General features: G+C 47.7%; 41 protein-coding genes and 2 pseudogenes (1 of these 43 running past the window's edge). 6 read left to right on the top strand and 37 right to left on the bottom strand.

Annotation, left to right across the window (positions count from 1 at the left end; genetic code table 11):
- Positions 1–2093, bottom strand: the 5' portion of a protein-coding gene (locus ACESLK_RS03000; RefSeq protein ID WP_372661974.1) for an AAA family ATPase. The gene continues 1000 nt to the left of window position 1, outside the view; only the first 2093 of its 3093 coding nucleotides appear in the window; its start codon is at positions 2091–2093; the stop codon falls past the left edge of the window.
- Positions 2090–3262 (bottom strand): exonuclease SbcCD subunit D, encoded by a 1173-nt coding sequence (locus ACESLK_RS02995; RefSeq protein ID WP_372661971.1) that lies wholly within the window; start codon positions 3260–3262, stop codon positions 2090–2092. Before ACESLK_RS02995 ends, ACESLK_RS03000 begins: the two co-directional genes overlap by 4 nt.
- Positions 3263–3492: 230 nt before the next feature.
- On the opposite strand from ACESLK_RS02995, the gene yhbH reads away from it, so the two are divergent.
- Complete coding sequence (yhbH, locus tag ACESLK_RS02990; protein ID WP_372661967.1) at positions 3493–4638, top strand: sporulation protein YhbH; 1146 nt, start codon at positions 3493–3495, stop codon at positions 4636–4638.
- Positions 4639–4710: 72 nt separating this feature from the next.
- Positions 4711–4992: a hypothetical protein gene (locus tag ACESLK_RS02985; protein ID WP_372661964.1), complete on the top strand. Its 282-nt coding sequence runs from the start codon at positions 4711–4713 to the stop codon at positions 4990–4992.
- A 302-nt stretch (positions 4993–5294) separates the two neighbouring features.
- Here ACESLK_RS02985 and ACESLK_RS02980 read toward each other — a convergent pair whose 3' ends face one another.
- The 12 genes and pseudogenes from ACESLK_RS02980 to ACESLK_RS02925 all read right to left on the bottom strand — a co-directional run bounded on the left by ACESLK_RS02980 (position 5295) and on the right by ACESLK_RS02925 (position 20346).
- Positions 5295–6254 carry an IS3 family transposase gene (locus ACESLK_RS02980; RefSeq protein ID WP_372661961.1) on the bottom strand — a complete coding sequence of 320 codons (960 nt, stop codon included), beginning with the start codon at positions 6252–6254 and terminating at the stop codon, positions 5295–5297.
- Positions 6251–6421 (bottom strand): hypothetical protein, encoded by a 171-nt coding sequence (locus ACESLK_RS02975; RefSeq protein WP_372662169.1) that lies wholly within the window; start codon positions 6419–6421, stop codon positions 6251–6253. The genes ACESLK_RS02980 and ACESLK_RS02975 overlap by 4 nt, the downstream gene beginning before the upstream one ends.
- A gap of 13 nt (positions 6422–6434) precedes the next feature.
- Positions 6435–7229 (bottom strand): annotated as a pseudogene (locus ACESLK_RS02970) (beta-galactosidase); the annotation flags it as partial.
- A gap of 35 nt (positions 7230–7264) precedes the next feature.
- Complete coding sequence (locus ACESLK_RS02965; protein ID WP_372661958.1) at positions 7265–8614, bottom strand: alpha-L-fucosidase; 1350 nt, start codon at positions 8612–8614, stop codon at positions 7265–7267.
- A gap of 27 nt (positions 8615–8641) precedes the next feature.
- Positions 8642–9550 carry a carbohydrate ABC transporter permease gene (locus tag ACESLK_RS02960; protein ID WP_372661955.1) on the bottom strand — a complete coding sequence of 303 codons (909 nt, stop codon included), beginning with the start codon at positions 9548–9550 and terminating at the stop codon, positions 8642–8644.
- 27 nt (positions 9551–9577) lie between these two features.
- The gene (locus ACESLK_RS02955) at positions 9578–10495 is read right to left on the bottom strand and encodes an ABC transporter permease (protein WP_372661953.1); all 918 of its coding nucleotides are present in this window, start codon (positions 10493–10495) and stop codon (positions 9578–9580) included.
- A gap of 77 nt (positions 10496–10572) precedes the next feature.
- Positions 10573–12303 carry a type 2 periplasmic-binding domain-containing protein gene (locus tag ACESLK_RS02950; RefSeq protein ID WP_372661950.1) on the bottom strand — a complete coding sequence of 577 codons (1731 nt, stop codon included), beginning with the start codon at positions 12301–12303 and terminating at the stop codon, positions 10573–10575.
- Positions 12304–12411: 108 nt separating this feature from the next.
- Positions 12412–14067 (bottom strand): response regulator transcription factor, encoded by a 1656-nt coding sequence (locus tag ACESLK_RS02945; RefSeq protein ID WP_372661947.1) that lies wholly within the window; start codon positions 14065–14067, stop codon positions 12412–12414.
- 1 nt (position 14068) lies between these two features.
- On the bottom strand, positions 14069–15835 hold the full coding sequence (locus ACESLK_RS02940) for a sensor histidine kinase (RefSeq protein ID WP_372661944.1): 1767 nt from the start codon (positions 15833–15835) through the stop codon (positions 14069–14071).
- Positions 15836–15946: 111 nt separating this feature from the next.
- Positions 15947–17035 (bottom strand): peptidylprolyl isomerase, encoded by a 1089-nt coding sequence (locus tag ACESLK_RS02935; protein WP_372661941.1) that lies wholly within the window; start codon positions 17033–17035, stop codon positions 15947–15949.
- A 75-nt stretch (positions 17036–17110) separates the two neighbouring features.
- Complete coding sequence (locus ACESLK_RS02930; RefSeq protein WP_372661938.1) at positions 17111–19579, bottom strand: right-handed parallel beta-helix repeat-containing protein; 2469 nt, start codon at positions 19577–19579, stop codon at positions 17111–17113.
- A 368-nt stretch (positions 19580–19947) separates the two neighbouring features.
- The gene (locus tag ACESLK_RS02925) at positions 19948–20346 is read right to left on the bottom strand and encodes a type 2 periplasmic-binding domain-containing protein (RefSeq protein WP_372661935.1); all 399 of its coding nucleotides are present in this window, start codon (positions 20344–20346) and stop codon (positions 19948–19950) included.
- A 71-nt stretch (positions 20347–20417) separates the two neighbouring features.
- Here ACESLK_RS02925 and ACESLK_RS02920 point away from each other — a divergent pair.
- A pseudogene (locus tag ACESLK_RS02920) lies at positions 20418–20813 on the top strand (hypothetical protein); the annotation flags it as partial.
- A gap of 57 nt (positions 20814–20870) precedes the next feature.
- Positions 20871–21080, top strand: coding sequence for a hypothetical protein (locus ACESLK_RS02915; protein ID WP_372661932.1), 210 nt, complete (start codon positions 20871–20873; stop codon positions 21078–21080).
- On the opposite strand, the gene ACESLK_RS02910 is transcribed toward ACESLK_RS02915, so the two are convergent.
- Complete coding sequence (locus ACESLK_RS02910; RefSeq protein WP_372661929.1) at positions 21059–21901, bottom strand: AraC family transcriptional regulator; 843 nt, start codon at positions 21899–21901, stop codon at positions 21059–21061. The genes ACESLK_RS02915 and ACESLK_RS02910 overlap by 22 nt on opposite strands.
- Before the next feature lie 125 nt (positions 21902–22026).
- On the opposite strand from ACESLK_RS02910, the gene ACESLK_RS02905 reads away from it, so the two are divergent.
- Positions 22027–23523, top strand: coding sequence for an alpha-L-fucosidase (locus tag ACESLK_RS02905; RefSeq protein ID WP_372661926.1), 1497 nt, complete (start codon positions 22027–22029; stop codon positions 23521–23523).
- A gap of 1 nt (position 23524) precedes the next feature.
- On the opposite strand, the gene ACESLK_RS02900 is transcribed toward ACESLK_RS02905, so the two are convergent.
- The 19 genes from ACESLK_RS02900 to ACESLK_RS02810 all read right to left on the bottom strand — a co-directional run bounded on the left by ACESLK_RS02900 (position 23525) and on the right by ACESLK_RS02810 (position 56197).
- Positions 23525–23707 (bottom strand): hypothetical protein, encoded by a 183-nt coding sequence (locus tag ACESLK_RS02900; protein WP_372661923.1) that lies wholly within the window; start codon positions 23705–23707, stop codon positions 23525–23527.
- A 130-nt stretch (positions 23708–23837) separates the two neighbouring features.
- Positions 23838–25046, bottom strand: a complete 1209-nt coding sequence (locus ACESLK_RS02895) for an SGNH/GDSL hydrolase family protein (protein ID WP_372661920.1) — start codon at positions 25044–25046, stop codon at positions 23838–23840.
- 40 nt (positions 25047–25086) lie between these two features.
- Positions 25087–26199, bottom strand: coding sequence for a glycoside hydrolase family 9 protein (locus ACESLK_RS02890; RefSeq protein WP_372661917.1), 1113 nt, complete (start codon positions 26197–26199; stop codon positions 25087–25089).
- Positions 26144–28048 carry a glycoside hydrolase family 9 protein gene (locus tag ACESLK_RS02885; RefSeq protein ID WP_372661915.1) on the bottom strand — a complete coding sequence of 635 codons (1905 nt, stop codon included), beginning with the start codon at positions 28046–28048 and terminating at the stop codon, positions 26144–26146. The genes ACESLK_RS02890 and ACESLK_RS02885 overlap by 56 nt, the downstream gene beginning before the upstream one ends.
- Before the next feature lie 224 nt (positions 28049–28272).
- The gene (locus tag ACESLK_RS02880) at positions 28273–29160 is read right to left on the bottom strand and encodes a glycoside hydrolase family 9 protein (protein WP_372662155.1); all 888 of its coding nucleotides are present in this window, start codon (positions 29158–29160) and stop codon (positions 28273–28275) included.
- A 38-nt stretch (positions 29161–29198) separates the two neighbouring features.
- Entirely contained in the window at positions 29199–31574 is a 2376-nt protein-coding gene (locus ACESLK_RS02875; RefSeq protein WP_372661912.1) for a glycoside hydrolase family 95 protein, read from the bottom strand.
- A gap of 62 nt (positions 31575–31636) precedes the next feature.
- Entirely contained in the window at positions 31637–32470 is an 834-nt protein-coding gene (locus ACESLK_RS02870) for a glycoside hydrolase family protein (protein ID WP_372661909.1), read from the bottom strand.
- 55 nt (positions 32471–32525) lie between these two features.
- Complete coding sequence (locus ACESLK_RS02865) at positions 32526–34082, bottom strand: glycoside hydrolase family 43 protein (protein ID WP_372661906.1); 1557 nt, start codon at positions 34080–34082, stop codon at positions 32526–32528.
- A gap of 189 nt (positions 34083–34271) precedes the next feature.
- A complete protein-coding gene (locus ACESLK_RS02860; protein ID WP_372661903.1) occupies positions 34272–34715 on the bottom strand; it encodes an ATP-binding cassette domain-containing protein in 444 nt (147 codons plus the stop codon).
- Between the two features lie 283 nt (positions 34716–34998).
- Entirely contained in the window at positions 34999–39606 is a 4608-nt protein-coding gene (locus tag ACESLK_RS02855; protein WP_372661900.1) for a LamG-like jellyroll fold domain-containing protein, read from the bottom strand.
- Positions 39607–39755: 149 nt separating this feature from the next.
- Positions 39756–47057, bottom strand: a complete 7302-nt coding sequence (locus ACESLK_RS02850; RefSeq protein WP_372661897.1) for a LamG-like jellyroll fold domain-containing protein — start codon at positions 47055–47057, stop codon at positions 39756–39758.
- Positions 47058–47165: 108 nt separating this feature from the next.
- Positions 47166–48803, bottom strand: a complete 1638-nt coding sequence (locus ACESLK_RS02845) for an ABC transporter substrate-binding protein (protein ID WP_372661893.1) — start codon at positions 48801–48803, stop codon at positions 47166–47168.
- A gap of 54 nt (positions 48804–48857) precedes the next feature.
- Entirely contained in the window at positions 48858–49739 is an 882-nt protein-coding gene (locus tag ACESLK_RS02840) for a carbohydrate ABC transporter permease (protein WP_372661890.1), read from the bottom strand.
- A gap of 16 nt (positions 49740–49755) precedes the next feature.
- The gene (locus tag ACESLK_RS02835; RefSeq protein WP_372661887.1) at positions 49756–50736 is read right to left on the bottom strand and encodes an ABC transporter permease; all 981 of its coding nucleotides are present in this window, start codon (positions 50734–50736) and stop codon (positions 49756–49758) included.
- A 564-nt stretch (positions 50737–51300) separates the two neighbouring features.
- Positions 51301–51513: a hypothetical protein gene (locus tag ACESLK_RS02830; protein ID WP_372661884.1), complete on the bottom strand. Its 213-nt coding sequence runs from the start codon at positions 51511–51513 to the stop codon at positions 51301–51303.
- Positions 51510–53801, bottom strand: coding sequence for a helix-turn-helix domain-containing protein (locus ACESLK_RS02825; protein ID WP_372661881.1), 2292 nt, complete (start codon positions 53799–53801; stop codon positions 51510–51512). The genes ACESLK_RS02830 and ACESLK_RS02825 overlap by 4 nt, the downstream gene beginning before the upstream one ends.
- A 121-nt stretch (positions 53802–53922) precedes the next feature.
- Positions 53923–55359 carry a glycosyl hydrolase family 28 protein gene (locus tag ACESLK_RS02820; RefSeq protein WP_372661878.1) on the bottom strand — a complete coding sequence of 479 codons (1437 nt, stop codon included), beginning with the start codon at positions 55357–55359 and terminating at the stop codon, positions 53923–53925.
- A gap of 62 nt (positions 55360–55421) precedes the next feature.
- Entirely contained in the window at positions 55422–55616 is a 195-nt protein-coding gene (locus tag ACESLK_RS02815) for a DUF3502 domain-containing protein (protein WP_372662152.1), read from the bottom strand.
- A 68-nt stretch (positions 55617–55684) separates the two neighbouring features.
- Positions 55685–56197: a hypothetical protein gene (locus tag ACESLK_RS02810; protein WP_372661875.1), complete on the bottom strand. Its 513-nt coding sequence runs from the start codon at positions 56195–56197 to the stop codon at positions 55685–55687.
- On the opposite strand from ACESLK_RS02810, the gene ACESLK_RS02805 reads away from it, so the two are divergent.
- Entirely contained in the window at positions 56192–56359 is a 168-nt protein-coding gene (locus tag ACESLK_RS02805; protein ID WP_372661870.1) for a hypothetical protein, read from the top strand. The two genes, ACESLK_RS02810 and ACESLK_RS02805, sit on opposite strands and share 6 nt — an antisense overlap.
- Before the next feature lie 285 nt (positions 56360–56644).
- Here ACESLK_RS02805 and ACESLK_RS02800 read toward each other — a convergent pair whose 3' ends face one another.
- The 3 genes from ACESLK_RS02800 to ACESLK_RS02790 all read right to left on the bottom strand — a co-directional run.
- On the bottom strand, positions 56645–56779 hold the full coding sequence (locus ACESLK_RS02800) for an AraC family transcriptional regulator (protein ID WP_372662149.1): 135 nt from the start codon (positions 56777–56779) through the stop codon (positions 56645–56647).
- Between the two features lie 98 nt (positions 56780–56877).
- Positions 56878–57093 carry a hypothetical protein gene (locus ACESLK_RS02795; protein WP_372661868.1) on the bottom strand — a complete coding sequence of 72 codons (216 nt, stop codon included), beginning with the start codon at positions 57091–57093 and terminating at the stop codon, positions 56878–56880.
- A 217-nt stretch (positions 57094–57310) separates the two neighbouring features.
- Positions 57311–57671, bottom strand: a 361-nt coding sequence (locus ACESLK_RS02790) for a glycoside hydrolase family protein (protein WP_483862615.1), incomplete at its 5' end; no start/stop codon positions are given.

Genomic DNA, 57671 nt, shown 5'->3' with positions numbered 1-57671 from the left:
GTTTCTTGCCAAGCTTCGTTCAGCTTTCTCGCCAGAGCCGTCTGCTCAAGGATGCGTTCCAATAGTCGGTTCGGTGATCTAAGCGGCTCCGGAATTCGACCTAGCTCACTTTCAAGGAGAGTTTGCTTCGCGCTTCTATCTAAAGAAAGCTGATGTTGGGAGCCGAGCAGCTGTTCCCGCTCCGATTGAAGCCTCTCCAGCTGCTGATCGAGCTTCTCTCCCTCTAGTCTGAGAAGCTGTAGAGAGTCCGACTGTTGTTTCAGTTGATCCGTCTCCGCTCTTAGAAGCTTTCCTGCAGTCTCCGCTTGGGCTAGCTGCTCCGACAGCGGTTCATCTGTAATCCCATATTCAGACATAGCCGGGGCTCTATCATTTCGTCCCGCTCCTGCTGCAGCCGCTTGTGCCTTCGCTTCACTGAGCTCTTGCTCGGCAATACGCAGCTTATCTTTAGCTGCTTGCAAACCTTCTCGTGAAGGCACTTCAGTAACAGTAACCGCCTTAGCTGGATGCTTTTCACTTCCACAAACCGGACATGCTTTGCCATCATGAAGATGTACCGCCAGCAAGCCCGCTTGCCCTTCAAGCCATAGTGATTCTAGCTTATCGTGCTCCGCTCTTAGCTGGTGCGAGGCTTGCTCCTTCTGCAGGTGATACCCTGCAAACTCAGAGATCCGCTTATCCAGCTCTAGCAATTCCTTCAATAGCTTGTACTTAGCCTTCGCGTGCTCATATTGCTCAAGCTTCTCCGGACGCTTAGCAACATCGAGCTCCGTCTGCTTTAGCTGTTCCGTTATGTTCCGTTTCACTTCACGAAGATTAACAAGCTGCCGTTCATTTCCCTCGAGCTTAGCCACGCTTAATTTCTCTTCCGCAAGAAGTCTCTCGACTTCTAATCTTCGCTCCTCTAGCGTATGAACGATCGGCTTAAGCTCTGTCAGTCGCTCTAACTCCCGATCGGCTTCCTTGCGTTCAGGCTCCAACGCTTCCTCGATATGGAAACGCTCCTGGGCGGCAGCATGTTCAAGTTCAGCCTTAGCCACATCCTGTATTTTGCTCAAGTGCTGGCTTCTTTTCTGCTCTAGCTGCTGAGCTGCGACAATCGCCTGTTCCTCATAGGGCTCTATTCTAGCCGCTTGCTCGGAGAGAAGAACAACACGTTCATTCTCCTTCAACTCCGCTTGGCGGGCTTCCATCATTCCAAGCTGTTTCCGCTTCTCCGCTAGCTGATTAAATCTGCCTTCCAGTGTTAGAGCCTCGCGAAGCGCCTTCTCCTGTACGTTCATTTCCCCGGCAATAACCGCTTTTTTCTGCTCCGTTTCAACCGCTTGCCCTTCGTAGTAGCCTATCTCTTGAACCAAGCCTTCGGTCACTTGAACCATACTGCTGTATTCCTGCTGCAAAGTAGACGAAAGCGAGCTTCCTTCGCGCTCAGGCAACGATTCCTGCGCTTGCTTCACATAGACTTCCTGCATAGCTTTCGTTTGCTTCAGCGCCTCCTGAAGCTCACGGTTACGCTGCTGGAACCGATCCTCAATACGCTGATACAGTCCCGTTCGAAAAATTCGCCGCAGGATTTCCTCTTTATTTTCCGTGTCGGAGGTCAGCAGCTTGCGGAATTCACCCTGCGGGAGCATAACAATCTGGCTGAATTGTTCTCTAGTTAACCCGATGACCGTCTCCATCTTGAGATTAACGTCCGAAACCGTGAAACGGTCGATACAAGGAACTTCTTGACCTGATGTCGTCTCGTATAACTCGGCTTTACCGCCTGTCTCACTCTTGTTGGTGCCTTTGCGATGCGCCATCTGACGATAAACCCGATATGTGCGTTTCCCGACGGAGAAATGGTAATCAACCGATGTATACACCTCGTCATCAGCGAAATGGCTTCTGAGCATCCGCGGCTCAGAACGGTCTTCTCCGCTTGCCATGCCGTATAAGGCAAAGCAGATTGCATCGAAAATCGTTGTCTTGCCGGCTCCGGTATTCCCGCATATTACGAATAAACGTCGATCCTCCAACAAAGCGAAATCAATCGTTTCCATATCGCGATAGGGACCAAAGGCAGTCATGCTTAGTCGAATGGGCTTCATACTGCACCCCCATCTTCGCGAAGGACATCCGCATAGGTTTCTGCGAATAGCTTCTGTTTGTCCTTTGACAGCGGAATTCCTTTCACTTCCTCGTAAAAGGCTGTGAACAATGCAACCGGGTTCGCTTCGCGCCTTGCGGAACCGTCACCTGATGCAGTTGATCCTGTACCTGAGCCCCCTGCAGCTGCAGTCACCCTTCGCTCAACGTGCAAAGCGTTAGGGTAAACGGCACGGACTTTTTCCATGGGAAAAAGAACCGGATTATCATTGTGCAGCGTCACGAACACGTAATCCTCACATATGGAGTGCTGTTCGATCTCTTCGATAGGAGCAACAACTCGCCTCATATCGCGACGCGGCTTGAGCTCTCTTTTGTCCACGTGAACAACGCCCGTTCCATCCATATCAACGACAAGAAATCCCTTACGATGAGATTCCTCCGATATGGAATATTTCAGCGGCGAGCCTGCGTAACGAACCGTCTCATTCGATACAAAATGAGCTTGGTGCAGATGACCGAGCGCCGTATAATGAAAACTCTTGAAATACTCTGCGTGGACATACTCCGCCCCACCGATAGACAACGGTCTTTCGGATTGGCTGGTATTCTCCTGAGGAGCCGCTCCCGGCGTAACAAATGCATGTCCGACAAATACGTGCCGCGCTTTCGGGTTCATAGAAGCCTCGATTCTCGATGTGATCTCTCTCATCGCATCGTCGTGCGAGCGTATTTCTTCATTACCGTACGTATAACGAACCTGAGCGGGATCCGCATAGGGCACCAAGTGGAAGTGAACCTCTCCATACTCGTCTCGCAGCACAACCGGCTTGGGCTCCGGCTTCAATTGTCCGGCTAAATGCAGCCCTCTTGCTTCCATAATATCCGTAGCAAAATTAAGGCGATCCGGGCTGTCATGGTTACCGGATATCGCTAGAATCGGTGTGTTTAATTCGATGACTATTTTCGCGAACAGCTTGTCCAAGAGATCAACCGCTTCTGTCGGCGGAACAGCCCGATCATAGAGATCTCCTGCAATCACAACGGCATCCGGCCGTTCCCGTTCAACGACATCAACCAATTGCTGCAGCACAAAGCGCTGATCTTCCGTCATGTAAACGCCTTGCACCAGCTTACCCAGATGCCAATCGGCGGTATGTATAAATTTCATGAGGCTTATTTTCCTCCCTTAAGGGTTATAATCTAATGCTTACTCTGGTGACTTAATCCTCGTTCCTACATTGTAACATGAGTGGAGTCCCCGCACCTTTCATTCCGATCTATCTTAGTAGGGCTATCAATCTGACGAAATTCACACGAAGTGCCGTTCATCCTTTTCAATAGCGGGAATATACTTATAATCACACATCAAATTTGTAACACGGGGGAGGTTGCCCGGACATGAGCCATCAATCATTTATATTATCCCGGGAAGATTGGTCCTTGCACCGCAAAGGTTATCAGGATCAAGCACGTCATCAGCAGAAGGTCCGCGATGCAATCAAACAGAACCTGCCCGATCTTGTTTCCGAAGAAAATATCGTGATGTCCGATGGGCGCCAGATTATTAAAATTCCAATTCGCAGCTTGGATGAATATCACTTTGTGTTTAATACGAATAAGAAAAAACATGTCGGTCAAGGTGATGGAGACAGTCAAGTGGGGGATGTCATCGGAGTGGATCCGACGCCTGCTAATGGCAAAGGCGAAGGTGCAGGTACGGATCCCGGGGATGATGTGGTTGAAGCTGAAATCTCAATCGCAGAGCTGGAGACATTGTTGTTCGAGGAGCTTGAGCTTCCTTACTTGAAGAAGAAGGATAAAGAGCTTATTGAAGTCAAAGAGGTCCGGTTCACCGATGTTCGGCGCAAAGGCATCATGTCCAATATCGACAAGAAACGGACGATTCTCGAGAATCTGCGGCGCAATTCAAGGGACGGACGGTCCGAGATTGGCGGGATAAGCCCGGATGATCTTCGGTTTAAGACTTGGGAGGAAATCGTAAAGCCGCAGAACAACGCGGTTATTTTGGCGATGATGGATACATCGGGCTCGATGGGATCGTTTGAAAAATACTGTGCTCGCAGTTTCTTCTTCTGGATGTCGCGGTTCTTGCGGCGGCAGTACGAAAAGGTCGATATCGTGTTTATCGCGCACCATACGGAAGCGAAGGAAGTTACCGAGGAGGAGTTTTTCACACGAGGCGAGAGCGGAGGCACGATTTGTTCATCGGCGTATATTAAAGCTTTGGAGATTATCGATAGCCGGTACTCACCTGCCATGTACAACATCTATCCGTTTCACTTCTCCGACGGCGACAACCTGACGAGCGACAATGAACGGTGTGTGCGACTCATTAAAGAGTTGTTAGAGCGCTCGAACATCTTCGGCTACGGGGAAGTGAACCAGTATAATCGGAGCAGCACGCTAATGTCGGCCTACAAGCATCTGGAGCATCAGCAGTTTCTGTATTATGTGATTAAGGAGAAGAGCGAGATTTATCAGGCTTTGAAAACTTTCTTCCGGAAACGGGAGGCGGTTGGGTAAACAAGGTGAAAGGGACTATCTCGAAAGGAGCTGCACTTCCCTTCTCAGAGGTAGTCCCCCTTAAAAAAGTAAATGCAGGTTAAATTTCGGTTGAAAAATACTGCTTGCGCATATTCCCGAGGAACCGAATCCCTTCTTCAGCCGGATGATGGTGTTGATCTTAAAGCCCGTGCCTCTCATGGATTTTCAGCTTTCAATGCCGGTTTACATAACATGTCGCCAGGAACGCAAATCGGTGTTGAACGGAAACAGGACGAATTCTTATCCCGATTAGAACGAACAGGACTTATTGTCCGCTATCATCCTATTGCTCCCGATCCCTCTGCCGAAGCAGCGACAGGCAAACTGGGATAGCGAAAAATAAGTCCTGACTTCCGTTCTAACTCACATTCCGCGCACCCTAATATTAGCTTTTTGGTCGAGACTCGTCGATCGATTCGGTTGGGTTGAGTGGTTGAATACAATTACAAGCTCTCTGTAATGCCCCCCGTAGTCAAGACACGAATCTCGAGGAAATAAGTTAAGTCCTCCTTTGTGTAAAATTAATAGATTACGATGCTTTTACGATAATAGAATGTGTAATTGGACATAACGATCTATCCCTTTTCGCAGTGCTCGAGGGTTATCAAACTCATTTAGAAAGATGCATTCATACTTCAACGATCTGAAATATCGCTCTCTGTACGGCTATTGTCTGTCGCTCGTCCTTTGCCATCCATCGAGACTTTAATGTTTTCCTTCTCGAGGAGTTCCAGATAGTCAGCGTTTGTGAAATGGGAGCCTTGATCGCTATTCATTATTTCGGGCCTGCAGCTGCGGAATGCACGTCTTAAGCACTTCAGGACAAAGCCCTTCTCAAGCGTGTTGGATAGCTCATAGTCGATCACTTTGCGGCTATACCAGTCGATGATGTTGAACAAGTACATGAAACCTTTTCCCATTCTAAGGTAGGTGATATCGATTCCCCACACTTGATTCGGCCTGTCGATGGTAAGGCCCCGCAAGAGATAGAGATAGGGACGGCAGTACCTAGCGTGTAGACGTTTGCTCAAATTCGGCTTCGGATAGATCGCTTCCAACCCCATGAGCCTCATCAGGCGGCGCACACGTTTCAGGTTTACATCAAAGCCTTGCTCACGAAGCGTGGTCGTCATCCACCGGTAGCCGTAATAAGGATGCTTCATATAGATCTCATCAATCCGGTGCATGATTTGGATGTTCTCTGCGCTTGTCTGCTTCTCTGACATGGGACGATAAACGCTTGTCCGATTAACGCTGAGCAAGTCAGCTTGACGTCCCTCCGCGACCGCCTTCTCCAAGCCCACTGCTTCGCCGACCATCCTAACCAACGCGGGCTTTACCGTGCCTACAATGCGCGTAAAATCTTCGAGATGAATGCCGCACAGCTCAGCTGCGTAGCCCGGGAACGGCACCATTCGACATCGGCCGGTTTCGTCCTTGTAGCCAGTTCGCGCACCAGACACGACTTTGCCTCCTCCTTGCACGTACTCGTTTAGAAGCATTATCGTTTCCTCCGCTAAAATTGCCGGATGGGGATAGACGACGACTTTGTACTTACGCAGATCGTCCAGTCCGACCGACGGACGCAACTTCACCCGGTCCGTGGGAATGTGATGATATTGGAGTTGCTTGTACCACGCGCCATAGCTCGCACCGCGAAGAGCTCCCGGCTAGGTATCGTGCTCGCCGTCCCATTCGTTGTCATAGTCGTCGAGCAAAGCCACTTCGGCAACATACCTACGGCCGACGAGCCCTTTGCCAAGTCGTTGCAACTCCTCACCAAGGACAGTCGCTTCCATCACGCGCCTGTTCGGCTGATTATGGTAATCGTTAATGCCATGCCAGTAAATCTCCGTACCAACCGTTGCCGTTCGCCAGCGGAAAAACAGCACCTTATCGGCGCCGTGCGCGATCGATTGGTACGTTCAGAGCCGCATCTGCCCCGGCTCGGGTGTAGGCAACTCGATGCTGTTCGTCCATCCTCCAGGACCCGACTGTGGCTCCAAGATACAGAAGTTAGAACTTACATCTCGCACAGCACTTAAGTTCATACTCCATTTTCGGTCGAGAAGCGGTTCCTCTTCATTCGAATCGTTAAAAATCGTCGCAAACAACGGATAAGAATCGTACGAGAAAAAATCGAGCTGCTCATCCGTCAGACGGTGGCTATCTATATGACCGAACATGCCGTTCGTCGTTAACTAGTGGTGGGGTACAATGTCGCGCAAAATATCGGTCTGCACCTTCGCAAAATCAATTGTATTGTCCGAAATAAATCGTTTCTCATCAAGCACCTGATGCGGGTTCGGCGAATTGGACACGACGACACGCGTTAGGTGAACCTGCTGCCAATCGGTATAGGTCTGGCTCCAGAAGACGGTGCCACAAGGGTGATTCAGCTTATCTAACGTACCGTACTTTCTCTTTAGCCATATTCGGAACGCGCAGTGATCGGCTTCGGAGTAGTAAACGTCGATCTGACAGTTGAGCTCACGTTTTGAACTTTTTTTGTTTTGTCCCCCAGGCTTGAACACAAACAAAGCCCCAGCAGCGGGGCTTTGTCCGGTCATTCATGTATTTTCCTAACCCATTCTCAGAACAAAAGTTATTTTAAACCATCGCCCAAACCATGAGTGCTTTGCTCATCACTTGCATACCCTTCCCATTGAATCGGGTCCTTGAACTGAAGTACGATTATCGTATCTAAGGGATGACGGTCGCTTACCGGAACGGAAATATGCAGCTTATTATCGTCTGTTCGAAAAACCGTTACGTGGTCCGAAGTCAAGCTGCTATACGATAATAAATTGGGCGGCGCATCGGGCAACACAATTATATCGTCAGGCCATTCGGTAATATGGAGGTACACCGTGTCGCCACGATAAACGGATCCTCCCCAAGCTGCTGGAAGAAAGGGCCCGCCCCGCGTGCCGTAAACGGATTCTCCATATTGAGCCAGCCAGTCCCCCATTTGCTTGAGGCGCTCCGCTTGCTCCGGCTCGACCGCGCCGTCGCCTTGAGGGCCAACGTTTAATAAGAAAGTGCCGTCCCTCGTTACAATACGGATGAATCTTTCGATAAGCTGCCGCAATGAAAGCATTTGGCGGTCGGGCATCCACCCCCACGAATCAGCCAAGCAGTCATTTGAATCCCATGGCTTATCCGTCCGCATACTGCCAACAAAACGCTCCCGAACGACGAAATCTCCTTCCCAGCCGGATCGATTGTTAATCATTATTTCCGGTTGGAGTTCACGAACCATCGCGTTAAGCCGTTCTGATTCCCAAAAGTAATTGACTTTGAAATAAGTTTCATCATGTAGAAATTCTTTGTTCGTTATCCATCCCGGGATGCCAATGTCGTATTTGATGCCGCCATGCGCCAACCATTCCCCGTCATACCACAACATATCGATTTTCCCGTAATTGGTCATCAGTTCCCGGATTTGCGCCCAGCACTGTTCTTTCATCTCGAGCGCGCTGCCGATATACATTTCCGGAAAAAAGTAACCCGGGAAGCGCCAATCCATAGGAGAATAATAAAGACCGACTTTTAATCCTTCGTTTCTGCAAGCTTCCACGTATTCGGCGACCAAATCTCTCCCCGCGGCGGAATTGACACTGTTAAACGCGCTTGTCTGCGTCTGAAATAAAGCAAAGCCATCATGGTGTCTTGCCGTTAGCACCATGTATTTCATTCCTGCTTGTTTGGCTGTTCTAGCCCAAGCTTTCGGATCGAAGCCGGAAGCGTCGAACTGCTTGGCGAGTTCAGCATATTGTTCGACTGCCATCCGTTCATGAAACATGACCCATTCTCCGCGGCCAAGCAGCGAATAGAGTCCCCAGTGAATGAACAGGCCGAACTTCCCATCCCGGAACCACTGCATATTTTCCGCCGATTGAGGCGGTACCTCTACCGGAACGTATTGACTTTTCATTTGTTCGAGTGATTTCATTGCCCACTTCTCCTTTTCCGATCATCGTTAGCCTTTTACGCTCCCAAGTACAATGCCTTTCGTAAAATACTTTTGCAAGAAAGGGTACAGAAGGAGTATCGGCAATGTGCTTACGAATATTTCTGCTGCTTTAATCGACCGGGAGTTTAAATTTGCAAATTGTTTCAGCATGTCAGGTGTCAAATGCGACGTGTCCGGCACAGTAAGAACCGTATACAAATACGTTTGAAGAGGATAATGCTCCTTTCTACTCATGAAGAGGAAGCCATCGAACCAACTGTTCCAGTGATACACAAACGTAAACAACACTAAAGTCGCCAGTGCCGGCTTACATAGTGGCAATAACACGCTGATCAGCGTCCGCAGATGCCCTGCACCGTCCAAATACGCAGACTCCTCCAACTCTCGCGGTAAATTTCGAATGAAGTTCATCAAGATCAAAATATTGAATACTTGAACCGCCGGAACAATAATCAGCGCACCCAAGTTGTCGTACATTCCCGTCCATTTTACGACCATAAACCACGGAATTAGCCCGCCGCCGAACAGCATCGTAATCAAGAAGTACCAGATGAAGAACGGCCTAGCGCGAAATTCGATCCGACTCCTGGACAACGGGTATGCCGCCAGTATGGTGCACATCATCGTCATGACGATGCCAAGCGCAGTTCTCTCTACGGAGATCCACAATGACTTGTAAAAATCGGGATTTACAAGAATGTAGTGATAAGACTCCCACGTAAGCCCTTTCGGCCACAAAAACACTTCACCGGCGGCAACAAACTCACTAGAACTAAACGACATGCTGAAAATATTCCATAACGGGACAAGGCTAACTATCGTTAATAGAGAGATTAAGGCATAGTTAAACGCAATAAATACCTTACGGCCCGTCGTTCGACTTTCCAGTCCCCATACCGAATCTGAATTCTTCATCTCATCGCTAACCTTTCTGCGTGTAGGTTAAAAAACTTTATAGTTCGTCAGCTTGTTAGCCAGTAAGTACGCAATCGAAAGCATAGTGAACGATACGAGAGACTTAAATAAGCCGACGGCCGTTGCGATGCTAAATTGGCCCTGCTGAATCCCTTGTCGAAAAGCGAAAGTATCAATGATGTCTCCCGACGAATAGACAACCGGACTATACAGGTTCAGAATTTGGTCTTGCCCTGCGTTCAGCACGTTGCCGAGACTGAGAATCCCAACCAGAATAATCATCGGAGTGATGGAGGGAATCGTCAAATAAATCGTCTGCTTCCACCTTCCGGCTCCATCAATGACTGCTGCCTCGTACATGGATGGATCGATGGCCGTTAGCGCGGCCAAAAAAATGATCGTATTATACCCGATTTCTTTCCAGAGATCGGATAAGACAACCGCGTAAGGAAATTGATCTGCATTTCCGAAAAAGAATGTGGAATCGTGAATGCCCATCATCTTCAGAAAACCGTTAAAAGCGCCATCCTGTGGAGAGAAAAAGTCAAGAAGAATTCCCCCAAGCACGACCCATGAAAGGAAAAACGGCAAATACGTGATCGTCGTTGCCAGTTTACGAAACCATGACTTCGTAATTTCGTTCAGCAACAAGGCAAAAATAAGCGGGAAGATAAGCTTGGCGACGATCTTAAGAAAGGAAATAAAAAACGTATTATAAATGACGCTTGTTACGCCGGGCGTATGAAGTAACGATTTGAACACGTTCAAACCGACGAATTCCGAATGGAAGAGTGAATACACAAATCCCTGACGATAAGGCACGAAATCCTGAAAGGCCATTACAAATCCGACCATCGGGATGTAACTGTATACGAACACGAGGATAACCGGAACGATTAGCATGCCGTATAGGGGTAATTCTCGTTTCAATAATGATGCCTTCATGATTGCGTCCTCCTTCCGATCCACGTTACGGATAGCGGGGGCGACCGTCAATCCGGTCTCCCCGCCTTCCTCCGTCGTTATTTCGCGCTCGCTTGTAGGTCTTTCATAATATCGTTGCCAGCAAGTTTGTTCCAGTCATTCACAAGCTTGTCCCAATCATCAACGGATGCTTGGCCGTAAATAATTTTGCTGATCATTTCTTCCGCCATCTTTTTGTACATCGGGATAGTCGTGACCATTTTCTCGTTCGGCACGCTGAAGAAGGCATTTTTCAAAACATCGCTTTCTTTGTTATCTTCGAAATAATGCTTGCCTGCCGTGCCGTCTGCACCGCTGAAATTCTGCCATGCGGTCCAGCCGACGACGTAAGAAGGATCCTGCTCGTACTTTTGCACGTCGTCATAATGTTGTTTTTGTTCGGCGTTCAACTTAGAGGGATCTTTCGCTTTTAGCGCCGTTGATACCGCCGTATAATCTCTCGACAATTTAAAGGGATCTTCGATGACGAATGGAGCCGAAGATTTCCAACTGCCGTAGTTGTTCTGATCCGTGCTTGCAAAGTTTTGCGCATCCGCATTAGGGCCGAATACCTTCTCGACATACCAGTTGATCATTTTAACAAAAGCTTCGGGGTTCTTCATATTCTTGGATACGGCTACGTAAACGTTGCCTGGCCGATAGCCGTAAGGCTGCGTCGGCTTGCCGTCTCCCGAAGGCATATTGACGACAATCCAATCCGATTTCGGATCTTTCGTTTTCAAATCAGGCAACGGCCACAGCGCTTGCCACCAGCGACCCATGAACATACCGACTTTCCCGCCCGTAAGGTCCTGTGCCAATTTACCGCCGGCATCGACTGTTCCGAAATCTTTCGCCAGCTCGCCTTTTTTATACATCGTTTGCAGCAACGTAAGCGCTTGTTTCACACCTGGTTTGCTGCCAGACCAGATGACGTTCCCCGATTCGTCCTTCTCGTAGAAGAGCGAGTTGTCCCACCAAGGACCCGGCTGCGAGTGGAACATCTCAAACACACCATCTGCTCCGCCCCAGTCGAGAATCAGGTTGTCTTTACCGGATACGCCGAATCCATACGTGTCGGGTTTGCCGTTACCATCCGGATCTTGCGTTGTGAAAGCTTCAGCCACTTTCTCGAATTCTTCGACCGTCGTCGGCACGGTGAGGTGCAACTTATCCAGCCAATCCTTACGAATCCATAACCCTTTGATATCCGCCCGAATTTCGCTCGCGGTAAGCGGAAGCAGGTATTGTTTGCCGTCGCTCGTAACCGTGCTGTTCATCAGGGCACCGCCATCCCCATACAATACGGACTTGGCCTCATCCGACAAATACTTGTCCAAGTATGGCTTCATATCCATTAACTGATCGCCTTTGATGAGCGTATTCGCTTGACTTCCAGTTATTTGGGGTAAAATGTCGGGGATGTCGCCGGAAGCGATCGTTACGTTCATTTGGTTCTCGAATTGGCTTGCATCCGCCATCCAGCTATATTGGATGTTCACGCCCTGATCTTTCAAAAAGTTAATCCAAGAATTGTTTTCCGCCGATTGACCTTCTTTATATTTGGCGTTCTGCAGCGTACGTTTGACTGTCGTCACTGTAATCGGATCGTCAATTTTGGCCAACGGGTCAATAGATGCAGTATCCGTGCCACTTGCGCTTGCACTTGTACTTGCACTCGGAGACGAGCTTGACGCGTTTTGGTCCTTGTTGCTGGAGCATGCAGCTAGCGCCGAGACCGCTAATGCTGCAGCCATGACCGTTGATAGCAGCTTAATCTTTAAAGCCATTGAATTTGCCCCCTATATCGTTTAGTTTAGTGCCTAATTCAATAGTAATCTGAAACCGTTTACAACTCTATTCGCAGTTCTTTACCTTTTTAACGATCGTTTACCATGTTAACTCTCTTGAATTGTTGCCTTGTATTCTTGAGGAGAAACGCCCACGGCGTTCTTAAAAAAACGCGTAAACGATTGTTGGGATTCGTAACCGATTTGAACTGCGATTTCACTCATTTTTTTGGAGCTTTTTTTCAGCAGCGTCTTCGCTAGTTCAATTCGTTTGTCCGTAATATAGTCCGAAAGATTCGTTCCCGCTTCCTGCTTGAACAGCCTGGATAAATAAGAAGGATTGAGGAAGAAAATGCTTGCCAGTTTGGTTAAGGAGAGATCCTGATCCAGGTGGTCATTCACATAACTTTTCAGCTTCATGACGACGTCTTCCGTCAGACGTTCTCCGCGCATTTCGTGCTGGTTAAACAGTTCCACGCCGACGCCTCGCAAGTTAGCAACCGCTTCGCGCCAAGACAGATGCTCTTCCGTTACGAGAAGCAACCGCAAATCCACCGACGCCATCACGGCATCTCTGATTTCCATTGTGTTGGTATAAGAAAGAAACATCGTTGCGACTCGGTAGTATTTCTCTAAGATTATCGGATCATCCCAGGTCGATATCGAACCGGCTTCTGCAAACAATTCCTCAAACAACGATAGGAATGCATCGCGCCGTCCGTTGAATAAGAAATCTTCCAGAGACTTGAATTTTCCTGTGCTGACACTAGCTATGCGGGAGGAAGTGTTCTGGGAAACCAGCGGAATGGCCTTGTTTGACAGAAAGAACTCCGTGATCAAGCCAAATCGATTACGCATGATTTGATTTAATGACCGATATTGTTCCGCGATCTCGGACAGCTCGAAATGCTCTCCGCTGACGGCAAGAGATAAGGTTATCCCCATGGTGGCCTTCACTGATTCCTGAATAAATTCCAGATTCCCATTAAATAAGGCAAACGCTCTGCGCATGGCTAACGGATCGCTTGATGCGGATTCCGCTTTCGACTGTACGATCCACACCATATTCACGCGATCGACGAGACAACCAAAATACGAAAACTCGGCGCTAAAAAACTTGTCGGCGATCGCTTGAACCGCAAACCGGGATTGCTCACGACCCTCTCTTTGCCATGCATCGGGCGAAATGTCGAACCGTCCGATGACCAACCACCCGTGACGAGCTGCATTCAGCGGAATTTTTAGTTCGTTAAAATGGCACTGCAAATCCGTCGTACGTGAATCATGTCCCGTAATAAAGTCTTGCATCCATTCGCTTTGAAGCGTTGGCCACGCGATCTCCTGCAAAGACTTCGCTTCCAGCAAAATATCGGCCATATTGCGGCTTTCGCTTATTTCTTTCGCCATTTCGCGCACAGTATCCACGATTTGCTGATCATCGGATGTCTTTAGCAAGTATCGAACGCCACTGTGTTGAATGGCCGAATACACATATTCAAATTCTCGATAACCGGTCAAGAAGGCCACTTTGCTTTGAGGCCAATTGGCCTTAATCCGGTCGAGCAGCTCCAAGCCTGTCATCCCCGGCATCCGGATATCCGACAAGACGATATCCACTTTGACTTGTTCCAACACGTTCATTGCTGCTTTCGCCGAATATGTTTTGTAGATATTTACCTCGTCCGCCGCCATTTCCCTGATGAACAATTCGGCAAGCATATCCGCCACGATCGTTTCATCGTCGACAATCAATAAGTTATACATCTCAATCGCTCTCCTTTGTGATCGTAAGCGTTACTTTCAAGCCGCCTAACGAGCTCCGCTCCACTTGAACGCCGCATTGCTCTCCGAATTTTAATTGCAATCGTCGATGAATATTCAGCAAACCCGTAACCTCGTCGTCATCCGAGTTTCTTTGAAGCTCATCCGACATCTGCCAAAGCTTCTCCTCAGTTAAACGCTCCCCATTATCTTCGACGATAATTTCAATTCGGTCGCCTGTTAATTGGAAATTCACAATCAGTTTGCCGTCTTCCAAAACCGCTTCGAGTCCGTGTTCGAACGCGTTCTCTATCACGGGCTGAAGAATAAGCCTCGGAACCATGACATGTCCGATTCCGGTTGGCATGTCTGCGAATTCGGTATGAATACGGCTGGAGAATCTCATGCCCTGAATTTCCGCATACGTTCTCGCATGCTCGACTTCTCTCCCGAGCGGAACCTCGTCCACCGTGCTTCTCGTAACGAACTCAAAATATTGGCCCAAATATTTCGAGAACAATACCGCCTCTTCCTTGTAGTCGTATTTAATCCATCGATGGAGCACGAAAAAGCTATTATATAAGAAATGCGGATTAATCTGCGTTTGCAATTGCTTCAGTTCCGAGTTGCGGAGCAATATTTTCTGCTTGTACACCTGTTCGATTAACGAATGAAGATTACGAAGCATAGAGTTAAACCGCTGGAAAATATGACTGAATTCATCTTTACGACGATGCTTGATTTCAAATTGCAAATTGCCGATTTCCACTTTATAAAACGCGCTCGAAAGCATAGAGAGAGGAGCATGAATGTAACGGTACAACGATATGGCAAAAATTACGATAATAATGACAGCCGTAGCAGCATATAGGAAGAATAACGCTTGAAAATCATTGATTTTGCGAAACATTTGATTCAATGGAATATAACTCACGATTGCAAGATCAAGCCGCTTATCGTAATTATAAGTGATGAAATATGTTTCTTGGTCGACTCTGAGGAGATCGTATCCGTTGTAATGGTATTGAAACCCACTGTCCACAATATATTTCCGAATGCTTTGAGCGGTCTGGTTTTTCTCTTCCGGCTGAATGAGGATAGGAAGATTGCTGCTAAAAAGAAATGCATTGCTGTTACGATACACCTGCAAGTCAGTAAGCATTTTCCTTAAGTTATTATCCGATAAGGCAATGGCAATGAAAGCAAAAGAATCTTGTCCGCTCACCGGAAATGAATTCGGTGAGGAGGCTAGCAAATATAGGTTCCCATTCACATACGTTATTCCTCCGCGATTCTTGGAATTTCGAAATGCCTCGATTAGAGCGCGGTCGGATGCGTTCCACTCGTTAATAATCAAGTTACTGATGGTCTTCTGCAGGGCCGGAAGTATCACTTTTACTTGGTCGACGTAGCGGCTACTGGCTTTAATGGTAACAATCCGTTCTTGCAACAGATTTAGATTAAAATCCCTGTCGTAGTTTGTCATCGAGTTGTTCTGCACCATTAATTTGTTCAAGCTGGTGTCGTTGAACAAATCATATTGCAGGAGTCTTACTCGCTGAAGCTCTTCGCTTATCGAATGGTTGAAGAAATCTACTTGGGTTTGGCTTGAAGAAGAAATGTCGTATTTGACCGTCGTTAAGCCCCAGTTATAGACGCTGTACCCGAGAACGAGCAAGGGAATCAGGATGGCGATAAAGGTGAAAAATAATCTAGCGTAAAGAGTACCGCTCCACTGCTTTACTTTCTCTCCCATGCTTCGTACGCTCATTTCGACCATCCTTGTTCACATAATCAAAGCCTATTCCAATTATAGTCAAATCCCCTCCGCAATCAACGCAGTTATCTGCATGAAAACCCGGAGGGGATTAACGTTTCTTTTTTAAAATGTCAACTTGTTAAATATGGCTTCATTTTTCTTTATGACCGCATGATCAGACAGTGCATTGATGTATTCGTTCAGTTTTTCTCTCACTAAATTCTCTTTAACACTTGCCTTTACATCGCTAAACGCTTTATAACCCGAATCTTCCTTATCGACACATTTGATGATCTCAAATGTACTGTCCGTTTGAAACGGTTTGCTTATCTCCCCAGGTTTCAATGCTTGTGCTACACCGAAAGTTTTCAGCAGCGTAAGATCACGCTTCGGAAATTGTTCCGGCTCGAACGTATACTGAATAACCGAGCCGTCCTTATTGAAGGCTTTGGCAACCGTTTCAAAGCTCTCCCCATTCGTCAGCCCTTTTTCCGCTTCCTTAATCATTTTTTCAGCTTCATTTTCGTTTAGAACCGTAGCTCCGTTTGCAAAAAACCGAACTTCAATCTTCAGGATTTTTATTTTATCAGGAAGCTTATAGTTCTTAGCTTTAGTTTCTTCATAATATTGTTCCAGACTATCATCGCTGGTGTCTATGATCTTTTCTTCTTCCAGTTGTTTAATCACAACGTCATCATTCTTGCTATCTAAAACCGTATAATACTGCATCAAGTCAATTTTCTGGGGACCGTAGATGATTTCTTTTTTCTCCACCTTGGATTTCCTATCTTCGTTTTCGCTATTAAGACCGTTTAGAATCGCTGAATAATCGGTATCCGAAATTAATCCATGTTTTTTGTGAAGGGAAAGCTTTACTTTTCTTTGGACAATTTCCTTTAAAGCGGTTTCCCTTAAAACGGCAAGAGGATTTTTCCCATCAATGCTGCTCTCCCAGAAATCATCATTGTCAACGTAATCATGTTTTTTAGAGAACTCCATAAAAACGTTAGCCTTCAGTCTGATCATGGTATCTCTCAGTTCCATAACCGAGATGGGTTCGTTATTAACAGAAACTGCGGTATCAGTGTCCTTAAGCTCTGGTTGTCTCAAGAAGAAATAAACGGAAACCACGCAGCAAATCAAAACTGCAGCAAGAAGTACCCTCTGGAACAGTTTGTGCTTAAAAATTGGGATCAATCCCTTTCCATCCATTTCATCCACCACCTGTAACTATTAAATTTCAGTCAAACAGGCTGAAAGCCTGTTTGACTGAAATCGGGTCATTGCTTAATTCTTTGTGAAGGATACATCATCCATATAAACATACGGATAATTGGAGCCATTATCGACTTGCGTCCAGAAGCCAATCGTGCATTGTCCGTTCGTTACATTAATATTGGATACGGTCAACTCTTGGTAGCTTGACGAGTCAGGAATCGCTGCAGACAGTGTGCTTCCGCCAAAGTCTTTGGCCTCCAATTGACTGGCAGTGAACCCGTTTCCGCTGCGTCTTGCCCAAGCTTTCAAGGTATAAGTGCCGTTGGTCAGTCCAGTAAACGTGCGGTAGGTGTAAACATTCCAGCTTCCCGTCTGACCATTGTAGTGCGTCAGATGATAGGTACCGCTATGGGACCCTCCGTTACTTTCGGTATATGAAGCGTTGGTCGTGCCGGTACCGCTCCATTCCGTCCATCCCGTTGGTGTCTGCGTACCAGCCCCATCCGCTTCAAATCCCGGATTTACTGCCAGATTGGTGCTGCCTCCACCGGTGATATCAACCAGATCCACGGATACATAATAATTGCTGCTTGCACTGAATTTCGTTCCCGTTACGCGTACTTTCATCGTATGCTGTCCATTAGACAGGACGCCGCTATCATACAGTGTAACACCGGTATGACGGTTGCTCAGATAAGTGTCTACGATTGTCTCCGGTCCATTGTCGATCGAAACGGCAGCCTGACCTTGGTTCGTGTCGGCAGAACCCACCCATTTGATCCCTGTACCGTTGAACGAAATTTGGAAATAATCGTTTGCATTCGAAGAGTAATGATCCCCCGATGAGCCTGTTGACCAACTGCCCGAATACTGGAACTGGTTGTTGCCTGTGCCAGTTACCGTATCCTCAACTTTTGAGAAGATTGCGGGATCAATGCCTGGTCCTTCGTAAGCACCCATGTTATGCGTGCTTCCTAATGCATTCCCATAATAGTCACGGGAACCGATGTTCAAGCCTTCCAAAGATGCAAGGTTAAGCCCTGCGGAGAGCGCTGGGGAACCGGTCTTCAGTTTATAGGCCGTAACGGCAGTGAGATAATTGTGATTGATGATTTTTTCACCGTTGCCTGGATTAACGAGCATAGGATCTGCGTTCTTGCCTACGAGGACGTTATTGATCTTTTCCTGTCCGGTGCCATTTACCCATGCCGAGAAGCTTGTATAACCCATTCCATTGAAGCCGCCGTTGGTCTGCCACCAGATATTTCCTGTGAATGTGCCGGCGGAGTAGGTAGGATCGGGATTTAATATGTTCGTGCCTGTCGTATAGAAAATATTGTTATGGTAGTGTACGCCCGACATGTCCGTTGCTGCGCCGCCCCACTCTAAACCCCAATCTTTTGAGGCAATAACGTTACCCGATTCATAAAAAGTGTTGTTATACACCTCTAAGTTAAATTTCCCATTCGTAGGTCTGCTAGCTGCTGCAATCCACAAGGCATGATCCCCACGGTTATCTAGCTCACTAATATTATACCTATATACAATATTGCCTGATCCTCCGTCAGTTGGATTATAGGAAGTGAAAGCTGGCCCGGTGTTGGCGTATGAATAGGTATATTGCTGCGTGCAGTTGTTGCCGTCGATGTCAAAGCCGCCGCCGTCTGCTCCAGTGTTGGACGAGTTTTTAAAGGCCAAGGAATTTTGGATTAAACAATTGTTTGCAGACCAGAAGAAGATGCCTTCCGGTCCGTTGTGGTGCCCGGTCGGCTGGTCCCATCCGTTATAAGAAGCTGAACTGTATTCGATGGTGCTGTTCGTGTTGTATAACAATTCGATTCCGTCGCCCGATTCATTTGAAGGATACGCAGGGTCTCCGGGATTATTATTGGCTACGCTGTTTCCTACATAAATGTGATCGCTCATTGCGGTCCACGTGCTCTGATCCGCTAAGATGCCGGCTCTTCCATTATCATGCGCATTTACATAAGTGATATCGATGTGATCGGATGTTATAACCCTTACGCCGGCATACTGAAAGCCGCTGGCTTCCATGTTCGTAACACTGCAATAGTGGCAGGATGTGAAGTCTATACCTTTGCCGCCCAAATTCCCTGTTTTTCTCCCGTTGCCGATCACATTGATATTTTTAACGTCGATCCCTGTAGACCCATTCAATGTGATCGCCGACCCGGTTCCGCCATTAATGGTGGCCCTGCCGCCGCCATAGGAGTCAACGGTCACTCTCGTCGTGCTATTGCCCCCATCGTTGCTGTCGAACTGCAAGTGGCCATTGAAGACTGACCCCCCCTGGAAAAGGATTGTATCGCCAGGGGCAAAATTAATACTGTTCACCTTGCCGATCGTCTGCCACGGAGAACTTGAGCTCGTACCGGCATTGCTATCATTGCCGCTTGGACTTACATAATAAGTCGTTCCTGCTGCATATACCGCGGCAGGTGTGTAGAAGACACACAGGTTGAATACAAGAAATGCTGCTACAATAAATTGAGCTTTGAATACCTTAAACATTTTCATCACGTTTACCTCCACATTTTCATACTTTTACTGCGCTGTGCGATGCTTCATCTCAACTTATATATATCACCTCCCTTTCTTGCCGTTCTTCGCCTCATAACTGTACTGAGGCAATCAGGAGACAGGAGAACAACACAATGAAAAGAGCAATTATTAAAAATTTAGAGCAGCTTCTTAGCTTAACCTTGAAGTGCCCCTAGATTCAAGAATATACTGAAAGCGTTTTCAATTCTGTTCGCATTTCTTTACTTTTTTAACGATTGTTTGCCTAATTAACTCTCATGAATCGTTTCCTTGATCCTGCTGAAGTGCAGAATGAAACGAAGGAAGCGCCCTCGCAGGCGCTTCCTTCGTTCAACCCGTCGGCATTACTGGATGCCCAATTGGGATTTCAACCTGTCCAGATCCGGTTTAACCGCCTTCATGATGTCGTCCTGGATTTGTTGCAGTGCCGCCTTCGAATCCGAATTCTTCTCGATGGCCTTACCGATCGAATCGTCCCAGATTGTTTTCGCAGCGTCGTTCAACTGAATATCGAACCAGTTGTCTTGGACCTGCGGGATCAACTTGGCTGACAGTTCGTTGACCTTCTGATCCCCGGTAGCCTTGTACGTTCCGTTCTTGAAGCTGTCCAGTTCGAAAGCCGGGATATAACCGGGGATTCCTCCGTGATTGATCCATACTTCGTTGCCTTCCTTGGTCGCCAGCGCCCATTCGATAAATTTCCAGGCCAGCAGCTTGTTCTTGCCTTGCGAAGGAATGACCATTGTCGATCCCGCCCCGCCGTAAACCTTGCCGAACGGAAGCCCTGCTACCTTCCATTTGCCTGACTGATCATCCGACTGCCTTCAACGGCGACCGCCTGGCCACGATGGAGGCCATGTACGCTGCAGGAGGCAACGCCGGTCCGCATAACTGGACTTCGTTCAAGGAGTTCTCCCGGACATTCAAACCAACTTATGCTGCCAATGAAATCTCTCTTACACAGGGCTTCTTCAATGAAGTGAACGACGGAACGGTCATTCTGAAGTTCCACTTCTGGAGCGGCGCCATCATCGAGTACACGATTACGAAGAACGGCACGAGCATCACGGGCAGCGGCATCGTAGAGCAAGAATCGATCAATTCGGGGAAAAAGGAGTCCTGCCTTGCGCCCCGTGCGCTGGGCAGGACTCCTTTGCTGCCGGATCAAGTAATGAATCTTATCCAACAACGAAAGGAAAATCGGTCATGAATCCAGGACTGCAAACGATTCTGTTTCAGGACGGTTCTGGAGGATTTGCAAACCATCGTGGACAAGTTTAAAGGCAGCCGTATCGGTATGTCGGTGACTCTTTGTACCGTACCCACGTTCAATTTCTCAGGCTCGCAGGAGCTTGCCTGGAGGCAAGTGAATCAGGCGATACGTAACCATGCCATCGCCGGAGTCGATCGAGTATTCGATATCGCGAACTCGTCCTGGTACCGAGAGGTAAAACCTCAAGGTGCGTTGTTCGGATGATGAGTCAAGCGATACGCCGTCGGAGATAAGCCTGTCGAGGATTTGAAGAGCTTGGACAGGTAGGAAACGTCGGGAATGCCAACTTTGGCGCCGATTTCCGCTAGCAGGAGGTTCGTGGAGGTCAATAACCACTTCGCTTCTTCTATCCTTTTTCTGTTCACGTATTGGATCGGGGCTGTGCCGAAATGCCTTTTGAACACACGGATAAAATAATTGGGATGTAGATGGGCGCATTCCGCCAGCTCGTCGATCGTTAAGTTTCGATCGTAGTTCAGATGGATGTACTCGATGACCGCTTGAAGCGGCATGGACGCTGCTGCGGGTTCGACGCCGGCCTCGCTAGCTGCTGCATGCTCAACATAATACGCGATCAGCTTCATCATGGCGGCTTTTATCAGCAAGGGGGCGGTCATGGTCGTACCGGCTTCGCAGGAAAGCAGCTCCCGGAACAGCCGCTGCGGTTCTCCGTCGCCCCCCGAGTCAAGAAATACAGGAAGATTCAGCAGATTGAAAAGGTTGTTTTCCCCGACCTTTGCCGTAAAATGGCACCAATATTTCGTAAACCTCGGGCCGGACGTATAAGAGTACGATTGCTTCACTCCTTGCGGCATCAAGAACCACTGTCCCGGTTTAGGAGCATATTCTTTGTCACCGATTTTCAGCCAGCCTTCGCCATCGCAAATCAAATAAAATTTGTTATAGTCCGGTGTGTAATCGAGATCTCGCCAGTCGGTCAAAACCTGTTTATATCCCATTTCGGTTACGCGGACCTGAAGATTATCGAGATAAAGCCGGATCAGCTGTTGTTGAGCTTTGTTCATGGTCTGTCACCTTATATGAAAGATAGATAGTTTTATACATAAGGAAGTTAGGATTCTATATTCAAGAGTATACCACGGTATTGCTAGGATAAGGCTGTAGCAAATAAATAGGAGGCTTGGTACGCATGGTTAAGGCGCAAATCGCCAATGGTCCTTTCGAACCCACATTTGAATCGCTCAGGACATTCGAGTGCCCGGAATGGTTCCGTGACGCAAAGTTAGGCATATGGTCGCACTGGGGCCCGCAATCGGTGCCGATGTACGGGGACTGGTACGCCCGGAACATGTATTACGAAGGTTCCGACCAATACCGGTACCATATTCGCCATTACGGGCATCCGTCGAAATTCGGCTTTAAAGATATCGCGAAGCTGTGGAAAGCGGAGAAATTCGATCCGGAATCGCTGATGGACTTGTACGTGGCTGCCGGCGCCAAGTATTTCGTTGCGCAGGCGATGCACCACGACAACTTCTTCAACTACGATTCGAAAATCCACCGCTTTAATTCGGTTAACATGGGACCGAAGAAAGATATCGTAGCCCTGTGGAAAGCCGCCGCTTCCCGCCGGGGACTGCCTTTCGGTCTGACCGAGCATCTGGGAGCGACGTTCAGCTGGTATAAATTCAATAAGGGACAAGATAAGGAAGGCCCTTACGCGGGCATCCCTTATGACGGAAACGACCCTGAGTACGAAGATTTTTATTTGCCGAACCGCGAGCATTATGATCCGGACAATCTGTCGTCCGAACCAACACCCTGGTATACAACCAATCCTTGGTGGCATCAGCGCTGGTTCGACGTCGTCAAGGAAGTCATCGATCTATACCAGCCGGATCTGCTGTATTCCGACGGCGGGCTCCCGTTCGCCAGCGCATGGGATAATAAGGCCGCCGCCTTGGATGACCCGTTGTTCGCAGCCGGGCTGAATACGGTCGCACACTTGTACAATACGAACGCAGCGGCCAACGGCGGGGTGAATCGCGCGGTTTATAACCAGAAAGACCGCAGGCAGGACGTTTACCGCATCGGGATCCTCGACATTGAACGCAGCCAGTCGCCGGACATCAGGCCTGACCCGTGGCAGACCGATACTTGTGTCGGGGATTGGTTCTACAATGTGAAAACCGAATACAAGAAACCGGGACACGTCATCGAATTGTTCGTCGACATCGTTGCCAAGAACGGCAACCTGCTCCTCAATATTCCGCAGAAGCCGGACGGCACGATCGATGACGAGTGCACGCATGTTCTGCAAGAGATGGCCCAATGGATCCAGGTATGCGGGGAAGGCGTGTATAGCACCCGGCCGTTCCGAGTATCGGGCGAAGGCCATTCCCGCGTCGTCATTGATCATTTCAAGGAAGACAGGGTGGAATGGAACTCAGGCGATTTCCGTTTCACCCAAAAGGGAAATACACTGTACGCCTTCCAGATGCGGTGGCCGGAAGATCACCGGGCTGTCATCCGTACGTTGACTCCGGCAGACCAAGTGCAGTCTGTCCGACTGCTTGGTGTGGGTGAAGTTCCGTTCGAACAACCGTATGGGGCACTAATCGTTTCGCTGCCGGACAGGCGTCCGACGCCTTACGTTAACTGTCTAGCAATCGAACTTAAGCCTTAAACTAGAGAAAATAAAAGCAAAGCCGGCTAACGTTATCCACGCAGCCGGCTTTGTCGACGTTCAAGCCTTTTCTAAGCTTCTTGTAAAATCTGCCGCCTGCAATAAAAAGCAATGCAATGCCCGCTGACCAATTCGACGTACTGTTGCGGGCTTCCCTCGATCGGTTCTGCATGGATGCAGACATCTGTGTAAAAATTCCCGATTACCAAGACCATGATAATAAGTATGCAGATGTACTTACCTTGTGTAATCCCGTTCATTGAATGCCATTCTCTCTCATCTATTCCATAACACCAACTGCAAAACTGCCGAACCTACCAATTCATCACCGCTTTAATATTAGCAATCAGCTTGTTTGCAGCTTTGGTATGGGTTGCATCCGACGGATGCCAATCTGCGCCGAAGCCGTCATCCCACAATTGAACGTCAAACTTCATAGACGAAATATTGGTATCGCCGGTTTCATTCGTATACGCTGCGACTGCTTGCTGCACCATCGGATAAAGAGCATCCCCCATTATGCCCAGGGTGCACATCAAATGCGCATTCGCGTTACGCGATCGAACCTGCTTCAGAAATTGGACATAGGCATCTCTGTACTCAGCCTGCTTCACCGGATCATCATTCGTATACGAATAGTCGTTCGTCCCAAGATTTATAACAATCAGATCAGGTACAAATTTGTTAAAGTCCCATGGTGCGTTGTGGATATCCACATTTCCGTCAATACGGCCGGCAGTTCTGGCAATGATGTCATAATTATTCGGAACCAGCAGCCCGGTGTTCTTCACACCATCACCGGTATAGCCAGAGACGATGCCATGACCGCTGTAAGCAACTATGCTGTGGTCGGCCTGGAGCGCTGTTGCCGTTTTATAGGCATAGGTTTTGGTCACATCTTCTGTCGCAGTGAAAAATCCGTTCTCCTTCACATCATCAACCCCGTAGCCGGCCGTGATCGAATCGCCGATGATCTCGATCTTCCGAGCCGAACCCTGCGTCGGGTGAATTCCATCCACAGAATTAACGCGAATCTCCTGAATTCCTGCGGTAGATCTGATCGCCTCCGACAGCTTGACGACCTTAATGACGACATCCTGTTGTGTAGCACTTTCAAATACGGTGTAAGTCTTCTGAGACTTTTTTAATAAATCGTCTACGACTCGTACTCCGTTGGCATAAATGCCGATCCTTGCATAATCGGTCTGCCCTAACGCAACCTGGTCGCCTTTCATTGTAATTTGCGCCTTCGTGCCTCTAAACTTGAACTCCGCCCCGCTGCCGGACAACGCCAACCAAAGCGTGTCATTATAGAAAACGGTCCTGCCGATCGGCTTTACGAAGTTCTCCTCTGCTCTAAATAATTGATCACCCTGCGCCAATATAATATAGTCTACATTCCAGCCGGAATCTCCGGCATCATATTGGAGCTTCAATGTCGCGCCTGCAGGGATATTGACCGGCACGGTCACGCTAGTGTAAGCACCATTCCAAGTGCCATTCCCGGTGAAGTTGATTGTCATTGTCTTAACCCCATTCACGTACATACTATACGTTCCCGAATTACTGCAATATAATATAGTCTACATTCCAGCCCGAATCTCCGGCATCACATTGGAACTTCAATGTCGCGCCTGCAGGGATATTGACCGGCACGGTCACGCTAGTGTAGGCACCATTCCATTGGCCATTCCCAGTGAAGTTGATGGTCTGTGTCTTGACCCCATTCACGTACATACTATACGTACCCGAGTTAATGGAAGCATAGCTCACAGTAAGGCTGGTTGCAGCAGGAACATTGTTGAACTGAATGCCATTGCCGCTCACATGAAGATACTCAACCGCTTGACCGCCTGACGCTGAGGAGTCATTGTAGACAGAAGCGAATCCCAGCCTGGTCGCAGTTTCCGCTTCGATTGGCGCAGGAGAAACCCGAATATGGTCAAGGTTAATGATTCCCGTATCGCCATTGTCATATTTGTAAGCGAGCGTATTGACGCCGGCATTTAATGTCACCGTTTCCGTTTGATTGCCCCATGTATCCCAGTTCGCAAGCAAAGGCAAGCTTGTCTGCTTGATTTTCGTTCCATTTACAATAAGACTCACTGTAGCCGGATTAGAAGCTGCATTGCCGTAACGTGCGGTTACATTGTATTTCCCTGAAACCGGAACGTTAATGGTAAAGGTCGCTGTTCCTCCAAAATTCCAGAATCCATCCAGAAAGCCGCTGCCCGTGTATCCTGGATGATTGGTATTAACCTGGACCCCGCCTGACAGCCCGGCTTGTTCGGCTTCAAGTTGAATGGTGGCTTCATTCGATTGGGACAACATCGCAACCAAGAAGGTCAGGGGCGAGTTGTAATTCAAGGCTTGCTCGTTGGTTTCCCAGTCGATGGAGGAACCGTTGTAAGCCTTGGCGCTGAAGGTATAGCGTCCGTTGTTATTCGGGCCGCCAGGCATGTAACCGCTCGGCATCTCCAGGAGATCGTCTTTATTGTAAATTTCATGGATGGTTCTAGTCACTCGGCGCTCCCCGTGACCGGTAATATAGCTTATCTCAAGCGGGTTAATCCCCAGCAGATAGTTCAGATTGCCGGCGGCAACCTTCAGGACATCTTCATTATCCAGGCCGAGAATGCGGCGTTCCGATCGCGAGGCCGACCGGAACGCCGGCATTATTGGAGTTCGCTCCCCAATAGAAATCATTTAAAGTGGCATTCCGCCACACAGCCTTATTCAAATTGGCGTTGATGATCAAGTTACGCCATTGGATGAATTTATCGGTGAACCAAGTCTTGACTGCGGTGTTCGGCTGCCCGCCCATCATGTAATGGTAGAATCCGATATTGTGCAAGGAGCCGATATTGTGCGAGAACGTTTCTTCCTCGAATGCAGAAGTGAAATTCAAGTAATTGGCGACGACGTAATTGTTATAAACTTGTTCTCCGGTTGCCCGGTACAGCGTCGCTGCCGCATAGAAGCGATCGTTCACATCGCTGCTAGAGTTGTACGGACCATCCGGCTGCGAGATGAATTCCGGATGCTGCTCCAGATAGTTCCATCCGCGGAGAGCGGCGGCCTTCAATGTCTCGGCATAAGACGTCAACCCCGGAACATCCTTCATGACGATATACGCATGAGCCAGAGCCCCGACTGCAGCGCCGGTGTGGAACGTCGGTATGAGTCTGTTGCTTGCCGTTCCATCCATGATAAAGCGATTCGGCTCATTATCCCGAATGACGAAACCATAGAAGCCTCCTGTGGCCTCATCCTGCATTTTGAGAATAAAATCCGTTTCAACCTTGATCTCGTCCAGCAGATCCGGGATGCCGTTTCCGCTTTCCGGGATATTCAGCGAATGGTCCTGGAATTGGCTCGGAAAGCTCTCGTACGCCCAGAGGAGATCGGAGATGGCTGTCGCTCCCACTGTGACATATTTGCCCAAGTCACCGGCATCCCACCATCCGCCACCAACATCCTTCATGATCGTCGGATTGGACTGGAACGGAAGGTTGTAATCTTCCTTGTGCTCGCCGGTCCTGACGAAGATCCCTGCGTGTTCCGCTAACAAATCCTCATTGGCGCGCTGGAAGTAGAAGAACTTCTGCACATCTTTCAATAGAGTGCTGTAGATGCTGCCGTCGCCGATCCGGAATGCAACGGAAGGTCCCGAGACCCCATCCACAGTCAGCACATATTCGCCTGGTTCATTATAGCTGGAGAAGTCAGCCTTCAGTACCTTCTCACCGGAGGATTCATCATACGCTGTGACCAAGGACAACGCGCCGGAGTAAGCGACGCTCATATCCGATGCCTTTCTCACCTGAAAAGGAGTGCCCGGCAATGCGGCCAGCTCGTTGTAATAGCCGCTCACCAACGCATATTTCTCGCCGTTAAGAATATAACCGACCTGATTGACCTTGATCGGGGCATAACTTGCCGCCTTATCCGGCGATTTGATGGCGATGTTGCTGAGCCAAAGCGTCGTCGGGAAGCTATCTCCTTTGAATTTCAGCAATTGCACACTGGAACTACGGAAGATGCTATTAGCGTCAAAGATATTCTTCAATGGAATGGAATAATGCTTCCATTCGGTCGTAAGACTCTGCGGAAGGGAAATCAAGGAGTCCTCGGAGGTTTGATGCGGATGCTGGTCATTATCCGTGTAAAACACGCCGTTGACCTGCCTTTCTGTGACGACGTCCATGAAGCCCACGGAGAAGGTTTCGCCGCCGACTGCTCCGACCGCATCGAACTCCAATGTGCCATTCACGTACGGGCTTAAATCCAAGGTTTGCCAGCCGTTCGTAGTATAATTGGCCCCCCAGGAGTTGTTGTTTGCGATCTTCTTCGCTGCCTTGCCCAGATAGGTTTCATCGGTTATCACGTTGCCAGAGCCATATGCAAAATTATTGATCACGAGCTCCTTCAGCTTGTTCCAGTCCGCTCCTCCGGGAGGCAGATAAGGGTCGCCGTCAACAGCTGAGGCGGGAAGCGCGCACATCAGCAGAAGTGAAACGGACATACATAAGGAAATGATTTGTTTGATGATGCGAAGCGACTTTTTCTTTGTTTTTATCTTGATAGTCTCCTTTTTTTAAAGTCTTTGCTTCATAAAAACTCATATATTTATATGATGCTATATTACATCATCGATTATATTACACTACTAGATAATTAACCTTGATTTTAAAGCCCTGAAATACCTCCGAACCATACCGGTCGGAGGTATCAAGTTCCTGAAGAAGCTTATTTATTTCTTGACTGATCATGAGGAACCGTAACGGTGACAGATGCTTCCGTAACATTCCCTGCTCCATCCGTATCGAATGTGCCGAAATCGGCTTCTTGTACCATAGATTCATAGCTGTCAACGGCTACGCTCGGCGTAATAGACAGCAATTTCACCTGAGACAGCTCTTCCCCGGTTTCAACGGTTGCCGTTACCTTGACCAGACGGTTGTTGGCCGGCCACAATGTTTCCTTATCCAGGACAACATTCAGGGTAGGAGCAATCGTATCAATGATCAAGCTTCTGTACGTCCACTCTGACCAGGCGCCCCGATTGTCCTTCAATCGAACCCTGATCGACCAATCTCCGTCCGCCAATCCGTCCAATGTGTATGAACTGGATGCGCCAGCCAGTTCACCGCTGTCCACATCAACCGTCTCCCAACCGTTGCTGGAGGCTTGAACCTGATAGGCGGCTTGTACATCCGCATCGTCGGCGTCTAGGTACGTCCAGTCAAGCTGCGGACCGTTCAGATTGATCGCCTGGCCATCCTCATACGAGGTGATCAAGACATCTGGAGCCGAATTCGATTCGGACAACAACGCAACCAAGAAGGTCAGGGGCGAGTTGTAATTCAAGGCTTGCTCATTGGTTTCCCAGTCGATAGAGGAACCGTTGTAGGCCTTGGCGTTGAAGTTATAGATTTGTCTTGGGAAGTTATTCGGACCGCCAGGCATGTAACCGTTCGGCATCTCCAAGAGATAGTCGCCATTGTAAACTTCATGGATGGTTCTTGTCACACGGCGCTCTCCGTGCCCGGGAATATAGCTCATCTGCAGCGGGTTTATCCCAAGCAGATAATTCAGATTGCTGGCGGCTACTTCCCATTCCCGGAAGTAAAAAATTCATGCTTATCCCCTTCCATAAATGCGTTAAAGTCTGCTCAAACGGTCAATAAGACGTAACGCTTTCCGCTTTCTATATGGAACCCGATACATCCGTTCGCCTCTTGAGCGTATTGAACCTCTTCGCCATCCTGCGTAATCCTGACCTTCCGCTTGGGAAGAATTTGGCATGTCTGCGTGATAGAAACTTCGATTTCCGCCTTTGACAACGCGCCGTTGCTCCACTCCAAATCGACCTCATAACCTCCTCGGCCCCGTAACCCTTTGACATACCCGTCTTTCCATGCATCGGGCAACGCCGGCAGGAATTCCAAGTATCCTTGATGCGATTGCAGGAGCATCTCTGCGATTCCCGCTGTGGCGGCAAAGTTTCCGTCAATTTGGAAAGGAGGATGAGCGTCGAACAGATTGGCGTATACGCCGCCTCGGCCATGATGAAGCGGTGCGTCTCCCTCTATGAGCGTCAGCAAATTCGAGATTAACCGCTCAGCCCGGTTGCCATCCTTGAATCTTGCCCATAAGCCTATTTTCCAGCCAAGGCTCCATCCCGTCCCCCCGTCTCCTCTAATTTCAAGCGATTTTTTCGCCGCTTGGAACAGCTCGGGAGCAGTCTGCTCAGTAATGAGCTGTCCCGGATAAACCCCGACAAGATGGGAGACGTGACGATGATGAATATCCTCATCTTCGAAATCCTCGGACCATTCTTGCAATTGACCTTGCTTGCCGATTTGGAGAGGCAGCAGCCTTTGCTTCCTCTCTGCCAACGTCATAACAAAATCTTCATCGACCTTCAGCCATTCCGCCGCCTTGATGCAGTTGTCGAATAATTCGCCGATCAGTGAGAGATCCATGGTCGTCGCCGCGCTTACGGCTCTATGCTTATCGCCAACCCGGAATTTATGCTCGGGAGAGGTCGAAGGCGAAGTCATCCAATACCCATCTTGATCTTCAATGAGCCAATCTAAGCAGAAGAGCGCCGCTTCCTTCATGATCGGGTATGCCGTATCCCGCAAATAGGCTTCGTCCCCGCTGAACGCGTAATGCTCCCACAGATGCTGAGTCAACCATACGCCGCCCATCGGCCAGAACGCCCAAACAGGGTCTCCATCCCCGAAATTGCCCACCGGGGCCGTTTGCCCCCACAAATCCGAATTATGGTGCGCAACCCATCCCTTTGCGCCATAGTTCGTTTCCGCCGTCTTCTTGCCGTTAACGGCCAGTCTGCCGATGAAATCGATCAGCGGCTCGTGTAGCTCCGCCATATTGCAAGTTTCCGCAGGCCAATAATTCATTTCCGCGTTAATATTTAGCGTATAATTGCTGCTCCATGGCGCCCTCGTGTCTTCGTTCCATATGCCTTGAAGATTGGCCGGACTGGTTCCCGGGCGCGAGCTGGCAATTAACAAGTAGCGTCCATAATGGAACAATAGCTCCACAAGACCTGGATCGCTGATGCCGTATTCGGCTATGCGCCGATCCGTGGGCATATCTGCGGGAGCTTTGCTTTCTCCCAGATGCAGGGCAACCCTGCCGAACAGCTTGCCATGATCGTCCAGATGACGATTTCGAACATCCGTATATTCCTTCTCGCATAGGGAACGAATCGCCTCGGCGGTCGATTGTTCCGGATCGCGATCGGGGCTGCTTTTGCCAAGGCTCGGGTCAAAGCTGGTAGCCGCGCTGAAGTACAATGTCGCAACCGTCGCTCCCATGACGTGCAAGCCGTCCGCATCGGCCCACGCCGTTCCGCCTTCATGCGCGACCGCCAGGCGTCCATGGAATTTCAAGCCCTTGGATGCTGCCGGATCGCCATAATGCACAGGATATTCCGCATCGCGGTAATTGGGCTCAACGTGCTCCGGCGCATTGCCGGTTATCGTAAAGTGATCGCCATCCGCTTTCGATGCGTATCGGAGGGGACTGTCCAGCTTGGCCCGGAAGCTAATGAAGCCCTCCTTGCTCGCCGTTAATCGCACGACAATCGCCTGATCGGGATGCGACGCGAATATTTCGCGGGTGTACTGAACTTCACCGATGTTATAGGCGACGGTTGCGAGGCCGGTTGGAAGATCGAGCGCTCGTCTATACTCTCGACGGCTTACTTGACCGTGGTCCATCGCGATATGCAAATCGCCGAAAGGCAGATAGGATTGCGTATACGGCCCCATCATCTCCTTGCAGAGCCGATCCGCTTCCTCGTAGTTTTCTTGTTCGATAAGCTCTCGCACTTTCGGCAGCGTCTCCTTCGCTCCCGAATTGTTCCAATCCCTGGGGTAGCCTGACCATAGGGTATCTTCATTAAACGCGATGCGTTCTTTCTCGACACCGCCGAACACCATCGCGCCGAGTCTGCCGTTGCCGACAGGAAGCGCTTCCGTCCAATAAACGGCCGGGGAATGAAACTGAATATGCATATGGATTTCATGTCCTCCCATTTTACTATGAATGCACTTCTATCAATCTTCCGTTCTAAGATTTAACTCAACTCCTTGTCGCGGTCACAGATCAGCACACCGTCCACCACTTCCAGCTTGGCAACCTGAATGGACGAGCGACGCGTTTCATAGTTAGAATCTTCGTTATGCCTATTCACTCGGCCAGGATGAGTGAAATAGAAGATATACCCCTCTTCTCCCTGGACGACCACATCTGCGTGAAGGCCGATCATCCCGTCATCCTCACGCTTGCCAGGTTGGTCGAGAATGAGGCCGTTTCGTTCCCATGTCTCAAGATCATCGGAACGGAAAACACCTTGTCCTCTCCATTCGTCTATGATAAGCCAATAATATCCTTTTAAGTGAAACACATTCGGTCCTTCGTGGTTTCTATCGGTTATCACCGGACCAATCGGCTGCCAATCATACAGATCCTTGCTCTCGGCAGCGTAGGTATGATTCCACTGCTTAAACCACATCCGAAACGTGCCGTTCGGCAGCCGGTACACACAGGCATCGATCACGTTCTCCTCACTAATTCCAAGCGTGGACTGGAACTCCCAACGAATAAGGTCGGGGCTTGTATAATGCCTGATACTAGCCTTGCCCGTCCAATCTTCCGGTACGCCGTGGACGTATGTGACATACATATGGTACAGCCCATCATGCCAAATGATTTCAGGCGCCCAGAACGTATTTCTGCCCCATTCTGTTTCGAGACCTTCCAAGGTTCCCCGGTAAACCCAAGTTGATCCGCCATCCGATGAAGAAGCAACACCGAGATCGGTGCCATGCACCCATCCGAATTTCGGCCTTTCTGCGTTGCACGGCGGTTCGTATAGATCATCCACCATTCCTTGGTCTGACGATTCCATATGATTACGGGATCTGCCGCTCCGTCATAGATTGGATCCCTAAACAATGGCGATTTCATTTATTCTTCACCTCATGACTAAAATGGTCTACATCGATATAACCCTGTTCTCTCTCGCAGTTATAGCTATATAACCCGATCCGGTCTCCCCTATAATTCCCCCACCCCATCTGATAGGCGTCTCCCAAGCTCGTGAAATGGTCCCCATCGATGCTATATTCGAACCGGTTGATTCCGTCTATGTTCCACACAGACCTTAACCATAGGGTGGAAACCGTTAATTGCGGGCCCCATGCAATCGTACCCGAATGGTTAAACTTCAGAACCCTTGTCCCAATCCGTTGATGGACGCCAATCGTGCAATAGGTTTGCGCAAAATGGCAAAGCCCCGCTTCTTGTCCGTCCGCCATGCCGCCGATCTCTATTTTTACGGTTGCCTCATTGTGAACCGTTCTGTACGATCTCTGCGAAAGGATGTTGCAAACGGTAAAAAAATTGTCCTTATCGATGGGTTGGCATGCGTACAGACGCAAATAGCCGGGCCGTTCCGTAAACGACCATTTGTCGGCTCTCGGCTGATGATTCCATTCCCAATACGGCTCAAGCGCCGCCTGGTCAAAATCGTCATTCGTGGAAAGAACCGTCACGGGATGTCCGTTTATGGGTTTCCTGCCTCCCCATACCATCTCTCCGATTCCGTCGCCGTCCGTATCGATTCCGATGATCGGCCATCCGTCAATCCACGTAACGGGCAGCAAGTGAAGCGTTCTCCCCTCGTAAATACCTGCGTGTCCTTGATGAGAAACAAAATACCACTCTCCGGAAACCGTCTGAACAAGTCCGCCTTGATTCGGCTCCCGGTCTACCTCCTTGCCGTGCGTATGGATAATTTCCTTTTCCTCGTATGGCCCATAGATATGCTTCGACCTCAACATCATGACAACTCTAACGTCACTGCCTGCCTCGAAGCGAACCTCACTGTGAAAAAAATAGTAATACCCATTTATTTTATAGAGCTTATTGGCCTCGCTGCCTTTGTACTGATGGATAACCGTATCGCTATCATGCAGAAGCTGTTTGCTGTCTTCGCTTAGTTTAATCAGATGGATCTTATAATTGTCGGCAAAATGGGTGGCAACCAAGTAGCCTTGCCCGTCATCGTCCCAGAACGGACAGCAGTCGTCCCAGCCGGCAACCACCCAAACCTGATGAAGCGGCTCCCATGGTCCCGCCGGATCGGCAGCCGTGCTCATAAACAATCCTTCATCGGGCGTGAAAAAATACACCCAATATTTATCCTTATGGAATCGGATGGCGCCGGCCCAGACTCCTCTGCCATAACGGTTCATACGATCGTAATTGTATTCCGGGCCGATGCTTGTCAAATCATTCACAACATGTCCGATCATGCTCCAATTCACCAGATCCTTGGAATGCAGCACCGCCATCCCCGGAGAGCAATGCAATGTGGAGGAGATGCCGTAATAATCATTCCCGACCCGAATGACATCCGGATCGCTGTAATCTCCCGGCAAGACAGGATTGACATAGGTGCCGTCCCCCTGATCTCCCCAGGCTCCATTCTTCGATAAGTGGCAGTAGTTATCTTCCAATCAGACTCATCCTTTCCAGTATTAATTTTACTTCATTCTCTCACCCCATTAACCTGTTATACCGGGGGCTCCATGATAATCTTGCCATCAAGCAACGCCAGCTTGACCTTGTTCGTGTCTTTGACGCCAATGGCTTCCAGATAGGCGGACGGCACTTGCAGACGCCCGGCTTTATCCAGAACTGCATACTCAACATGCGAGTCCGAAGACGCGGCGACTCCCTGTTCCAGTTCGGCAAGCTCCTCTAAAAGCAATCGATTGAAAAACAAGCCCAATTTCCGTCCGGCGGATCTGATCCCGCTCCGAGTCGGACAATGTCGATATCTCCCGACCGGCAAACCTGACACTGCCTTCCGTAGGGCGATCCAAAGCGCCCAGTAAATTGAGCAGTGTCGTTTTGCCTGAGCCCGAACGGCCTTTTAACGCAACAAGCGTCCCTGGCGGGATCGCCATATCAATGCCTTTCAGAACCGCAACCGCCCCCGAGCCTCTTCCGAATATGCGCTTCAATCCTTTGGCGCAGATAATAGGCGGCTTCTGTCCATTGTCTGCCGGCGCCTCTCCGGACGTCTCATCTCTCGTCAGAGTTTCACTCATAAGGCCCTCCTTCATGATCATGATGATCCATTTCATTGAATCCCCCAGAAAACGATTAAAGGCTTCCCATTTTGATTTTAATACCAAGTTTTGGAGTGTTCGAGTTCTCGTTTTGTCAAAATGTCGATTTGATGGTTATTGAACCAGTTCAAAATATCACTGCAAAGGTTCCCGATGCTTTTTGAACTCGCTATTTGAACTCACATTATGACATCATACCGCTGGACTTTTATCTGGAAGGTTTGATTCAGCCCTTCTTCTTATTGGAAAGAAGCCCCCAATATTTCTATCAGGGGCTTCATTTCTATCGTGATGTAAATTATCTTCCTGATCTTTTGTGCGGCACGGTGACCGTAGCCGTTACAACGGCTGTGTTGCCCGCTTTGTCGGTCGCCATATAGGTGGTCGTGTAGACGCGTCCGGTTCCTTCTTCCGACCGTTCCGCCCTGACGCTGAACGAGGTATCCAGCGTGCCGAATTCCGCATCCTGAATATCGTTCGGAACATCATCCGGATCCGTTCCCTCATCCGGCTCGTTGCTCGTAATCGAGACGAGGACGATCGATTCGATGCCGGAGAGGCTATCACTGCCGTTGACATCCGCATTGATCTTCACCAGCTTGTGATTCGGCGGCCACAGCTCGGTTTTATCCATTGCGACATACAATTCGGGCGCTGTCTTGTCGATTTGAACCGTAACGGTATGCGCTTCCTCTACATTGCCGGCGTTGTCGACACTCCAGTATACGAGCGTATATATGCCGTCCTCTTTCAGGCTGACCGATACTCCGGTCTCAACGTCGCCGCCGTTCAGCGTATAATACGTCGCCGCCACGCCGGATCCGCTGTCGGTTGCCGTCAGATTTACCGTTACGTCATGATTGACCCAACCTTGCGGAGCATTGTCCGTCGTTTCCGGCTTGGTCGTGTCGACCACTTCGATGTTGACCGGTAATTCTGCATAAGCCCCTCTTGCGTCATAAACGGAGAACGTCACGGTGTAGTCTCCGATCACATAAGGAACCCATACAAAGTCTCCGGTCGCCGAATCGAACGCCGCCCCTTCCGGCAGCATGCCTGCACCGTACGAGAGCGCGTCGCCGTCGCGATCTGTCGCGTTTACGGTAAACGCAATTTCGGTTCCTGCCTCCACGGTCTTGTCCGAGATTTCCGCAAAGACCGGGATAACGTTCAACGCTTCAAGCGCCTCAAGCAACTGCCGGGCCGCCTCGTCAACCTCTTCCTGGCTTGTATAGGACGGCAGTGCCTCAGCGCTCAACACAGCCGCTTCCAGCGCATTCCAGCTATCTACCGTATACAGCGACGCATCAAGCAGGGCCGCCTCTTCCAGCAGAGCAGTAAGCATGCTGTTGTCGGTCCATTTCTCCGTATTGTTGTAAACGGCCTGAATTTGTTCCGCGCTTAAGACGTAATTGTAAAGCCGGAACTCATCGACCATGCCGTTCAGCAGCGGATCGTTAAACTGGCTTTTGCCGATATAATTTACGCCCGGCTTGAAATCGCTCGGCTTGATCGTGACATTGGTGTTTTCAGCCTTTAGTTCGCCGTTCACATACAGCTTCGCCGTATTGTCCCCAAGCGTTACCACCACATGCACCCATTCATTCACTGGCATCGGAGCGGTCTGAACGGTCTGCTCGCCGCCGCCGTTCTTGATCGCGAAACGCAGCGTATTGTTGCCTGATTTCGGCGTAAGGAACATAAACTGATTCGTATTGTTGCCGAAGTCGAATATTCTTTGCCAGTTGCCGCCGCCTCTCCAATTTACCCAGGTTGCTACAGTAATGGAATCGGCAGCGGACAATGCATGTGAAGAAATTCCGTCACCGGCTAGAAGAGAAATAAAGCTGTTCGTCCCATTAAGATCCGCTGCGTTGCCGTATTTGCCTGCCGCCCATATTACACCGCCGTTTATCGTCCCGTTATTCCCGTAACCTGACGAGTCTGCTGCAGCCGTCCCACTTGTTTGGTCGAATGAATAGCGGGCGATGAGACCGGCATCCGGCATACCGTTTGTTGTGGCTGAAACAACAGCCGACACACTTGATTTTCCTGCCGCATTTTCCGAGGCGATCTTATAAAAGTACGTTGTATTGGCTTTCAATCCAAGGCTGGCAAAAGACGTCGCGGTTATTGCTTCACTATTAGCCTTTGTATAAATTTCATTAGCCGCTAAAGAATCGGCCATGTATACATGATATCCCGTTGCTCCCGGTACAGCCGACCAGCTTAAGGCAATCGAACTCTGGTCTTCCGTTGTTGCCGTTACACCCGTTGGCGGTGCCGTTACGGTTTCCAAAGTTTGTCCGTTCATCACACGAACAACTTCTGATGAACTGATCGCACGGGTATAGATTCTGAAATCGTCCACTCGTCCGTCGAGATACGGGTCGGCGTATTGGGAGCGTCCGATCCAATTCTGCGTGGTTGCGCCCATATCAGACGGTTTAAGGGTCATTGACGTATTGCTTCCCACTTCACTGCCGTCAACATAGAGAGTGCCGGTCGAGCCGTTTAATGTGACGGCCACATGGTGCCAGCCTCCCGTTGCGAGCGCCGACTGCCCGTCAATGATCTGCTCCCTCGAATTATTGTTTTTGATCGCAAAGCGGATTTTGCCATTGGCTCCATTTTTCGGCGTAAGGAACATACTAGTAGCGCTTCCAGAACCGAAGTCAAAAATCCGCGTCCAGTTGCTCGCGGTATCTAGATTCACCCAAGCCGCAACGGTGATCGTGTCGGCATCGGAGACAACACCTTCAGGTAGCGCAATATAGCCGTTTGTCCCGACAAGATCTGCTGCGTTGCCTGTTTGCCCGGTTGTCCAGGCTGCACCGCCATTTATTGTCCCGATATTGCCATATCCAGATGCGTCTGCGGCCGAAGCTCCGCTTGTTTCGTCAAATTTATACCAGGCTTTTAAATCCGTGTCGACGATGACGTTTACGGTTGCATGGTAAGCTTGCCCGTTATAGGTGGCGGTAATCGTAGCCGTACCCGCACTTATCCCGGTCACCAAGCCTGCCGAATCGACGGTTGCCACAGCCGGATTGGATGAAGTAAAGCTCGCTTGGCTTGTAAGAACCTGATTGCTTCCGTCTGGATGAATGACCCTTAATACGGATTGATGCGTATGGTTGATATGAAGCACATAACTGCTTACATCGAAAGCCGGAACGCCGGTTCCTCCCGTTGTGGCCGATACAACGGCCCACGTTGATCCTCCGGATACGCGGACCTTATAATAGTAAATCGTATTTGGCGTCAAGCTTGTATCGCTATAAGACGTTGTTGTTATTGGCGCACTGTTAATCTGTGTATACGTGCCATTTTCTTCTGTTGATCTATAGATGTTGTAACCGAGTGCGTCCGGTACAGCCGTCCAATTAAAGTTGATCGTATCCGAACCTGCCCTCGTTGCTGTCAGTCCTGTTATGCCGCCTAAGCTGATCTTGTTGCTCAAGCCATCCGCTATAGCCGCATCAGGCGTGTACAGCAGCGAAGCCAGCGGATAATCCTTTCCCGCAACCTCCGGCATTCTCGTTTCATAGGCATAGGCCAGGTATTTGAATTTCTCCTGGGTCATATCCTGCCCTTCGATATATTTATAATAGTTATATAACACACTTAGGAACGGGTCGATTCTGCCTCTTCCATCCGGGTTAATCTGTTCAAAAATTTGACCAGCATAGGTTTGGTTTGCCACTGCAGGTGTCCATAGCACATCATAACCCAAATGATACTTCAGCGCATATGTTGTCCCTTCCAACAGGCGGTCATTGAGGAAATTGAATGGATTCACCGCATTCGCGGCCGTAGACATCGTTCCGTCTACCGGGTCAACCTTCGTACCCTGGGCGTAGATGGTCTGTGCCAATGTAAACAGTCCGGCGATATTGGCGTAAGCATGTCCCACATCGCGGCCCATTTCCATTAACTGCACATGATAATCCGATGGGTCGAGCGGTTCTCCTGTCATTTCATTTATCGTCATCCATCGCATTTCATGCTTGATCGAACCGTTTCTTCCCCCATCATCGCCTAATACATTCACTGTTGCTGCTTCTACGGCCTCCGCATAGAGCTCAAGGTCATTGGTAAAGATTGCTCGCCCAATCGTTCCCATAACGGTAAACTGATGCTGGTTCATGAAAAAAGAATGAGGGTTATAAGTTACCGAGCAAAGCTCCATCATATTGGTTAAATTCTGAGTATCGGTTGCCGTCCATTTCAGACTATTCGTCGGCGTATCGGAATATCGCATAATCTCGGCAGCCGCCGCGAGCAAATAAGTGGCCGTCGCAAACCGGAAGCTTGTATGAGGAAAAACAGACTGAATACCGGAATAAGCTCTGATGATATACATCGCATTCGAACGGTACGTTTCATCCCCGGTAATGTACCACATAATCGCTTGTTTAAAAGCGACTAAGGCATCCGAATTCGCGCGCGTTCCTACATAATCACTGGGGTTTGCCCAAAATACACCATTTTCATCTGTAAAGGCCCACGGCCCGCGGATATTAACGAAAAGATCATTCCCGACTTCATATAAGATTCTTGGGTTCGGTCTGGATGCCGGGTCGGCGGCAAACGTAAGAAACGCCGTATTCCAAGGCTCATTCCCCGCTCTTACATGATCGCGCATATTGTCCAGATCGGAGAGCGACATGGCAATGCCCGGATGATGGATCATCGCCGATACCGTGTTCCCGTTTGCATCCGTGTAGGAAGCATTCACATCGGTGCCTACTGCCTGCGGTTTATAAGAAGTAATCAGCGGAGAAACAGCTGCTTCCGCTGTCTTGCTGCTCCCGATGCCAAGAAAACCTGGCATCGCCAATAGGAAGCAAATCAAACCGATGATAAACCTTCGTTTGCGATTTCCATAAATTAATAGCTTCATTACAACACGCTCCTTAGGTTTTGTGAAGCAAAACCGGCTTCGCAAGCAATCGCTTACAGCCAGAATGGTTGATTCAGCCCTTCTGCCCATTTGGAAAGAAGCCCCTAATATTTCTATCAGGGGCTTCTTTTCTACTTTTCTATCAAATGTTATCTTCTTCCTGATCTGTTGTGCGGCACGGTGACCGTAACCGTTACAACGGCTGTGTTGCCCGCTTTGTCGGTCGCCTGATAGGTGATCGTATAGACGCGTCCGGTTCCTTCATCTGAACGTTCTGCCCTGACACTGAACGAGGTGTCCAGCGTGCCGAATTCCGCATCCTGAATATCGTTCGGAACATCATCCGGACCTGTCCCCTCATCCGGCTCGTTGCTCGTAATCGAGACGAGGACGATCGATTCGATGCCGGACAGATTGTCGCTGCCATACACATCCGCTGTAATGGTCACCAGCTTATGATTCGGCGGCCACAGCTCTGTCTTATCCAATGTGACAAGCAGTTCGGGCGCTGTCTTGTCGATTTGAACCGTAACGGTATGTGCTTCTTCTACATTGCCGGCGTTGTCGACACTCCAGTATACGAGCGTATGAATGCCGTCCTCTTTCAGGCTGACCGATGCTCCGGTCTCAACTTCGCCGCCGTTCAGCGTATAATACGTCGCCGCCACGCCGGATCCGCTGTCGGTTGCCGTCAGATGTACCGTTACGTCATGATTGACCCAGCCTTGCGGAGCGTCGTCCGTCGTTTCCGGCTTGATCGTGTCGACCACTTCGATGTTGACCGGCAATGCTGCATAAGCCCCTCTTGCGTCATAAACGGAGAACGTCACGGTGTAGTCTCCGATCACATAAGGAACCCATACAAAGTCTCCGGTCGCCGCATCGAACGCCGCCCCTTCCGGCAGCATGCCTGCACCGTACGAGAGCGCGTCGCCGTCGCGATCTGTCGCGTTTACGGTAAACGCAATTTCGGTTCCTGCCTCCACGGTCTTATCCGAGATTTCCGCTAAGACCGGAATTTCGTTCAACGCTTCAAGCGCCGCAAGCAGGCTGGCGGATGCCGCATCGACCTCTTCCTGTGTTGCACCTGCATCGTTGTACACCGATTGAGCGCCCAACACTGCCGCTTCCAGCGCATTCCAGCTATCTTCCGTATACAGCGACGCATCAAGCATGGCCGCCTCATCCAGCAAGACCGGGATCAAGGTGTTGTCGATCCATTGAACCCCATTACTGTATACCGCCTGAATTTCTTCCGCGCTCATGGCGTAGTTGTACATTTGGAACTCGTCGACCATGCCGTTAAACAGCGGATCGGGCCACTGGCTCTTGCCAATGTAATTTACGCCCGGCTTGAAATCGCTCGGCTTGATTGTGACATTGTTGTTCGTTGCCTTGAGTTCGCCGTTCACATACAGCTTCGCCGTTTTGTTCCCAAGCGTCACCGCAACATGCACCCATTCATTCACCGGCATCGAAGCGGTCTCCACTCTCTGCTCGCCGCCGCCGTTCCTGATCGCGAAACGCAGCGTATTGTCGCCTGATTTCGGCGTCAGGAACAAAAACTGGCTTCTGTTGTTGCCGAAGTCGAATATTCTTTGCCAGTTGCCGCCGCCTCTCCAGTTCACCCAGGTTGCTACGGTGATTTCACCGTAACCGGAAAGAGCATGATCCTGCGGCAATGTCACATAGCCGTCCGTACCATTCAAATTGACAGTCTGGCCTATCTTGCCTTCAGCGTAACCAACGTTACCGTGAGCCGTTCCGTCATGCTTGCCGAATGCATTCTCCAGGTTGCCCTCGAACGAATAAAGCGACAACGGCACTTGATTTAGCGTTGCTTCCGCCTGTACAAGCTCGGCAGCGAGCTGCGCAATGTCTGCTTCCGGCTTCGCCAATTCCGCTTCGATCCGCGCCACTTCCTTCAGGTACAGGTAGTAGCTGCCCTGCGTATAGCCTTTAGACGGAATCACATTCAGCTTGACTTTGAAATCTACGGTTTGGCTGGCCTCGAAGGTTCCATTGCTAACCGTAAAGATCACCAGATGGCTGCCGCAATCCGCCTGTCCCGGCGTCCAGGAGAGCACGCCAGTCGCCGCGTTAAAGGATGCGCCCGCTGGCAGATTCTGCGCTTGGTAAGTCAGTTTCGCGCCCGAAGGATCGGATGCCGGCAACTGATACGCGAGCGGCAGCTTCGCAGTCACTTCCACAACCGGCTCAGCAGTGATTACAGGTAATCCTTTCACCGTAATCTTGACGGTTCTGGAGGTGGACAATACTCCGGATTTGACGGTAAAGACGACTTCATGCACGCCGCCCTGTTCTTTGCCCGGCGTCCAGTTGAATGTGCGCGTTCCCGCGTTGAAGGAAGCCCCTTCAGGCAGATTGGCTGCCTCGTACTGAGCGCCTTCAATGCCGTTCATTTCTTTAACTGTAAATGTCAGCTGCTGCTCCGCAATGACGAATTTGTCGCCGATTGGAGCAAGCACCGGCAGCCCTTCGATATACTCCAGCCCTTTGAGCGCCTCCAGCAGGCTCGCCGCGGCAGCATCGATCTCCTCCTGAGCCGCATCGGCATTACCTGCCACCGACTCTGCATTCGCGAGCGCCGGTTGGAAAGCTTCGAAGCTTTCGGTTGTGTAATATTCGGCTACAACAACGGCCGCTTCGTCCAGCAGAAGCGTAAGCAAGCTGTCGTCAATCCATCCCGTCGTGCTATTGTAAACCGTCTGAATTTCATCCGTGCTCAAGGCGTAATTGTAGATGCGGAATTCATCGACCATGCCGTTCAGCAGCGGATCATTAAACTGGCTCTTGCCGATGTAGTTATTCTTCGGTTTGAAATCGCTCGGCTTGATTGTAATATTGTTGGCAGTTGCTTTCTGCTCGCCGTTGACATACAGCTTCGCCGTACCGCTGCCGAGCGTCACCGCCACATGCACCCATTGGTTGATTGCGAGCTTCCCGGTTTGAATCATCTGCTCGCCGCCGCCATTCTTGATCGCGAATCGCAGCGTACCGTCGCCGGAACTTGGCGATAGGAACATAAACTGATTGTTGTTGTTGCCGAAGTCGAATATTCTTTGCCAGTTGCCGCCGCCCTTCCAGAATACCCAGGTCGTAACTGTCAGCTCATCGTAATGGGCAACCGGATGCGTCTCAGGCAGCTTCACATGGTGTTGTCCGTTCAGGTCGATAGCCTGCCCGATCTTGCCGGACGGATATTCAGGGGTTCCATAAACGGTTCCATCGTCCGTCGTTCCGATGGCGTTGTCCGCGTTGCCTTCGAACGAATAGAGCGACAACGGCACTTGCACGAGCAGCTTCTTCGCATCGTAGATTTCGTCAATCAGCTGCGCCTCGTTAAATTCAGGCTTCATCATCTCCGCTTTAATACGATCCAATTCCTTATGGTACAGGTAGAAGCTCGCCTTCGTATAGTCGGAGGCCGTCAAGCTCTCCGCATCCTCCAGCACCACCGAAATCGGATCCGCTTCTATGGAAGCAGTGGCCGAGAACGGTTGCGGGGAGCCGTCGTCATGAACGGCTAGCACCTTATAATACGCCGTGCCATACCGTAAAGCGTCCTTGAATGGCTTCGCTCTTGTACCCGTGAGAACCTCCTCCCAGGGGGAGCCGTCTTCCAGTACGGTCGTGCCTGCCTTGAACACCGGATCGGTCAAGCTCGCGGCTTCATCATAGGTGCGGTATACGTTGAACCAGGAGGCTTGCTTCGGTTTAGTCCAATGCAAAGTGATTTGATCTTTATCTTTTTCAACAAACGGAATCAGACTCTCTCTCGGCATACCCGATACGGTTACTTCACTGAATGCTGCCTCTTGAGACGATATGAGCCCTGTATAATAGGCATATGGGAATAAACTATCTATCTCGGCAATGTATTCCCAATCGACTCCATCCTTCGATGCAAAAGCATGGGCGAGCTGTGAGTTATGATGCCACAACAGCTTGACATAAGGATAGTCATCGACATGATAGCCTTTAATTTGATGATTCCACGGACTTACAGGTATACCGCCATTCCATACTCCAAAGGACACTCGATTACGATGCTGCAATACCAGGTTCCCTTGGTCATCCGCGCCAAAATAAAGATAACGGGAATTTTCAGAAAGGAATTCCCTTAGCATAATACCGCTGAGAGCGCCGCTATTCTGATCAATCCTGGCACTGATAGAGCTGTTTCCAACGGCTGGCTGATGGACAAAGTGGAAGGAGTCCTTAATATCTCTTCTATAGATATTAAAATCGTCCCCTTCTCCCAGCCCTGTTCCATCCGCATTCTGTATTGTGACCACATCACCGTTAACCGTTGCGCTGCCTTGCGTGGTCCCAATGAGATCCTGCTGCCATGGAGAAGCAAGATTTTTGGATGCGGCATCGCTCAGATCAGCTTTTGCGCGCCATGACTCCCAGCCTGATCCATGTTCATTCACGGCTGCCACTTTATAATAGTATACCTTCCCATTCACCACATCGGTATCTTTATAGTGATTTCCAGTCAACCCTTCTGCAATCACAGCATAAGGACCCTGTTCGGTTTCAGAACGTTTGAGGGTATACGTTTGTCCTCCAGCAGCGGTTTTCCATATCACGTCTACAAATCCATTTCCTTCAACCGCTTTGACAAAATCGACATGATTGGGCTTTGGAGCCGGATCAAGTTTGGACGATAATTTTAAAACCATTCCTGTTTCAGGTCCGATGGTTACTTTTCCATTGATGACCGGAATATTTTGTTTTGAAACAAAATCGAAAATCGTATCTCCTGTATAATCAGAAGGCAGCTCCACCTCAAAGGAGCTTTCATTCTGGTATTCAGGACGAGTGGTATTCAGGAGGATGAAATACTCCCCATATCTTGCAGCCATTACATCCGTCAAACCCCCATAGGGGTGATCGACTTCAAGATTATCCCGCACCACTTTACCAACCCCTGGCTGATACGCAATAGGTAATATTTCACCTGCCAAGGATTGAGGCGCAAATCCTCTGGTTTGCGGATGATTTCGCTGGTAATATAGATCCACATCTTGTTGTCTGATGTAGTAATCCTCATATTGAAATTGATTGTTGGTAGCAACTTGTACTAATCTCACATACTCAGGAGTAATAATATGAAGCCTTCCAGTAGCCGGAACCCCCATATTCAGCCATGATAAAGCCCCGAACATTCTAAAGTCCCCATCCCGCATGGAGAGGAATTTAGTATCCACATCGATCCATGCGAACTGTTCATAGTCCTCCGGGTTCACACCCAATTCGGCAATCTCATCTTCTGAATAATAATCAAAATCAGTCTGCGGGATCACAACCCCGGCCTTTACATCATCAAATCTGTCATAGTCCGCACGTTTTGTGAATATATACTCATAGCTATCACGCAGATTGAAATCCTTTGTGGACAAATCATCCAGAAAGCGATTATCCATCTTCAACTGCTTCATGGCCCCAACGGTATATTTGGCATATTCCCAATACCGATCCCATTCCGGACCGCTGAAACGCTCCTCATGATCCGCCATATACTTTTCTAAATAAGCATAGGACGTTCCATATCCAAGCATTCTAGGACCATAAGCGATCGTTCTGGAAGGCATACCATAATTTCGTTCATCTAGAGTAGCATTCATCGCCATGATTCGTTTGCCCTCATCATCCAAGTCAGCGAGTCGAGTCCACAAACGACCATGAAAGCTGTTAAGAGCAAGCTTCAGAAGTTCATCATTGATTTCTTCTTCCCCAGGCTGATTCAAGGTTTTATAGAAGTAATCCAAAATATAATTGGTTACTTCCCCATAAATTCCTACATAGTGATTTTCTCTTCCCAACCCGGCTTTGGTTAGATTTGTATAATGTTCTCCATAAGGCTTGCGTCGTACAACGTTACCTTCTTCATCCAATTTGCTTTTTGCAAGTCCTTTTCCGATAATGTGAACATAATCATCTGTAAAGACAGCAGCAGTATTATGAGAAAACAAAGAATGATACACATCTAATTCTTCTCCATTAGGACCGACCAATACTTCTTCGCCTAACCATGGTGCTCCTCCAAACATTTCTAATAAAATTCGATGACTGCGCTCTCTCCCTTCATAAAATTCGGACCCTACCATCCTGAGTCCTTCATGGGCTTTCCAAGCGCCTTCATACGTATAGAACACCTGATTCGAAATATAAGATTGTCTGGAACGGGCGAAATCAAAATTCGCTTTCAGTACCCGTCCCCATGCTATGCGACGGGTTAATGGTTCGCCATTCCACCCTGCGCTGGCAAGGGAAAATTCTCCTTCAACCGTTCCCGTATCAAAGGGTTCATCCAGAAATGCTTTGTATGCTTCTTCTCCTAACACTTCATCATCAAAGATCAGGGTTTCTGCAAGATACAAAGCCTCTCCTAATTCGCCGTAAAAGCCGCCCCAATCCCCCTGGTGTCCGCCGCGAAGCACCAGTCTTGTATCCCCATAGTAGTTTTTCGTATGAACATCAATGGCTTGAAACATACGCGTTAACGCTTCACGTTTATCTTCCGGGGTTTGCATGGGAGACATGTCCTGTTTCAATACCATGGCATAATAGCGAAGATGATTTGTGTACTTAGCGATATTTAACGTGTTATTCGGGTTATTGCCAAGATGGTTATACAGATTCATAAAGAGGTTAATTTGGTCTTGTTCTAACTGTCCAATTCTTGCTTCAATTGCCTCATAGGTATCACCAGATCGCAGTACGGTCTCCGGTCCCTGATTTTCATTAAATTTATACCCCTGCACTTCGTCATCTACATCAATATAAGCCTGGGTATGGGTATAACCGGTATAGTACCCCCTTGATGGTTGATTTACCTCACCCCAGGGATCCGTTGTATTGATTGTGATTTCAACGATTTCCTTCCCTCTTGTTGACTCCAGAGGAAGCACAATGGTGCTGTATATAAATTGATTCGGTGCTCGTTCGCCGCCAATCAGAGGCGAATAATCCGAATTTCGGAAATATCCGACCTGTTCGCCATTGATCACAAGCATTGTTCGAACGCCTGGCTCCACAACATCATTTCCTGAAACCTTCACCGTAAAGTAATTTTGCAGATACGGATCCACCTTCATGGAAAAGGTTAAAAACCCACCTGTATCTGAAGCAGGAATACGCGGCTCAGATACCCTGGCATTCTCACCCAAAAAACCGGTGATCACGCTCGTAAAGTCGCCTCTGAAATTGTGAGCGCTTTCGGAATTGACATTACCGAAATCGAGCTTGTCCAAGTAACCGTTTGCAGATTGAACCGGTGTCGGTACAGGCTGCGGATCTTCATTAGCCGCAAATACACGATTGTTCGCCGCGGGGACGAGCAATTGCAGCAGCATGACTGCCGCCAGACAGACGGCCAAGGCGCGTACCGCCCAGGTTGCATTCTTGTTGTGCATAACCATTAATAATTCCCCTTTACGTAAATTTTTTAATAAACAGGAACACCTAAAGATTTGATATAGCTAAATCTCTAGATGTTCCTAATTTATCGTGATGTAAATTTCGATATGTTACTGCTTTTGAGCAAGGAAGGCATTGATTTGATTCTTCAATTCTTCCTTAATCTTATCTACACCTGAATCCTTCAAATCCTTATTCATCTTCGCCAAATTCTCTTCAACATCGCCGAAACCGGACAATAAGAACGGAAGATACTTGTCCATAACGGTGTTGACTTTAGCCATTTCATTTTTTACAGGCCCTTGATCAAATATAAATCCTGCCAGTACATGTTTCTGATACGTTTCCGGCTTAAATTGATATTCATAATATTGTTGAACTTGCTCCGGCAATCCTGCAGGAATTCGATACAATGTCGGATTCCAAGTCAACTGGAAAGCGGGGAAAAGGTAATTTTTAGTCGTATCCACTCCTTCCGGAATATCCCACTGCTTATCTCCTACAGCCTTCCAGTTTTTACCCTCGATACCGTAAGTGAATAAGTCATTGTTCTCCTGACTGGAGAAAATCCAATCCAGGAATTCCATGGCTCTATCAATTTTTTTGGAATTAGCAGGTATAGCAATGGCATTCCATGCCTTGCCATCCGTAGATTGGGTTCCAGGCGCCATCTCCTGATTGTTCTTGAAGATCGGCCAGAAACCGATCTCCGCGTTCGGATCTCGTGCCACTTGCTCGTTTACTTTCCCCTTGAAACCGCCTATGGGCACGTATCCGGCAGCTTCAGTCTTACCTGTTCCAGCCACGCCATTCAAGGTATCTGCCGGAATAAATTTGTTAAATCGCTTCGCTTGATTAAACTGGTTCATAAGATATTTCAGACCGTACTCGGGATGAAAGTTAGCCCATTCGGATGCCGGATCGCCATATGCTGCCACACCTGCAACGGATTTCCCATCATCGGCGATTTGAACGTAAACGAAATTTCTCTTCGGATTCCCATGGCCGGTAAATGGAAATACTTTCCCCTCCAGCGTTTGTGCATTGATATCGGTAAATAGTTTGAAGAAAGCAGTGTTTCCATAGTTTCCAAACGGGATCATGTCTTTTTCGTTTTCTTTAACTTTTTCAAGGAAGTTATACAAATCGTCATAACTGCTGATATCGTTCATTCCATACTTCTTTAACAAATCTTTTCTGTACCAGACGCCTTCCATATCCATAAACGTGTTTGCAAGCGGAACGGTGTAGATTTTGCCATTGACTTTATTGTCATTGATATATTCAGGTGAAAATGCCTTCTGAAGTCCGGGATATTTAGGGTTGTTAAAGTATTCGCTTAAATCTGCCAATGCGCCTTCTCTAATGAATTTATCCCTTTCCCATGGGTTAAAGAGGTCCATGTCTTCTCCCGATGCGATCCATAATTGATGCTTGGCTCCATAGTCGCCAGGCGGTGTAAAGGTAAGATTCAAGGTCGTATTAAGCGTATCCTTCGTCCGTTTCTCAAACTCCTTAACGATGGTATCGACATCGCGATACATCCCGTTTTCAACCCCGAACAGACGAATATTAAGCGTAACCGGATCCTTATTCGCTGCGGGCGCAGTGCTTTCTGTCGCATTGTTGACAGGCGCCTTGCTTTCTTCCATACTTCCAGTCGGCTCGTTTGCTTGCTTACTGCATCCAACGAATAAAGCAGCAAGCATCGTTACAGCAATCAGTACTACAAAAAACTTTTTGTTCATGTTACTTCCTCCCTTTTATTATTCAATCATATATACTAAACCGCTTTTGCGGGTTTAGCCCTTAACAGCTCCAACTACTAATCCCTTAATAAAGTACTTTTGCAGGAATGGATAAACAAAAATAATGGGACCTACAGTGACTACGGCTGTAGCCATTCTGACAGTATTCTGTGGGAGTACATAACTAACTGTAGCTCCTTGCAAATAATCTAATTGATACATAAATTCCACTTCTCTCATTACCTTCATAATCAGATATTGCAAGGAGTACAGATCTTTATTGTCAATAAAAAGGGTGGCTGTAAACCATTCGTTCCAGAAACCGAGTCCATAAAACAATCCGATTGTTGCCATGGCAGGTTTGGCCAATGGAAGGATGATTTTAAATAAAATGTAGATGTCATTCGCTCCATCTATTTTGGCGGATTCCGCCAGCGAATCCGGTATTTGCTTGAAGAAGTTTCTTAACAGAAACATATTAAACGGATTAACCAACCCCGGTAAAATATAAACCATGATATTATCGCTTAAACCTAAATATTTGGCGATAAGAAGATACGAAGGTATCAAACCTCCGCTAAACAGCATCGTAAAATAGACGAAAAAAGCAATCTTGTTTCTGTGAGTAAACGTTTTGACGGAAATGGCATAAGCCATCGCACTGGTAACGATCATGCAAAGGATCGTACCCACAACCGTGAAAATGATCGTTGTCTTGTAAGCGGTGAATATGGTGTTATCCTGAAAGATGACCTCGTAAGCAGTTAACGAGAAATCTTTTGGAAAAAGAGCAAAGCCGGTCAATTTTACTGCTTTTTCGTCTGATAGGGAGCTTGATATAATAAGGATAAAAGGCACAATACAAAATATAGAAAATAGGGCCATAAAAAGATAAGAAAATGTATCTATTGCTTTACTCTCCAAGCTGTTTTTCATTTTTAATCTCCTTCCTTTAAAAGATCGCTGAATCCGAATCATACTTCTTGGCAAAATAATTCGATACATATACGATGATTAAACCTACAAATGATTGATAAAATCCGATCGCAGTAGACATGCTGATTTCATTCATTTGCCTAAGCATTCTGAATACATAAGTGTCTATGACATCGGTCGTTTCATACAAATTAGGGTTGTCGCCTATAATCGCATAAATCATTCCTAAATCCCCATGGAATATGCCTCCGATGCCGAATAAGGTCAAAAGCACAACTGTTGTTCTAAGCTGCGGCAAGGTAATCTTTGTAATACACTGCAACCGGCTGGCTCCATCAATTTTGGCAGCTTCATACATGTCCTGGTCAATGCCTGCTATAGCAGCCAAATAGATAACGGAGCCGAAGCCTGCGGCTTTCCATATTTTCAAAACAATCAGTATTCCGACCCATAAATTCGGATTGGAGTAAAAACTGATTTCCTGCCCTTCTTGAATAAAACCAAACGCTTTCAAAATGGAATTAATAAATCCTACATCCGTCGACAATAATGCAAAAACAAACATCGAAACTAATGTCCAGGAAATAAAATTCGGCAGAATGACAATCGATTGTGTCACTTTCTTGAAAGATTTGGAGGTGATTTCAGATAGCACAATGGCAATAAGGATCGAAAAAAACAACCCGGTAACAAGAAACAATATATTTAAATACAACGTGTTCCAGGTTACAATCAGCCAATCCTTTGAAGTGAAGAAATACTCGAAATTTTTCAGACCGACAAATTTACTTTTAAACAATCCTTTCACAGAATTAAACTCTTGAAAAGCTACCACTAACCCTGCCATCGGCAGATACTTGAAAATCACAAAATATAAAACACCCGGCAAAACTAATAAGTACAAATAGAAATTTTGTTTTACATCTGATAGGAAACTCTTTTTTTTCTTCTTAATGGGTATGCTGTCTGCTTTATTATTGCTCAAAGCTACATTCACATTTATCATCCTCCTCGTATGCTAAATAGATCTCTCGGCTCGCGTCGTGGTAATAGATCTCTCGGCTCGCGTCGTGGTAACACTGAAAGCCTTTGCCCTTTTGACTCTAATGCCAAGTTTATGAGTGTTCAAGTTCTCGTTTTGCCAAAATGCCGATTTGATGGTTTTTGAACCGGTTCAAAATATCACTGTAAAGGATCCCGATGCTTTTTGAACTCGGGCGGTTTTTACAGAGCCAGGCGGTGACTAAACTAACGGCAGCATAATGGAGTAAAAGGGGAAGAAAAACAAAAAATCACCAGATGGGGAGTATGCAAACTAGAATTTCCAGAAGTGTTGATCGGAGTTATGGAGGCTTATTAAAAAATGGATTTACGCTTGAAGGGATATTTCGTCATGCGAGGATTTGGACAGGCCAAGGCTTAATTGATATAGACCATTTCGCTAAATTAAGAGAAGACATTGTTGGTTTGCTGATCTTATGCTCTAATGGAACTGACAGACCCTATTCGGTCGAAAACGTCCATTTTTCCATTGTAACGGAACTGTATGCGCTTATTTGCCCTATGCACCCTGAAAAACCGGGATTTGTCCGCAAATAACGTCGTACAGTTCCGTTAGATTTTGAAAACGGCCGATTTCGTCTGAATAACGTCTCGTAGTTCCGATAGGATCCGGCCTGCGGACAGACCGATCCATAAGGCCAATCAGAGCCGGGACGTTATACTTGCCGAAAAATGATTTTTCGCCTTCTTGGCCCGGTTTCCTATCCGTCACTCGCTTTTTGAACTCCCATTATTCTGAATACTAATTCTATAATTCTCCGGAGTACTGCCAAAGTGTTTTTTAAATACTGTAAAGAAGTGCTTACTATTCTCTGGATACCCCACTAATTCAGCAATCCTGCTGACAGGATAATCCGTTTCAATTAGATGCCTCTGCGCTTCTGACATCCTGCATTGTGTAATATAATCTGATAATGATATACCCGTTATCTCTTTGAAAATAGACCTGACATAATTACAAGACAGCTCTACATACTCTGCTACTGTCTCCGTTGAAATATTTATATCATCATAATGCATTCCAATATAATTTTTAATTTTACTTACAATAATGGTTTTGGCATTTTCTTTAGCATCATTGCCTTTTGCCTCTACAGCTTTGAAGCAGAGTGAATAGAGATACGTTTTTATTTCCTCCAACGTTTCGCAAGTTTGGATCTCAGAAACAAGCACCTTTATGCTGTATTCTCCATTCTCAATACTAGTCTTGGCTATACCGCTTAGTGTCCTTGTAAGTAACACGGCTAACTGCAACACCGTTATTTGTATTTCATCAGCACTATAAAAAGCAAGCATTTCAAAAAACTCATCAAGGCTTTTGTCTATTTTTCTTAAATTGCGTTCCTTTATGGCTTCGATCATTCTCTTCTCAATATCATAAGGATATTCATGGAGATCATTATTATTTCGTTCAGCTATATCACCATATTCTATTACTGCTTTTCTGCCGAATATCATTCGGTAATTCGAAGCTGCCAGTGCATGCTGGAAGGATTTACTTATACCTTCAACTCCTTCTACAGTATCGCCTATTCCCGCAGTTACAGAAATCTTCAGATATTTGTCTACTTTATCTTGTATTTCCTTTGTGTTATCGATTAATCTACTCAAAATCTCGTCATTTCTATTATTTACATTTAGAATAATACTTACATAATCGTGTCCGTTATCAATGCCCTCTACCTTAAATCGTTTATCACTAAAGAATTCACTTGCAATGTTAAGAATTGCAAATTTAACTAATCTTACGTCTTTCGACCATTTACCTGAAAGAACATTTTCAAGTGAATCCATTTTAAGCACAATGGTCAAAAAGAATGGATTGTCAAAACTTACCCCGCATTCCATCATATAATCTTTGTCGTAGATTTTATCGTCAATTTCCCCATCAACTAATTTTCCCAAAAATGTCTTCTTCTTATCATTCAATAATCTGTTTGAATCCAGTCTGTATTTATGAAGCAATTTTCTAAAGGGATTATATATACTTGATGTAAAAAATGCAGCTAAGATGATCCCCACAAGTATAAAAATAATCGTTAAAATCAATAATGTTTTTTGCATAGAAAATGCTGACGATAATAGCTTGCTATATTCGCCAATGCCTATAAATATCAAGCCTAGATGCTTAGCTTTCACATAGCTGACAAGTGATTCCTTATCATTAATCTTAGTTATAAAACTGCCTTTTTCATTGTTAGACTGCATGATTTGTTTCGTAAAGCTTTCATTGGCAAGATTTGTATTGATCATAGAAGTGTCATCATGAGATAATACGTTACCGTCTTTATACATAATCAATACCTGATTAAGATCTCCGGCACTTCCACTGGTAACCATCTGCTGTAGTATTCTTTGATTTAGATTAATTACCAATGACGATTCAATTTCACCATTATTTGAAGTGTTTGTAAGAACCAAGGTCAAGAAATTTTCGCTTATATTTATATTATTTATTACATAATCCACTTTTCTTGTAAAATATTCAGCTGAAACGATATTTCCCGGTTTCCTCAGTATATTGATTATATCTTGATCCAAAAAATCAGTTGTAGTCTGAATCCCTTCCCCTACCTCAGATATGCTGAATATTACCCTGTCAGCCTTTGAATTATAAATATAAATGGAGCGAATAAGCGGACTTGACATCACATATTGCTTGAGTTTTTTAAATACATCCTGATCGGCGAAGGCATCTGATTTATCAGCATACAAACCATAATTAAGATCACTATCCAGATTATTGATAAATAATTGATAAAAATTATAATAAACATTTATGAGCATTAGATCTGCAATATAATAAGATTGCGATATAAAATTTTCAGAGGTTTGACTGACTTGCTCTATACTTTTTTTGCTGTAAGTACGAAATAATACAAAGGAAAAAACGGATAATAGAACGATAACAATAACTAAATAGGATGATAAGATTTTTATTAATAAAGTATTTCTTCTATAGAGGGATTTTAGCCTGCCCCCTACTCTATCTACTTTCATTTTGCAGTCCCCCTCGAAATATCTATTGGGAGAACGTCCTGGGAAACCAATCTTGTATATGCAGTCCCCCAGTTCGCCCAAGGCGAGTCCTTGATGACCAAGTACGCCTCAAATTTGATAATCACTTGCGAAACTGAATGCCATGGGTTTGTTCATTTATGTCGAAATTCCCCTGCTCCGCACTTAGAATCAACTCGCCATTGATCCGCAAATTGGTAAAGGTGACCCCTTCCACACTCCGTTCACGGTCAAACCCGTATATGCGGTTTTTGTTTTCATTTTTGCCATTATAGGTCACATTCCGGAAATGAATGTTCTCAATACGTTTGCCGGCAACAGGGTTATATTTCTCGTTCCACACCACACGGATGTCCACCAGCTGGCCCAGTTCAAAATCCTCCACACGGATGTTGTCATAGGTGACGTTCCGCACCGTGTTATTATCGCCGACATTAATATTCATGGCCCCCCAATAACCGGGCTGGGGCTCATGATGCTCCAAAATATCAATATTGCTGAACTGGATATCCTCGATCAAGTCTCCCCGACGATAGTCCCCATGTCCGCCGATATTTATTGCATGAGCTACGTCAGCCCAAAGGACGGAGTCTTTGACACTTACGCAGCGTGAATCCCCTTTATAATCCCAACGGCTTCCGTATACGGCAATGCAATCGTCGGACGTCCGCAGGAACACATCCTCGATCTCAATATGCGAGCTGGACATCATGTCGATACCGTCGCACCATCCCCGCGTGCTGAAGGATTTGAAGTTGCGGATCCGGATATGCTCGGACTTGCCGATATAAATGCTATAGTGAGGCGGATCGAGTAGCACGATCCCTTCCACGGTAATATGTTGCGAGAAGAGGATTCGGACACCCCGGAACGCAGAAAACCGGTGAAAGTCAGCTAAATACAGTACTCCTCTGCCACGGATGGTAACATTCTGTACTTGATCACAGACGAGGGAGCCGACCACAATGGCACCGCCGGCGATATAGACGGTTTTCCCAGACGGAATACGGAAGATCGTCTCCTCCAGATAATGCATCCCCGGCCCGAAATAGATCACTTCCGGCGCCGCTCCCCCGGGCTCCTTCGGACTGTCGGCCAACCGATAAATATCCTCCATCCGATGGATGGCAGGCTTCAGGAACAGCACGTTCGAGGCGTCCGGTTTCGGTGGATTCTCCTCCGGGGCATTCGCGAAAAGATGCAAATTGCTAAACCGGTCCCCATTCACTTCAATGGACAGCTTACACGGTTCATTCAAACGGAAGGTAATCGCCGCTCCTTCCACTTTGAACGGAATTTGCTTCGAAAGGGGCCGGATGACGACTTGCTGTACGGTTTCCTTCCGGCTCTCGACCCTTACCTCCACAGTTCCTTCCATGTCAAAGTAGGCCATGGAGGCCTGTCTGACATTGTGCATGTCCACCTTCGCTTCATACACGAAGAGTGGCTGCCAGCTCTCCCCCGGAATGCGGACGCTAACCTCAAAATCATCCCGGCCTACCGCCCTTTCGGGCGCTTCCCAAACTTTTAATAAGTCCATCGATTTTCTCCTATTAATGGGTTTTGTCATCATCATTACTTACCGCCTTTATCAAGATACGCCTATATTTGCTCGACCAGCTCTGCCCGGATCTTGTTCAATCCCAGCACGTGGAGTTCCATATTCATTTTCGCGGCCGTTTCTCTCCAGTTCTTATCGGAGCCTGTTACGAAGAGGTGCATGTATTCGCCCAGCTTAGGTGTAACTTTGGCAATTTCCGTCTTCACCGACTCTGAATTGAAGACAAATTGGTACAGAGGCAGCGCATATTAGGCATCGCTGCTTTTTACGTATTCGAGCATCTTTTGCGCATATGGATCCGCATTCACATTCGTGCGTTCATACATAGCATACATTGAAATTTGATACCATGGAAAGTTGTATTTTTTTCTTGTTCGTCCGTACGCGAATAGCCTTTGTCTTCGACCTTGGTCCAGTGTTCGCCCTCCAATCCCCAGGTGAACAGATCATTGTTTTCCTGGCTGGTGAAGATCCAATCCAACACTTTCATCGTACGGTTAACATTTTGGGACGTTGTAGCCATATTTCTCGCGCAAGTCCTTACGGTAAACGCTTTCATCAAACCGGGGTATATATCATTGTTGAAATACTTTTCAATAGGCTGATAGTACCCCCATGCAATATTCTGATAGAAGCTCCCGGTGCCAAGATAGTCAAACGTCAAATCCAATTCCTCACCAGCGGCCATCTTTAGTCCAAGATTCTGCTTCAGTTCGCTGCCGGCCCACTCGATAGCGAGCTTGGTATTCAGTGAATCCATGGTGCGCTTCTTGAACTCGGCCAACACCTTGTTCATCTCGATCGGCTTTGTTTGCATAAACAAAAATTTCAAGCAGGAGCAGACAATGCTGGCGAAGATTTTGAGGCGCTCGAAGCAACTGCGTCTTCGGCATTCCTCTTATTGTTGCTGCTTTTGCTGGTGCAAGCGGCAACAGACAAGCCATCGCTGTGGATACCAGCAACACGGTTGCTTTCTTGATCGATTTCCTTTTCATGCTGTGAATGCATCCCTGCCTCCCTCTATTTAGGATAACGATCTATTTAGGATAACAATGAATTTATACAGGCTTTCTCACTGCTCTCTCTTCTCGATGCCTTAAGTATGCACGGAACAGCACTTGCACACCAGTTCAAAATGTAACGATCGCTGTAAATTAAACCTTTAAATGCTTTAACCGTGCAAGCATCCTGTGATTTAAGGACATGAAACAAGGTTGCGTCCCGAACATCCGACTGTCGGGTACGCAACCTTGTTTGTATACCATCAATTCAATCGATGCTCCGTTCGGTAATGATGCGGCGACTTGCCAGCGTACTTCTTGAACGAGACATAAAAGTAGTTGGAATTGGCTATGCCGACCATCTCGCTGATCTTAGCAGCGGGATAGTCGGTTAGGATCAGCAGTTCCTTGGCTTTCTCAAACCGGTAGTTGCTGAGATATTAACTTCTGGTCTCGCCGCATAGATCGTTGAAAATTTTGCGGACATGGTTTTTGGTCATTCCGGGTTGCTGTATTCCGCATGGATATACTCATTCACCTTCTCGACAATCTTGACATTTCGTAACGAATAATCACTTTCCCGGAAATCCATGATCTTCTCGCAAATCCTTATATATTCTTTCTTTATCTGGTCCAATGTGTCCCACTGCCGCAATGATTCAGACAACGAGGACAGATCCTTGCGCAGCAATTCATCATCATCCGTCATCATCTTCGAAACACGTTCCTCTTCATTTTGATACTCCGAGATCGGCGCTTATGCCCGATACGAAATCCTCATTAACAATTCGATTACAGCGCAACCGATATCATGAGAAAATCTATCATAATACGTTAATATCAAAGTACGTTAATAGTATGGTCATTGTATCAAATACTAAGTTCATTGAAAAGAAAGCTTAAACTCTCTTACTATGAAAGCAACATGATCAATCTTCCGCTCTAAGATTTAACTCAAACTCCTTGTCGCGGTCACAGATCAGAACACCGTCCACAACCTCCAGCTTGGCAACCTGAATGGACGAGCGGCGAATTTCATAGCCCGAATCTTCATTATGTCCTTTAACACGGCCAGGATGAGTGAAATAAAAGATGTACCCCTCTTCTCCTTGAACGACCACATCCGCGTGAAGGCCGATCGTTCCGTCTTCCTCACGCGAGCCTGGCGTGTCGAGAATGAGGCCGTTTCGTTCCCATGTCTCAAGATCATCGGAACGGAAAACACCTTGTCCTCTCCATTCGTCTATGATAAGCCAATAATATCCTTTTAAGTGAAACACATTCGGTCCT

Origin of the sequence: Cohnella sp. (genome assembly GCF_041640265.1) — a bacterium.
Classification (GTDB): Bacteria; Bacillota; Bacilli; order Paenibacillales; family Paenibacillaceae; genus Cohnella.
The sequence above is the reverse complement of the archived record's forward strand: the minus strand, read 5'-3'. Positions and strand labels throughout refer to the sequence as shown.

Excerpts from the sequence above, each read along its gene's own strand:
- ACESLK_RS02995 (WP_372661971.1), bottom strand. The coding sequence starts at position 3,262 with ATGAAATTTATACATACCGCCGATTGGCATCTGGGTAAGCTGGTGCAA.
- yhbH (WP_372661967.1), top strand. The coding sequence starts at position 3,493 with ATGAGCCATCAATCATTTATATTATCCCGGGAAGATTGGTCCTTGCAC.
- ACESLK_RS02985 (WP_372661964.1), top strand. The coding sequence starts at position 4,711 with ATGCAGGTTAAATTTCGGTTGAAAAATACTGCTTGCGCATATTCCCGA.
- ACESLK_RS02965 (WP_372661958.1), bottom strand. The coding sequence starts at position 8,614 with ATGAAATCACTCGAACAAATGAAAAGTCAATACGTTCCGGTAGAGGTA.
- ACESLK_RS02960 (WP_372661955.1), bottom strand. The coding sequence starts at position 9,550 with ATGAAGAATTCAGATTCGGTATGGGGACTGGAAAGTCGAACGACGGGC.
- ACESLK_RS02955 (WP_372661953.1), bottom strand. The coding sequence starts at position 10,495 with ATGAAGGCATCATTATTGAAACGAGAATTACCCCTATACGGCATGCTA.
- ACESLK_RS02950 (WP_372661950.1), bottom strand. The coding sequence starts at position 12,303 with ATGGCTTTAAAGATTAAGCTGCTATCAACGGTCATGGCTGCAGCATTA.
- ACESLK_RS02945 (WP_372661947.1), bottom strand. The coding sequence starts at position 14,067 with ATGTATAACTTATTGATTGTCGACGATGAAACGATCGTGGCGGATATG.
- ACESLK_RS02940 (WP_372661944.1), bottom strand. The coding sequence starts at position 15,835 with ATGAGCGTACGAAGCATGGGAGAGAAAGTAAAGCAGTGGAGCGGTACT.
- ACESLK_RS02935 (WP_372661941.1), bottom strand. The coding sequence starts at position 17,035 with ATGGATGGAAAGGGATTGATCCCAATTTTTAAGCACAAACTGTTCCAG.
- ACESLK_RS02930 (WP_372661938.1), bottom strand. The coding sequence starts at position 19,579 with ATGAAAATGTTTAAGGTATTCAAAGCTCAATTTATTGTAGCAGCATTT.
- ACESLK_RS02925 (WP_372661935.1), bottom strand. The coding sequence starts at position 20,346 with ATGGTCATTCCTTCGCAAGGCAAGAACAAGCTGCTGGCCTGGAAATTT.
- ACESLK_RS02910 (WP_372661929.1), bottom strand. The coding sequence starts at position 21,901 with ATGAACAAAGCTCAACAACAGCTGATCCGGCTTTATCTCGATAATCTT.
- ACESLK_RS02905 (WP_372661926.1), top strand. The coding sequence starts at position 22,027 with ATGGTTAAGGCGCAAATCGCCAATGGTCCTTTCGAACCCACATTTGAA.
- ACESLK_RS02900 (WP_372661923.1), bottom strand. The coding sequence starts at position 23,707 with ATGTCTGCATCCATGCAGAACCGATCGAGGGAAGCCCGCAACAGTACG.
- ACESLK_RS02895 (WP_372661920.1), bottom strand. The coding sequence starts at position 25,046 with ATGACAATCAACTTCACCGGGAATGGCACTTGGAATGGTGCTTACACT.
- ACESLK_RS02890 (WP_372661917.1), bottom strand. The coding sequence starts at position 26,199 with ATGCCGGCGTTCCGGTCGGCCTCGCGATCGGAACGCCGCATTCTCGGC.
- ACESLK_RS02885 (WP_372661915.1), bottom strand. The coding sequence starts at position 28,048 with ATGTCCGTTTCACTTCTGCTGATGTGCGCGCTTCCCGCCTCAGCTGTT.
- ACESLK_RS02875 (WP_372661912.1), bottom strand. The coding sequence starts at position 31,574 with ATGCATATTCAGTTTCATTCCCCGGCCGTTTATTGGACGGAAGCGCTT.
- ACESLK_RS02870 (WP_372661909.1), bottom strand. The coding sequence starts at position 32,470 with ATGGAATCGTCAGACCAAGGAATGGTGGATGATCTATACGAACCGCCG.
- ACESLK_RS02860 (WP_372661903.1), bottom strand. The coding sequence starts at position 34,715 with ATGAAATGGATCATCATGATCATGAAGGAGGGCCTTATGAGTGAAACT.
- ACESLK_RS02855 (WP_372661900.1), bottom strand. The coding sequence starts at position 39,606 with ATGAAGCTATTAATTTATGGAAATCGCAAACGAAGGTTTATCATCGGT.
- ACESLK_RS02850 (WP_372661897.1), bottom strand. The coding sequence starts at position 47,057 with ATGGTTATGCACAACAAGAATGCAACCTGGGCGGTACGCGCCTTGGCC.
- ACESLK_RS02845 (WP_372661893.1), bottom strand. The coding sequence starts at position 48,803 with ATGAACAAAAAGTTTTTTGTAGTACTGATTGCTGTAACGATGCTTGCT.
- ACESLK_RS02840 (WP_372661890.1), bottom strand. The coding sequence starts at position 49,739 with ATGAAAAACAGCTTGGAGAGTAAAGCAATAGATACATTTTCTTATCTT.
- ACESLK_RS02825 (WP_372661881.1), bottom strand. The coding sequence starts at position 53,801 with ATGAAAGTAGATAGAGTAGGGGGCAGGCTAAAATCCCTCTATAGAAGA.
- ACESLK_RS02820 (WP_372661878.1), bottom strand. The coding sequence starts at position 55,359 with ATGGACTTATTAAAAGTTTGGGAAGCGCCCGAAAGGGCGGTAGGCCGG.
- ACESLK_RS02810 (WP_372661875.1), bottom strand. The coding sequence starts at position 56,197 with ATGCAAACAAAGCCGATCGAGATGAACAAGGTGTTGGCCGAGTTCAAG.
- ACESLK_RS02795 (WP_372661868.1), bottom strand. The coding sequence starts at position 57,093 with ATGATGACGGATGATGATGAATTGCTGCGCAAGGATCTGTCCTCGTTG.